This is a genomic window from Motilimonas sp. E26 (genome assembly GCF_021278025.1).
In the GTDB taxonomy this organism is placed as follows: Bacteria; Pseudomonadota; Gammaproteobacteria; order Enterobacterales; family CBDFNC01; genus Motilimonas.
Genome location: NZ_JAIBHJ010000010.1, coordinates 64,068 through 121,738 on the forward strand (window position 1 = coordinate 64,068; position 57,671 = coordinate 121,738).

General features: G+C 45.2%; 51 protein-coding genes, 1 tRNA gene and 1 riboswitch (1 of these 53 only partly in view). Of the genes, 38 read left to right on the top strand and 14 right to left on the bottom strand.

The genetic code is table 11. The features are described from left to right. Both K1M91_RS10590 and K1M91_RS21400 read left to right on the top strand, forming a co-directional pair. A partial coding sequence (locus tag K1M91_RS10590; protein WP_232801729.1) for a hypothetical protein occupies positions 1–957 on the top strand: 957 nt, incomplete at its 5' end. Positions 958–1,112: 155 nt separating this feature from the next. Then, a complete protein-coding gene (locus tag K1M91_RS21400; RefSeq protein WP_282561126.1) occupies positions 1,113–1,241 on the top strand; it encodes a hypothetical protein in 129 nt (42 codons plus the stop codon). Between the two features lie 83 nt (positions 1,242–1,324). On the opposite strand, the gene tdh is transcribed toward K1M91_RS21400, so the two are convergent. Then, positions 1,325–2,350 carry an L-threonine 3-dehydrogenase gene (tdh, locus tag K1M91_RS10595; RefSeq protein WP_232801790.1) on the bottom strand — a complete coding sequence of 342 codons (1,026 nt, stop codon included), beginning with the start codon at positions 2,348–2,350 and terminating at the stop codon, positions 1,325–1,327. 2 nt (positions 2,351–2,352) lie between these two features. Beyond that, entirely contained in the window at positions 2,353–3,549 is a 1,197-nt protein-coding gene (locus K1M91_RS10600; protein ID WP_232801730.1) for a glycine C-acetyltransferase, read from the bottom strand. A 487-nt stretch (positions 3,550–4,036) separates the two neighbouring features. Between K1M91_RS10600 and K1M91_RS10605 the strand changes: the two genes are divergently transcribed. The 4 genes from K1M91_RS10605 to K1M91_RS10620 all read left to right on the top strand — a co-directional run bounded on the left by K1M91_RS10605 (position 4,037) and on the right by K1M91_RS10620 (position 12,780). Next, positions 4,037–9,082, top strand: coding sequence for a diguanylate cyclase (locus tag K1M91_RS10605; protein ID WP_232801731.1), 5,046 nt, complete (start codon positions 4,037–4,039; stop codon positions 9,080–9,082). Between the two features lie 19 nt (positions 9,083–9,101). Next, complete coding sequence (locus K1M91_RS10610) at positions 9,102–11,297, top strand: nucleoside hydrolase (RefSeq protein WP_232801732.1); 2,196 nt, start codon at positions 9,102–9,104, stop codon at positions 11,295–11,297. A gap of 93 nt (positions 11,298–11,390) precedes the next feature. Then, positions 11,391–11,795 carry a DUF3574 domain-containing protein gene (locus K1M91_RS10615; protein WP_232801733.1) on the top strand — a complete coding sequence of 135 codons (405 nt, stop codon included), beginning with the start codon at positions 11,391–11,393 and terminating at the stop codon, positions 11,793–11,795. A gap of 238 nt (positions 11,796–12,033) precedes the next feature. Then, the gene (locus K1M91_RS10620; protein ID WP_232801734.1) at positions 12,034–12,780 is read left to right on the top strand and encodes a tRNA-dependent cyclodipeptide synthase; all 747 of its coding nucleotides are present in this window, start codon (positions 12,034–12,036) and stop codon (positions 12,778–12,780) included. Positions 12,781–12,909: 129 nt separating this feature from the next. Here K1M91_RS10620 and yddG read toward each other — a convergent pair whose 3' ends face one another. After that, the gene (gene yddG, locus K1M91_RS10625; protein ID WP_232801735.1) at positions 12,910–13,845 is read right to left on the bottom strand and encodes an aromatic amino acid DMT transporter YddG; all 936 of its coding nucleotides are present in this window, start codon (positions 13,843–13,845) and stop codon (positions 12,910–12,912) included. A 129-nt stretch (positions 13,846–13,974) separates the two neighbouring features. Between yddG and K1M91_RS10630 the strand changes: the two genes are divergently transcribed. The 7 genes from K1M91_RS10630 (at position 13,975) to K1M91_RS10660 (ending at position 19,442) form a co-directional block, all read left to right on the top strand. Then, a complete protein-coding gene (locus tag K1M91_RS10630) occupies positions 13,975–14,196 on the top strand; it encodes a hypothetical protein (RefSeq protein WP_232801736.1) in 222 nt (73 codons plus the stop codon). A 264-nt stretch (positions 14,197–14,460) separates the two neighbouring features. Next, positions 14,461–15,537 carry a type I restriction endonuclease gene (locus K1M91_RS10635; protein ID WP_232801737.1) on the top strand — a complete coding sequence of 359 codons (1,077 nt, stop codon included), beginning with the start codon at positions 14,461–14,463 and terminating at the stop codon, positions 15,535–15,537. 315 nt (positions 15,538–15,852) lie between these two features. Further along, complete coding sequence (locus K1M91_RS10640; protein WP_232801738.1) at positions 15,853–17,142, top strand: site-specific integrase; 1,290 nt, start codon at positions 15,853–15,855, stop codon at positions 17,140–17,142. Positions 17,143–17,144: 2 nt separating this feature from the next. Beyond that, positions 17,145–17,816 carry a hypothetical protein gene (locus tag K1M91_RS10645; RefSeq protein ID WP_232801739.1) on the top strand — a complete coding sequence of 224 codons (672 nt, stop codon included), beginning with the start codon at positions 17,145–17,147 and terminating at the stop codon, positions 17,814–17,816. 79 nt (positions 17,817–17,895) lie between these two features. Continuing rightward, positions 17,896–18,090, top strand: a complete 195-nt coding sequence (locus tag K1M91_RS10650; protein WP_232801740.1) for an AlpA family phage regulatory protein — start codon at positions 17,896–17,898, stop codon at positions 18,088–18,090. Then, complete coding sequence (locus K1M91_RS10655) at positions 18,087–18,587, top strand: hypothetical protein (protein WP_232801741.1); 501 nt, start codon at positions 18,087–18,089, stop codon at positions 18,585–18,587. Before K1M91_RS10650 ends, K1M91_RS10655 begins: the two co-directional genes overlap by 4 nt. Positions 18,588–18,863: 276 nt before the next feature. Next, on the top strand, positions 18,864–19,442 hold the full coding sequence (locus K1M91_RS10660; protein ID WP_232801742.1) for an inovirus-type Gp2 protein: 579 nt from the start codon (positions 18,864–18,866) through the stop codon (positions 19,440–19,442). 497 nt (positions 19,443–19,939) lie between these two features. Here K1M91_RS10660 and K1M91_RS10665 read toward each other — a convergent pair. From K1M91_RS10665 to rpsU, 5 genes are all read right to left on the bottom strand, one after another. Next, a tRNA-Ile gene (locus K1M91_RS10665) sits at positions 19,940–20,016 on the bottom strand. A 400-nt stretch (positions 20,017–20,416) separates the two neighbouring features. Continuing rightward, a complete protein-coding gene (rpoD, locus tag K1M91_RS10670; protein WP_282561128.1) occupies positions 20,417–22,264 on the bottom strand; it encodes an RNA polymerase sigma factor RpoD in 1,848 nt (615 codons plus the stop codon). 68 nt (positions 22,265–22,332) lie between these two features. Further along, the gene (gene dnaG / locus K1M91_RS10675) at positions 22,333–24,102 is read right to left on the bottom strand and encodes a DNA primase (RefSeq protein WP_232801744.1); all 1,770 of its coding nucleotides are present in this window, start codon (positions 24,100–24,102) and stop codon (positions 22,333–22,335) included. A gap of 96 nt (positions 24,103–24,198) precedes the next feature. Beyond that, positions 24,199–24,642, bottom strand: coding sequence for a GatB/YqeY domain-containing protein (locus K1M91_RS10680; protein WP_232801745.1), 444 nt, complete (start codon positions 24,640–24,642; stop codon positions 24,199–24,201). Positions 24,643–24,655: 13 nt separating this feature from the next. Next, on the bottom strand, positions 24,656–24,871 hold the full coding sequence (gene rpsU, locus K1M91_RS10685) for a 30S ribosomal protein S21 (RefSeq protein ID WP_119912023.1): 216 nt from the start codon (positions 24,869–24,871) through the stop codon (positions 24,656–24,658). Between the two features lie 170 nt (positions 24,872–25,041). Between rpsU and tsaD the strand changes: the two genes are divergently transcribed. Further along, the gene (gene tsaD / locus K1M91_RS10690) at positions 25,042–26,061 is read left to right on the top strand and encodes a tRNA (adenosine(37)-N6)-threonylcarbamoyltransferase complex transferase subunit TsaD (RefSeq protein ID WP_232801746.1); all 1,020 of its coding nucleotides are present in this window, start codon (positions 25,042–25,044) and stop codon (positions 26,059–26,061) included. Between the two features lie 35 nt (positions 26,062–26,096). Here tsaD and plsY read toward each other — a convergent pair whose 3' ends face one another. Beyond that, positions 26,097–26,744 carry a glycerol-3-phosphate 1-O-acyltransferase PlsY gene (gene plsY / locus K1M91_RS10695; RefSeq protein WP_232801747.1) on the bottom strand — a complete coding sequence of 216 codons (648 nt, stop codon included), beginning with the start codon at positions 26,742–26,744 and terminating at the stop codon, positions 26,097–26,099. Between the two features lie 132 nt (positions 26,745–26,876). Here plsY and folB point away from each other — a divergent pair, with 132 nt between their 5' ends. The 3 genes from folB to K1M91_RS10710 are packed head-to-tail and all read left to right on the top strand — an operon-like array spanning position 26,877 to position 28,565. Further along, positions 26,877–27,260, top strand: a complete 384-nt coding sequence (folB, locus tag K1M91_RS10700) for a dihydroneopterin aldolase (RefSeq protein ID WP_232801748.1) — start codon at positions 26,877–26,879, stop codon at positions 27,258–27,260. Beyond that, entirely contained in the window at positions 27,260–27,766 is a 507-nt protein-coding gene (folK, locus tag K1M91_RS10705) for a 2-amino-4-hydroxy-6-hydroxymethyldihydropteridine diphosphokinase (RefSeq protein ID WP_232801749.1), read from the top strand. Before folB ends, folK begins: the two co-directional genes overlap by 1 nt. A 1-nt stretch (position 27,767) precedes the next feature. Continuing rightward, positions 27,768–28,565, top strand: a complete 798-nt coding sequence (locus tag K1M91_RS10710; protein ID WP_232801750.1) for an undecaprenyl-diphosphate phosphatase — start codon at positions 27,768–27,770, stop codon at positions 28,563–28,565. An 85-nt stretch (positions 28,566–28,650) separates the two neighbouring features. Here K1M91_RS10710 and K1M91_RS10715 read toward each other — a convergent pair whose 3' ends face one another. Continuing rightward, a complete protein-coding gene (locus K1M91_RS10715; RefSeq protein WP_232801751.1) occupies positions 28,651–29,889 on the bottom strand; it encodes a multifunctional CCA addition/repair protein in 1,239 nt (412 codons plus the stop codon). A gap of 545 nt (positions 29,890–30,434) precedes the next feature. On the opposite strand from K1M91_RS10715, the gene K1M91_RS21405 reads away from it, so the two are divergent. Both K1M91_RS21405 and K1M91_RS10725 read left to right on the top strand, forming a co-directional pair. Continuing rightward, positions 30,435–32,243 (top strand): ExeA family protein, encoded by a 1,809-nt coding sequence (locus tag K1M91_RS21405; RefSeq protein ID WP_282561127.1) that lies wholly within the window; start codon positions 30,435–30,437, stop codon positions 32,241–32,243. Position 32,244: 1 nt separating this feature from the next. After that, positions 32,245–33,237 (top strand): general secretion pathway protein GspB, encoded by a 993-nt coding sequence (locus K1M91_RS10725; RefSeq protein ID WP_232801752.1) that lies wholly within the window; start codon positions 32,245–32,247, stop codon positions 33,235–33,237. A gap of 87 nt (positions 33,238–33,324) precedes the next feature. On the opposite strand, the gene K1M91_RS10730 is transcribed toward K1M91_RS10725, so the two are convergent. The 3 genes from K1M91_RS10730 to K1M91_RS10740 all read right to left on the bottom strand — a co-directional run bounded on the left by K1M91_RS10730 (position 33,325) and on the right by K1M91_RS10740 (position 36,071). Further along, on the bottom strand, positions 33,325–33,936 hold the full coding sequence (locus K1M91_RS10730) for a TIGR04211 family SH3 domain-containing protein (RefSeq protein ID WP_232801753.1): 612 nt from the start codon (positions 33,934–33,936) through the stop codon (positions 33,325–33,327). Between the two features lie 163 nt (positions 33,937–34,099). Next, a complete protein-coding gene (locus K1M91_RS10735) occupies positions 34,100–35,368 on the bottom strand; it encodes an inorganic phosphate transporter (RefSeq protein ID WP_232801754.1) in 1,269 nt (422 codons plus the stop codon). Between the two features lie 22 nt (positions 35,369–35,390). Then, positions 35,391–36,071, bottom strand: a complete 681-nt coding sequence (locus tag K1M91_RS10740; protein ID WP_232801755.1) for a TIGR00153 family protein — start codon at positions 36,069–36,071, stop codon at positions 35,391–35,393. Positions 36,072–36,248: 177 nt separating this feature from the next. Here K1M91_RS10740 and K1M91_RS10745 point away from each other — a divergent pair, with 177 nt between their 5' ends. Beyond that, the gene (locus K1M91_RS10745; protein ID WP_232801756.1) at positions 36,249–37,742 is read left to right on the top strand and encodes a CYTH and CHAD domain-containing protein; all 1,494 of its coding nucleotides are present in this window, start codon (positions 36,249–36,251) and stop codon (positions 37,740–37,742) included. 3 nt (positions 37,743–37,745) lie between these two features. Here K1M91_RS10745 and K1M91_RS10750 read toward each other — a convergent pair whose 3' ends face one another. Next, positions 37,746–38,453, bottom strand: a complete 708-nt coding sequence (locus K1M91_RS10750; protein WP_232801757.1) for a potassium channel family protein — start codon at positions 38,451–38,453, stop codon at positions 37,746–37,748. Between the two features lie 201 nt (positions 38,454–38,654). Between K1M91_RS10750 and K1M91_RS10755 the strand changes: the two genes are divergently transcribed. From K1M91_RS10755 to cobN, 18 genes are all read left to right on the top strand, one after another. Continuing rightward, positions 38,655–40,301 (top strand): methyl-accepting chemotaxis protein, encoded by a 1,647-nt coding sequence (locus K1M91_RS10755; protein ID WP_232801758.1) that lies wholly within the window; start codon positions 38,655–38,657, stop codon positions 40,299–40,301. A gap of 150 nt (positions 40,302–40,451) precedes the next feature. After that, positions 40,452–40,694: riboswitch (cobalamin riboswitch) on the top strand. 126 nt (positions 40,695–40,820) lie between these two features. Continuing rightward, positions 40,821–41,654, top strand: a complete 834-nt coding sequence (locus K1M91_RS10760) for a DUF4198 domain-containing protein (protein ID WP_232801759.1) — start codon at positions 40,821–40,823, stop codon at positions 41,652–41,654. A 187-nt stretch (positions 41,655–41,841) separates the two neighbouring features. Continuing rightward, positions 41,842–42,471 (top strand): cobalt transporter CbiM, encoded by a 630-nt coding sequence (cbiM, locus tag K1M91_RS10765; RefSeq protein ID WP_232801760.1) that lies wholly within the window; start codon positions 41,842–41,844, stop codon positions 42,469–42,471. Further along, positions 42,468–43,046: a hypothetical protein gene (locus K1M91_RS10770; protein WP_232801761.1), complete on the top strand. Its 579-nt coding sequence runs from the start codon at positions 42,468–42,470 to the stop codon at positions 43,044–43,046. The genes cbiM and K1M91_RS10770 overlap by 4 nt, the downstream gene beginning before the upstream one ends. Continuing rightward, positions 43,043–43,831 carry a cobalt ECF transporter T component CbiQ gene (gene cbiQ, locus K1M91_RS10775; protein WP_232801762.1) on the top strand — a complete coding sequence of 263 codons (789 nt, stop codon included), beginning with the start codon at positions 43,043–43,045 and terminating at the stop codon, positions 43,829–43,831. Before K1M91_RS10770 ends, cbiQ begins: the two co-directional genes overlap by 4 nt. Next, positions 43,822–44,535: an ABC transporter ATP-binding protein gene (locus tag K1M91_RS10780; RefSeq protein ID WP_232801763.1), complete on the top strand. Its 714-nt coding sequence runs from the start codon at positions 43,822–43,824 to the stop codon at positions 44,533–44,535. The genes cbiQ and K1M91_RS10780 overlap by 10 nt, the downstream gene beginning before the upstream one ends. Further along, positions 44,536–46,404 (top strand): AAA family ATPase, encoded by a 1,869-nt coding sequence (locus K1M91_RS10785; RefSeq protein ID WP_232801764.1) that lies wholly within the window; start codon positions 44,536–44,538, stop codon positions 46,402–46,404. 3 nt (positions 46,405–46,407) lie between these two features. Further along, positions 46,408–47,817 carry a cobyrinate a,c-diamide synthase gene (locus K1M91_RS10790; RefSeq protein ID WP_232801765.1) on the top strand — a complete coding sequence of 470 codons (1,410 nt, stop codon included), beginning with the start codon at positions 46,408–46,410 and terminating at the stop codon, positions 47,815–47,817. A gap of 4 nt (positions 47,818–47,821) precedes the next feature. Beyond that, positions 47,822–48,979: a cobalt-precorrin-5B (C(1))-methyltransferase gene (locus K1M91_RS10795; RefSeq protein ID WP_232801766.1), complete on the top strand. Its 1,158-nt coding sequence runs from the start codon at positions 47,822–47,824 to the stop codon at positions 48,977–48,979. A gap of 49 nt (positions 48,980–49,028) precedes the next feature. Beyond that, positions 49,029–49,811, top strand: coding sequence for a precorrin-6A/cobalt-precorrin-6A reductase (locus K1M91_RS10800; RefSeq protein WP_232801767.1), 783 nt, complete (start codon positions 49,029–49,031; stop codon positions 49,809–49,811). After that, on the top strand, positions 49,804–50,490 hold the full coding sequence (locus K1M91_RS10805; RefSeq protein WP_232801768.1) for a precorrin-8X methylmutase: 687 nt from the start codon (positions 49,804–49,806) through the stop codon (positions 50,488–50,490). Before K1M91_RS10800 ends, K1M91_RS10805 begins: the two co-directional genes overlap by 8 nt. After that, positions 50,490–51,812: a precorrin-6y C5,15-methyltransferase (decarboxylating) subunit CbiE gene (gene cbiE / locus K1M91_RS10810; RefSeq protein ID WP_232801769.1), complete on the top strand. Its 1,323-nt coding sequence runs from the start codon at positions 50,490–50,492 to the stop codon at positions 51,810–51,812. The genes K1M91_RS10805 and cbiE overlap by 1 nt, the downstream gene beginning before the upstream one ends. Continuing rightward, positions 51,809–52,558: a precorrin-2 C(20)-methyltransferase gene (gene cobI, locus K1M91_RS10815; protein WP_232801770.1), complete on the top strand. Its 750-nt coding sequence runs from the start codon at positions 51,809–51,811 to the stop codon at positions 52,556–52,558. The genes cbiE and cobI overlap by 4 nt, the downstream gene beginning before the upstream one ends. Next, positions 52,551–53,372, top strand: coding sequence for a cobalamin biosynthesis protein (locus tag K1M91_RS10820; protein WP_232801771.1), 822 nt, complete (start codon positions 52,551–52,553; stop codon positions 53,370–53,372). Before cobI ends, K1M91_RS10820 begins: the two co-directional genes overlap by 8 nt. Continuing rightward, positions 53,369–54,178: a precorrin-3B C(17)-methyltransferase gene (gene cobJ / locus K1M91_RS10825; protein ID WP_232801772.1), complete on the top strand. Its 810-nt coding sequence runs from the start codon at positions 53,369–53,371 to the stop codon at positions 54,176–54,178. The genes K1M91_RS10820 and cobJ overlap by 4 nt, the downstream gene beginning before the upstream one ends. Before the next feature lie 182 nt (positions 54,179–54,360). Beyond that, entirely contained in the window at positions 54,361–55,170 is an 810-nt protein-coding gene (cobM, locus tag K1M91_RS10830; RefSeq protein ID WP_232801773.1) for a precorrin-4 C(11)-methyltransferase, read from the top strand. A 17-nt stretch (positions 55,171–55,187) separates the two neighbouring features. After that, the gene (gene cobW / locus K1M91_RS10835) at positions 55,188–56,282 is read left to right on the top strand and encodes a cobalamin biosynthesis protein CobW (protein ID WP_232801774.1); all 1,095 of its coding nucleotides are present in this window, start codon (positions 55,188–55,190) and stop codon (positions 56,280–56,282) included. A 164-nt stretch (positions 56,283–56,446) separates the two neighbouring features. After that, positions 56,447–57,671, top strand: the 5' portion of a protein-coding gene (gene cobN, locus K1M91_RS10840) for a cobaltochelatase subunit CobN (RefSeq protein WP_232801775.1). The gene runs 2,627 nt beyond the window's last position; only the first 1,225 of its 3,852 coding nucleotides appear in the window; the start codon lies at positions 56,447–56,449; its stop codon lies off the right edge, out of view.

Sequence of the window (57,671 nt, forward strand, 5' to 3'; positions counted from 1 at the left end):
GGGCTGATTAATCAAGAAAGTACTTTTGGTGCGACGCCTAGTCTTATTGCTCACCGTATGAATAATGCCATTACTGGTGGCGGTGATAAATATGCCGCATTAGCTAAAGCTAAAGAGGCGGTTGACCTATTAACAGGTCCTCAAAAACAAGACGTTAATGTTCCGGTTATCCCGTTAGATAAAGTGCCTAATCTAGTTGAGTTCGAGCAGCCTGTGGCGGCCCCTATATTAGTGCCCGCGGAGAATCCACAGCGAGTTAAGCAAGGTGAGCCAAGCCCCATTTTGCAGCTTGAATCTAGTTTACCTGTAGCTTCTTTGCCTGAAAGCCAAATTGAACCTGCTATTAAAGATCACGGCGAGCCAGAGCTAAGAACCTATGAAGAGAACTATTTTGGATATATTGAAGTCGCTCCTGAAGGTTATAACATTCCACCTGTTCCAGATGAAGAGGCTCCAACTTACCTCACACCAGAAATTATTCAACAACAAGCTAGCATCTTAGAGTCAGCCTGTTTAACTAATACTCAAGAGTTTGTTAAAGCAACAGGTATGTCGTTGAATATTCTGGGGGGGGCTGATTTCCAAGAGATTAAAACAGATCTAACAACTGACAAGGAACGATTAAGCTATAGCATGGAAATTTTCTCTCTATTGCAGCAGATATTAGCTGAAAATCCTGATATACAAGAAGCAGTTGCACGACAACATGCCGGAGGAAGTAAAAATAGTCATATTAAAGCGACTTGGACACTCTCTATGGATACTGGAGCCAGCTATAGCTTGTCAACTAATTCAAGCCAAGCTTACCAAGCTAATATCGATATCGTTATCAATAATCAAGGCTCTATAGTAATTTATGATCATAATGGCTTGGAGCTCGCTCGGATTGTTTCGAGCACTCAGAATGGTCATTGTAATAATGCAACCTATGATGTGGTGATTGCCGAACATCACTAATTTTGGGCTAGAGTCACTATGCCGGCTTATCAGCCAGTAATTAGTTAGCAACATTACTCGGCTGACGATGCCCTTAAGCATAAGCGCATTCGAGCCAATAGCATCAAATGCGTTTTTATTCCCAGCAATGGTAAACAGAGACCGCTGGGCTTGCCATGGCGGATGAAAAATGGGGGCAACAAGGTGTAAGCCAAGTATTACAAGTATCAGGGAAGCGGACTTTCTTCCCTATAGCTATGGCTACCGACCCAATAAAAGCACCCATCAAGCGCTGCACCGTTTAGCGTTGAATCTTCAGTTTAAAGGCTACGGTTTTATTATTGAGGCAGCGAGTAAAGGCTTCTTGATGATTGAAGCCTAATAGCCATTAGCGCCAATCAAGGATAACCTTGCCCGAAGCCCCGCTGCGCATGGCGTCGAAACCTTGTTGGAAGTCATCCACCTTGAAGTGATGGGTGATGATTGGGGTCAGATCTAAGCCTGATTGGATCAATGATGCCATCTTGTACCAAGTTTCAAACATTTCACGACCATAAATGCCCTTGATCACTAAGCCTTTAAAGATCACTTGGCTCCAATCAATGGCCATATCAGAGGGTGGAATACCCAGTAGCGCGACGCGACCGCCGTGGTTCATGGTTTTAAGCATGGAGCAAAACGCACTGGGCACGCCTGACATTTCAAGACCCACATCAAATCCTTCGGTCATGCCGAGCTCGCTCATTACCTGCTCGAGATTTTGTTCACTTACGTTTACTGCACGAGTTACGCCCATTTTACGAGCCAGATCAAGGCGATATTCATTCACATCGGTGATCACCACATGACGTGCGCCAACGTGTTTGGCCACGGCTGCGGCCATAATACCAATCGGGCCAGCGCCAGTGATCAATACATCTTCACCAACTAAGTCAAATGACAGCGCAGTATGAACGGCGTTACCAAAAGGGTCGAAAATAGATGCTAAATCATCTGAAATACCATCAGGGATCTTAAAGGCGTTAAACGCTGGGATCACTAGGTACTCAGAAAAGGCACCAGTGCGATTGACGCCCACGCCAACAGTATTACGACATAAATGCGTGCGACCACCGCGACAGTTACGGCAATGGCCACAAGTGATGTGACCTTCGCCCGATACGCGATCGCCTAATACAAAGCCGCGCACTTCTTGGCCTATGCCGACCACTTCGCCCACGTATTCGTGGCCAATCACCATAGGCACGGGAATGGTGTTTTGTGACCATTCGTCCCAGTTATAGATATGAATATCGGTGCCGCAAATGGCGGTTTTTCTTATCTTGATTAGCAAGTCGTTATGACCCAATTCAGGCATATCAACTTGTGTCATCCACACGCCTTGTTCGGGTTTTAATTTTGCCAGCGCTTTAATTTTCATTTGATTAACCCCATGTCTTGGCCCACTGCAATAAACGCATCAATGGCTTTATCTAGCTGTTCACGGCTATGGGCCGCTGACATCTGCGTGCGAATACGCGCTTGGCCTTTTGGCACGACAGGGAACGAGAATCCGATGACATAAATGCCTTTAGCCAAGGCGCGCTCAGCAAATTCAGCCGCCACTTTGGCATCACCAAGCATAATAGGAATAATTGCGTGATCGGCGCCGCCCATGGTGAAGCCAGCCGCTTCCATGCGCGCGCGAAAATGCGTCGAGTTAGCCCATAACTGGTCACGCAGGGCATCACTTTCTGCTAGTAAATCAAGTACTCGGATTGACGCGGCAACAATGGCGGGTGCCACTGAATTTGAGAACAAATAAGGACGCGAGCGTTGACGTAACCAGTCAATCACCTCTTTTTTACCTGCGGTATAACCACCTGAGGCGCCGCCCATGGCTTTGCCTAAAGTGCCGGTAATGATGTCGATACGGTCAATCACGTTGTGGTATTCATGAGTGCCACGACCATTTTTGCCCATAAAGCCCACCGCGTGTGAGTCATCCACCATCACCAAGGCGTCATATTTATCGGCTAAATCACAAATTGCGGGTAAGTTAGCGACCACGCCATCCATCGAGAATACGCCATCGGTAACAATCAATTTAGTGCGGGCGCCGGCGGCATCGGCAGCAATCAATTGTGCTTCTAGCTCTTGCATATTGTTATTGGCATAGCGGTAGCGCATCGCTTTACACAAACGTACACCGTCAATGATCGAGGCGTGGTTAAGGGCGTCGGAGATGATGGCGTCTTCTTGGCCTAAAATCGTTTCGAACAAACCGGTGTTAGCATCAAAGCATGAGGTATATAAAATGGTGTCTTCTTTACCCAAAAAGGCTGATAGCTTTTGCTCAAGGGTTTTGTGAATGTCTTGGGTGCCGCAAATAAAACGCACCGACGCCATGCCAAAACCATGGCTGGCCATGCCTTCCTGACCGGCTTCAATCAGGGCAGGGTGGTTGGCAAGGCCTAGGTAGTTATTGGCACAAAAATTTAATACTTGCTCGCCGCTGGCAATAGCAATTGCCGCTTGTTGCTGCGAGGTGATCACCCGCTCCGATTTATAAAGACCTTCGCTTTTCAACTCTGCTAATTGCTGTTGGACTTGCTGATAAAATGCCGCAGACATAACCGATTCCTTATCGCCTCAGCGTTGCCAAAATGGCAAGGGGAGGCTGGCTTGATGAAACCCTAGTAACGATTCAAATAGGCGTTACTAACATGATAAAGATAGTGTAATTCAAGCCACAGCATCGGATTATCCCCTAAAAGGGAAAAGCATTTGTGAATTTAAGGCACAAATAGATGCTATAGATAAATAGATGCTATAGATAAATAGATGCTATAGAAAAGGACAATCAACCTCCGATTTTACCGAGCTAAATCTCTGTTTAATTATTGTTTTAAGCTATTTGAATGATGGGGTAGGCATGAGTAATGAAGATTGAGAAAGTGGAACAGTTCAAATTAGGAGACATATTGTTAATGTAATAGCAATAATGCTGCTTTAGCCTGATTTTTCCTAGTATTTTTTGATTATCATAAAAATGAAAAATTAACCTGAGGCTATTCTTGCTCAGGGAAATACATTGAGCATATTTTAGGGGTAGGGGTGAATGCTGGTAGAGGGATTTTCTGGTTTAGAGCTGGTATACAGGGGACACCAGAGTTGCATTTATAAAGCGACAAGAGATTCGGACCAATTAGCGGTTACTTTAAAAATACCCGCCGCAGACTTTCCTGATCCGAGGCAGCTTTCAGCACTCAAGCGAGAGTTCTTTATACTTGGGCTAATTAAAGGCGTGGGCTTACCCAAGCCGATTGACTATATTGAGCTTAAAAATTCAGCCGTTTTGGTTCGTGAATGGGTTGAAGGCATTTCCTTAAGAGAATATGAAAGTATCGGCAATATCTCTATTGAGAAAGCATTAATAATTGCAGTTCAACTTACTCGTCTCATCGGTGCGCTGCATCGTCAGAACTTTTGTCATCGTGATATCTCGCCAGGTAACGTGCTTATTAACCTTAAAACAGGTGATGTTACGCTGATTGACTTTTGCTCTTCGCTAGAATTCCCTAATCGTTCTCGTTACATTATCAAGCCTACTTTTATTGAAGGATCTCGCCCTTATATGTCGCCAGAGCAAACAGGGCGAATGAACCGTGGGTTGGATTTTAGAACGGACTTTTACTCGCTAGGCGTCTTGCTTTATGAGCTATTTACCAAGCAGCTACCGTTTACGACTAAAGACGATAACGCCCTTATTCACAGCCATATTGCCATTGAGCCCGTATTTCCGTCTCACATTGCACCTAAATTACCCCCAATAATCGCCAATATCATCATGAAGCTGATGAATAAGTCGCCTGACTTACGTTATCAAAGTGCTCAGGGCGTGCAAGCTGATTTGGAGCGTTGCCTTACTCAGTGGCGTGATATTAATAAAATTGATGAGTTTGAATTAGCAACTAATGACCTGCATGATTGGTTCATCATTCCTGACAAACTCTATGGTCGTGAGCAGGAAACGGGCCAGCTTGTCAGTATTTTTGATCAAGTCAGTCATGGCCATGGCCATTTAGTTTTTGTTGCGGGTCACTCAGGTATTGGCAAAACATCACTGATCCGAGAGTTGTACCGTCCCCTCACTTTAAAAGGGGGTTATATTGCTAGTGGTAAGTATGATCAAGTTTTACGTCATCAGCCTTACTCTGCAATATTACAGGCGTTAACTAGTTTGATTAGGCAGATAATGGGAGAAGATCAAGACAAAATAGCGTTCTGGAAAGAGCATGTTTTGGCTGGCGTCGGCGTTAACGGACAAGTACTCATTGATGTGATACCTGAATTAGAATTGTTAATTGGGCCTCAGCCTGAATGCCAACCTCTTGCGACTGAAGCTGCTTCAGCGCGCTTTAATAGCACGTTTTTTAATCTGATCTATGCGCTTGGCCATGCTGAGCAGCCTTTGGTTTTCTTTATTGATGATTTGCAATGGATCGATCCGCCTTCGCTTTCGCTACTTGAAGCCATCGCTCCTACATTGGTGGGTTCAACATTACTGATTATTAGTGCTTATCGCAGTAATGAGGTGTTAGAGACACATCCACTTATGATCGCCATGCCGAGCTTAGCGCAGAGTTGTCACAATATGGTGACTATTGAGCTAGAGGAATTGTCAAGCAAAGCGCTGATGGCGATGTTAAAAGATACTATTGAATTACCCGAGCAAGAAATTATTTCTCTTGTGCAGTTACTACATGACAAAAGTAAAGGTAACCCATTAGTGTTCAAAACCATGCTCACCACGCTTTACCATCAGAAAAACATTTATTACGACTACGACAGTCATGGTTGGCAATGGATTAGAAAAGGAGTTGAGAGTTTACCGCGCACAGAAAACTCGGCGAAAATGTTGCAAGCCGACATGGCTTATTTACCGCAAAATACGACCGAGTTACTCAAACTAGCGGGTTGTATCGGCAATACCTTTAGTTTAGATCTATTAACGAGTCTTGCTGATAACCCTCGGTCAGCGGTCGCTCGTGCGTTGATCCCAGCCGTGAGTAAAGGCTTTATTCAGCCCATGGACGATGACTTTGAGCTGCTGAGTAGCGAAAACGGCAGCCAGCTGCCAGATGTTAACTTTCGCTTTGTCCACGATAGGATCCAACAGGCGGCCTATAGCATGCTGACGCCATCGCAGCAGATGCAGCTGCATTGGTCTATTGGTTGGCAGTTGTTAAGCCAAATTGGCGGTAGCACCTTAGAAGATAAGTTATTTGACGCGGTTGAACATCTCAATCAAGGCTGTAGCAGTGGCATAGAGCATTCTCGGCTGATGCAGCTGGTTAAGCTTAATTTAAAAGCGGGTAAAAGAGCCAAACAGTCTGCGGCTTATAGTGTGTCTTATTCTTGCTTACAGCATGCTCAAAAGCAGCTGCAGTGGTTGGGGTTGGCGGCCGACGCAGACATTATGATTAGTGTTGAGCTTGAATTGGCCCAAGCCTGCTATTTAGTGGCGGAATTCGAGCAGGCTGAAGCTTTGTATAGTGTGCTGAGAAATAAAATAACCTCAAGCACTGGTAAATTGCACCTTTGTAATATCCAAGCCAAGCAATATCACCATCAGGGGCTCTATCTTAAATCGGTAGAATACGAGTATGAAGCCTTACGCTTGCTTGGTATTGACTTACCAACTGATGACTCGGCACTGCTCGAAATTTTTGCACAGGAAAAAGCGAAGATAGAGCTTTTGCTATTACAGAAAGATCCCGAGCGCCTATATCAACAAAAAAATGTCGTCGACCCAGACTTTACCCTCGTTCACGAACTGCTGTTTGACTTGTTTACTGACAGTTATTTGCTCGGACGAGGCGCACTATTGGCAGCCGCAGCGGCAATCAGTACTCGGCTTTCAATGGAGCAGGGCAATTGTTTAGCAACGTCGGCTGGGTTCATTAACTATGCCACCATTCTATGCTCCAGCGGTGAGTATAAAGAGGGCCATAAAATAGGGCGCTTAGCGGTTAGACTGGCAGATAAATATAAAAACCCCACGTTTCAAAATTACACTTACCACGTGTTCTCTCTTGGTATTAACCATTGGCTTGAACCGTTGAAATCCAGCTATCATTACTGGCATGAGGCATCAAAGCTATCAATGGAATCAGGCTCACCTTATGCCGGGTGGGTGTTTTTGCAAAAGCCTCATTTGCTTTTAGCATCAGGAGCACAGCTAAAAGAGGTTGAAGCGCAAGTCAAAGAAAGTAAGCAATACCTTGCTGCAAATAGCCTAAATGACATCGCTCAATTATTGAATATTATTGTTGAGCAACCAGTGCGTCACCTAAAAGGTGAAACCACTGACTTTTATTCCCTTGATGATCCATCATTTTCGACGGCGGGGTTACTCGACGTCTATCAGGATGCGCCTTTCTTTCTTGGCCACACACTTTATTCAATGCTAAGAGCCTCCTTGCTTGCTAGAAGCATACAACCTGCCGACAAGCTCACATTATGGTTGCCGATTATTGAAAGCACAGTACAAGCGCAGATCATTCAAGTTGACAGTTGTCTGTACACCGCTTTGCACCTCAGCGCTGGTTGCACTGAACTAACTGGGACGGCAAGGGATGAGCAGCTTGGCTTGATCCGGCAACAGCTGAGTAAGTTTGAAACATGGGGAGAGCTTTGTCCTGCAAACTTTAGACACAAGTATTTAATGCTCAAAGCTGAATGGTTAAGGCTACACGATGATATTATGGGCGCCTTCGATCATTATGAGTTGGCGAGAGAAGCTGCGTTAAACGCCCGTTTTCTCATGGACGCAGCCCTTACTGATGAGCTGGCGGGACTGTTTTGGCGGGCTGTCGGAAAAGCCTATCAGTCGCGTAGCTACTTAAAGCGAGCGATAGCAGGTTACGAACAATGGGGCGCTCGCGGTAAGGTACTAGCGATGAAGGCGCAGTTCCCTGAATTGGTTACCGCGCGCCACTTAGACTCCTCCACCATTAATGTAACGTTAGACGCGATGTTAGCGGCCGAAGACTTTTCTGCCGCCCTTGATATGGGCTCAGTGGTTAAGGCTTCTCAAGCTATATCGCAGCATATTCACATGGAAAAGTTAGCGGAGGAGTTACTCAGCTTAGCGGTTGAGAATGCGTGTGCCACACGAGGGGTGTTATTACTTGAGCGTAATGGTGAATTTTTGGTTTCGCACACCATTCTTTCTGAGTCTAGCTCAAATGATACCACCGCACTTCATTTGCCTTACTCTGAATCTCAGGAGTTGTCGCATTCCATCGTCCGTTATGTAATTAATGCAAAGTGCTCGGTGATCTATACCCCTAATAATCGTGATGAGCATTTCGATCGCTGCCCTTATCTGATGGCGCGCGACGATATATCGGTACTATGTGTACCAATCGTTCGACAAAAGCAGTTGTCAGGTGTGCTCTATCTTGAAAATAGCCATATAACACAGGCCTTTCAGTTAGAGCGGGTGCATACCTTGCAAATCATCGCCTCTCAGGCCGCCATCTCCCTTGAAAATGCCAAGATGTATCATGACTTAGAGCTATTAAATAAAAATCTCGAAGACTTGGTGAGTGAGCGAACGACTAAGCTGTGCGAGGCCAATGAGCAACTAACACAGAAAAATAAAGAACTTTACGCTTTGTCGGTCACCGATCAACTAACGGGAATTTATAACCGCCGTTATATAGAAGATCAAATCCAACTAATGTTGACAAGAAGGGAGAAAAGGGAAGAGCCAGCTTCGATCCTGATGTTAGATGTTGATTACTTCAAAACGGTTAATGATACCTACGGCCATGATGTTGGCGATAAGGTGTTAGTTAATCTTGCTGCTGCCATTCAACGCTCGGTACGCAATGTAGATGTAGCGGGGCGTTGGGGGGGAGAAGAGTTCATTGTGCTCAGCCAATGTGACATTGAAAGCGCAATGGCCAGTGCAGCTAAGTTAGGTCGTGTCATTTCTAATATTGACAATGAGCAAGTAGGCGAGGTTACGGTGAGCATCGGTGTCACCCCTTTCCTCAGACAAGACACCATTGATACCGTGCTAAAACGAGTGGACCAAGCCCTATATGAAGCCAAGAGTAGCGGCAGAAATCAGGTGGTTGTTAAATTAGACTAGCGTTTATAAGGAAGGAAAAGTGCAACTGAATCAGCATAAAAATAATAGCCGACAGGTCAAAAAAGCACTATTGGTGGTGACCAGTCATACCGATCTGGATGGTACTGGTGATAAAACTGGGTTTTGGTTTAATGAATTAGCCACGCCGTTTTGGGGCTTTTTTGATGCCGGCTATGAAGTCACTATTGCATCGATAAAAGGTGGCGTTGCTAAAGCCGATCCGCTCAGTGCGCAAGGTGAATTTGTTACCCCTGCAGTCAGTCGGTTTATGGCATCTGAATTCGCGATGAATCAGCTAGACCACACGCCATCAGTGGATGTAATAGATACCGCTAGTTATACCACTTTATTTCTTTGTGGTGGTCATGGCACGCTTTGGGACTTTAAACAAAGCCGAGGGTTAGCGCGCATTGTCAGCGAGTTTTATGCCAATAATAAATTAATCGGCTCTGTTTGCCATGGTCCGACCGGTTTGTTATCAGCAACTAAGCCAGACGGCTCACCTTTAGTTGCCAGTTTAAAGCTAACCGCCTTTAGCGATGCGGAAGAGAAATTAACCCCGCCACAATACATTGAAGCGCTGCCTTATCACCTTGAAGATGCTTTAGTGGCAGCGGGCGCTTGTTATCAACATGAGCAACCTAATGCCCGCTTTGTGGTCTGTGAAAAAGGGCTGATCACGGGGCAAAATCCAGCGTCGGTAGATTTAGTCACAAAAACAGTATTAGATGCGCTTGAGAAAACACGGGTTTGGGTTGATACGGATCTGTCCATCGGCGCAGCATCTGATTCAGGCAAGCCATGTGATGTAGACGATGCCTATGCTCTGTTAAGCTTATTTAATGCCAGCAATATCAAGGTGCAAGGCATTAGTACCGTTTTTGGTAATACCGATGTGGATACGGCTTACAAGTTGGCAAAAATGCTGGCTAATCGATTTGGCCCTGTTGCTTTGCCCGTAGTTAAAGGCGCTAGCGAAGCTTTGCAGATTGGCGCCGTTAAAGACAATGATGCTGTTCAGCGATTAGCAAAAGAGTTAAAAAAAGGGGCGATGACGATTGTGGCGATTGGTCCTGCAACCAATATTGCCTCATTAGTTTTACTGTACCCTGAACTTGTATCCAATATCGATCAAGTGGTACTGGTGGCAGGGCGAAGCAGTGAAAAAGAGTCGTTTATTGCTGGGCCGAAGCAAACTACCCCGTTTAGAGACCTAAATTTTGACTTAGATCCAGATGCCTTTCGTGTGCTACTAGAAAGCCACGTGCCCCTTGTGCTCACACCTTTTGAATTGGCCGACCAAGTTTGGCTAACACAAAAAGACCTCAATACTTTAGCGGATAGCCATGGTGTAGGTGAATACCTAAGTAAACACTCACAGCCTTGGCTAAACATGTGGACGAAAGATTTCGGCGCTTGCGGGTTTAATCCCTTTGATGCCCTCGCGGCGGGATTTGCTATCAACCCTAATCACTATCAATGGCAAAAATTGCCTGTTGAACTGCGTATTGCGCCAGACGACACACAGGGCGGACGCTTTGGCACTGCCAATACTTACAAACCATATTTAGTGGCATCACCAGAATGTAAAAGCCCTTATTCAGTGCTTTATTGCACTGGCGTGGCTCGCGATTTTGCATCATCGCTAATATCGGGAATTATCAACCCAAGGGATCCCGCTAAATATATTTCAGCAGTTTCTCACCTTAATATTGTGGTTGATGATGTTGATAAGGCGACAGCGTTTTATCAGCGCGTGCTTGGTTTTGAGCAGGCTTATGATGACGATGGCGAAAAAATGGACTATCCACATCTAACCTTAAGCTCTTTTGCTAAAGACGCAGGTTTTGAGAACGGCAAAGTGGATGTTGATATTCGCTTTTTACATCACCCTACGGCCGGTTTGTACCTTGAGCTGATGCGGTATTATGAGCCGAAGGGGCAACAAACCATTACCATTAAAAATACCAACGACATGGGCGGCATTCGCCATACCGCACTTGAAGTGAACGACATCATGGAAGCTTTTAATTACCTTAAAGACCAACCCGGCGTTGAAATGGTTCATTATCCCGATGGCAGTGATGGCGATATTCAAGGGCCGCCAATGGTGCTGTCGCCTTTCCCAATGTCGTTTTTTTATTGGCGTGACCAATACGGCGTGCAGTGGGAAATGGAGTGTGGCCGAAAAAGAGGATATTTAAGAGGGATTTAACCACCAAATCACTTCTATTTGGATTGCGCACGTTACATTAATCAGTGGCGTGCGTGTCACTTAACATCAATCACCTAACTTGTTGGACCTATTATGTTTAATAGTAAAAAGCGATTATGCGTTTGGTTGGTTATCGTCATTGCACTGACTCCGTTGCGCGTACTGGCAAGTGATTACTATAGCGTGCAATTGTATTTTGGTTTATCCATCCCCGATGGCAGCGGCGTGACGATGAAACAATGGGATGCATTTTTGTCAGAGCAAATAGTGCCACGCTTCGCCGGTTTTAATGTGGTGGATTCCGTAGGCTATTGGCAGGGCGAGCCGGAGCGCGCCAAAATTGTCACAATCGTGATGAAAGCGGCAAGTATTCCTGATGCCGAAGCCATCGCGCGTCTATATGCCAGAATGTTTCATCAAGACTCAGTCATGATGGTACAGCACCCTGTGGCCAAGCTTGAGTTTGTTACAGAAAAAGAACCAGAGCGGAGTAAATAGTGTGCTTAGCGATTGCATTCTGAGGCACCTCTTTCTGTGTCAATATGTTTTCTTGACTTTTATATTTAATTAATTGTTTTTAAAGTTATAATTTGTTATTTCTATTGTCTTTTTTAGTCTTTTTATATGATTGTATGCACGCCATTAGGAAGGCACTTAAAAGTATATAAAGGTACAGTATGTTTTAGAAACAGCATGCTACGCACCATCAGATTTTGGAAACATGCAGGGCAATTTAATGGCTAATGAAACAGCTCCACCACCTTCAACCAGCGACCATTCGTTTCGCTATAAAGCAGAAGTTCGTCTAGTTTCACCCGCGTCTGCGCGTAGCGCATCAATTCACGGCACAAAATGTTTTGTCGGAATAAGCTTAGAAAGCCCCGCCTTCATTGGATATAAACTTCAATCAATAATTGATTTTGTGTCAAATAGATACTCTGACTGCTGCTTTCTCCTCGGTGACCATGTTCACCGTTTAACCCTACAAATAAATAATGATTTTACTCGAGAGGAAAGCTTTAACCATGCAATCAACCTTGGAAATTCTTTTCTCAGTTCTCAGGGGCATATTTTAAGAAATAGCAAAACAGGCAAACCTTTCGATCTTATTCGTGGATCTGAAATTTATCATTTACCTGAAGTGTTGGGTTACCTTTCGGCTTTAAAGGCGATCTTTGAGCAAGATATTGAGTTTAGGAGTGCCGTAGAGCATTTTGCTGACCAATTTATTGCACGGCAGCATATAGTGAAGCCCAATCGTGCAATTCAGCTGTCGTCAGAGTATGTCCTTGAAGAGCTAGCAGAGACTTGTTATATGATATCGTCTGGCTATGAAACACTGGTTTACCCTGGTTCGCTTGCTATTTTTCAGCAGATTTCAGATAGAATATTTAGCGATCTCCCAGTTGAGTTAGATAAATTAGTTAATGTCAGTTTGCGTATTAAGAGGCGTGGGAAGAAAATGCTGCTTCAGTGTGCCTAATATATAGACATTCGTCGCTTTACTGATTTATTAGTTAAGCGACACTTCAACTACAGCTAACCTGCTTATCAACAAGTTTGGTTTCCTTGCACTGCTTTTGTATTTTGAATGCACTGAGCGTAATACAAGCTAGGTTTCAGTTTTCACTGGTGATTTAACATCATCACTCGACGTGGTCTTTTCTCTGGTGACAAAAAAACAAATTATTGAACCGAGTGTAACAAGGGCAACACCTTGCCAAAATGACGCCCCGAGCGTGACAGATAAATAGACCGAAGAAAAAAGCGTAGCAAAGACCGGCGTAAAATAAGAAATGGTCCCCAAAAGCATGATATTGCCACCAATAACAGCTCTATTCCATAACGCGTACCCTGACCCCATCACAACACCAGACAGCAACAGTGTTGCAAAAGTGCTAAGTGTGAAGTGAAAACCAGACTCGTCGCTGAACGCATATTTAATCCATAGGGTAACAGCGGTCGCAATAAAAAATAACGCAATAGGGTTTTTTCCATCACTCATTTTTTTTGTGATTGTACAATATGCCGCCCAAATCATGGCTGCAGAAAAAGCCAGAAAGTAAGTTAACGGGTTCTCGGAAATATTACTCATTAATATGTTAATGGAAATGCCGCTATCGCCAGAGATGCACCAAGCCACGCCAATAAACGCGATAATCACACTGGGATAAACCAATACATTCACTTTACGCTGCCCAGTTATAACGGTTAACAGTATGGTAATGGCTGGCCACAAGTAATTAATCACGGCCATTTCCATTGACTGGTGCCTGTCATTAGCCATCCCTAAAGACAGCGCAAAACACACCTCATAGGACACGAACAGCAACCCCCCGATGACAAGGTAACGCTTAGGAAAGCTGTTGATTTTGGGCACACCCATAACCGACACTAAAAAAATCGAACTAATGGTGTACAACATAGCTGCGCCACCTATGGCGCCAAAAAGCTCCGACACATCCCTGATCAGCGCGGTTAGGCTGCTCCAAAGCAGGATCGCAACCACCCCAAATAATGTATATTTGTGCTTAATAAATAAAGACATAGTAAACCCTAACAGAGACAAGGCTAGCTGGCGCTACGCCAAGATAACAACACTTAGGCTCTAGCACAAGATACTGCAAATTGACGCTTCATAAAGTGGATAGCTCTGGAGGGAGACCTGCACATAAAGATGAAAGGGGAAAGTGGCAACTTATACCGTTACCAGCGCGGCTACCCCTTATTCCCCGAGTTAAGAGATAGACACTTTGATGACCACTTAATGCCTATTGTTATCTTGGCTATGCTGCTTGATGCAGTCGTTCAATTTAACTTTATCCGCTTTGGCTTATGGTCTTCAAGAAGGGCGAAGTCGCCTGCAAACAGGTATTCAGTAATGATGAGTATTTCATAATTCGCAAGCTCTTTATCAAATTTTCAAAAAAACCAACGCGGCCTGCACTGACGACGTGCAATTTACCGAGCTGACTCAAGCGGCTGCTTTCTGTTTTTGTAAGTTAGTGCGTTGTAGTTTGTTGGCAAGGCTAGGTTTGTGAATAAGCTTATATACCACTTCAAGAATGGTCAAAAACCCTACCTCCCTCAAGTATTTTTATTTGTATCTTGATGTATATTTGATTTTGCAGTTTGACTATTACTTAATTTTAACGGGATAAATATGGATTTCATTGAACGACTTCAAGCTCTTTCGAAAAAGGTTCCTCAAATATCAGGTAATTTAGCGACAGAAGAAGCAACTAAGAATGCCTTGGTGATGCCATTTTTACATTCGGTTCTTGGTTATGATGTATTTGACCCGAGTGAAGTTATACCTGAGTTTACTGCTGATGTAGGCACTAAAAAGGGTGAAAAAGTAGATTATGCTTTGGTTAAAGATGGAGCTATTCAGATCCTTATCGAATGCAAGAAATATGGAGATCCGCTCTCTACTAAGCATGCTAATCAGTTATTCAGGTATTTTTCAGCAACAAATGCTCGATTAGCCATCCTAACAAATGGCGCTCAATATCAATTTTATACTGATCTTGACGCACCAAACAAAATGGATGAGAAGCCATTTTTGACTCTCGATCTTGAGGATTTGGATGAACATGTTGTTCCTGAGATAAAGAAGCTGACAAAGTCTTCGTTTGATGTTGAATCTGTAGTGGACGCTGCAGGAGAGCTCAAATACCTAAACCAGATAAAGAAAATATTGCATGAGCAGTTTGTGGATCCTGACGAAGAGTTTGTGAAGTTCTTTACATCCAAAGTGTATGAAGGTGTTCAAACAGCAAAAGTTAAATCTCAGTTTTTAGAAATTACCACTAAAGCATTAAAGCAGTTCCTTAATGACAGTATTAATGCTCGGTTAAAATCAGCTATTGGCGATGACAGGAAGGATGCTGTTAAAGTAGAAGCTCAAGAATCGAGTCAAGAAAGTGATATTTCCACTGAAAAATCAAAAGTGCATACTACAGAGGAAGAAATTGAAGGCTTCAATATTATCAAAGCGATCCTAAGGCAAAAAGTTGAAGCCCAGAGAGTATGCGCTCGCGATACTCAAAGTTATTTTGGCATATTACTCGATGATAACAATCGCAAGCCACTATGTCGTTTATGGTTCAATACTAGGCAAAAATATATCAGTATCTTTGATGAAGACAAAAATGAAACTCGCCATCCAATAGATACTCTTGATGATATTTTCAACTTTAGTGAGAAGCTTCAGAATACGTTAGCACTCTATGAATAAAGAGGCAGAATCACTGTTAGAGCCAGAAAAGAAAAAGCACCTAACATCAATGATATTAAGTGCTTATAAATTTGGTGGCCCCTCGCAGACTTGAACTGCGGACCTACCGATTATGAGTCGTAATATTGTTGTTATCTTTAAGTTCTCATTTCTTTTTATTACCCATGAATATCATTACAGTTCAATGGTCTACGTGGGTATTCAGTTTTCATTGGTTCTCATGTATTCTTGTTTAGTGTCGCTCTTACTTGACTAACTACTTGACTAAAAAACTTTGTAGTCAAGTTATGCGTGGTAACTAAACAAGGGGTTTTCATGTTAACGGTGAATAGCATAAGGGGCTTAAAGCCCAAAGATAAACCATATTACGAATGGGATAAAAACAAAGAGCGTGGACGGGGTAAGTTAGGTGTTCAAGTTACGCCTAAAGGGAGCAAGCGTTTTGTGTTTCGCTACTTTGTTGAAGGCAAAGCGAAGTTTATACCCCTAGGGCAATTTCCTGAATTATCGCTTAATGACGCCCGAGGTAAGCAAAAGGAGCTAGGCGAATTAGTGTTACAGGGTATCGACCCGAAAGATCGTATAGAAAGCGTCAGGAAGGCGCAGGAGCAAGCAAAATGGGAAGAGGCGCGTCAAGGTAGCATAAAGCAGTTATTTGATGCCTATGTGGCGCAAATGGCGAAAGATGGCAAGCGAACTCACAAGGCCGTTATTGAATCGTTAGAAAAAGAAGTCTACCCCCTTATTCCACCAGCAATCAAAGCGAAAGACGTGACCACGCATGATTTAATGCTTGTCCTCGCCGCAATGATCAAGCGTGGCGCTAAAACACAATCAAACCGTGTGCGCAGTTACTTAATGGCAGCGTTTAACTACGGCTTGAAACACGATAACGACCCTGCAAACTTTATTGATGAAGCTAAGTTTGGTTTGGTGATGAATCCAGTTGCCGCCATTCCTAAGCAAAAAGATGCTGAGCGAGTTGGAGAGCATTATTTGAAAATGGATGAGGTGATCTTGTTGATTGATGACCTTACCAATGAATACCAGCGTTTTAAGATGGGCGAGTCTATCCGCCATTTGATTTTATTATGCTTGTTTACAGGTGGACAGCGCCCTTATGAGTTGGCCGCCTCAAAGTGGAGCGCTATTGATTGGCAGCAAAAAACGCTGCTCATTGCGACAGATATTTCCAAAAACAAGCGACCTCACATCATACCGCTAACGGATAGCGCATTAAGCATTTTAGAAAGACAAAAGCCCAGCCATGACAATGCGTTTATTTTTCCTCACCGCTTTAATGATGGCGAGCATATACGCCTAGATTCACTTTCACAAAGTGTGACGCGCTATCGTGAAGCAACCCCTCAAATTAAACCGTTTACCCCTAGAGATTTGCGCAGGACGTGTAAAACGCTAATGGGTGAGATTGGTATTTCTAAATCACTCCGCGACCGTTTACAAAACCATGCGCTCAATGATGTTTCATCAAAGCATTACGACCGTTACGAGTATTTGCCAGAAAAGCGCAAGGCGTTGGAATCGTGGGAGCAAAAGCTACAACAAAGCATTACAGATAACGTGCTTCAAATGGTGAGGGTTTAGGGATGAATGAGAAAAAATGTAGTGTTAGAAAAAATGGTAAAGAAGGAATCCTTCAAACTTATCCGATCCCAGAAAATGAAGTACCTAATTCACCTAGGCAATTCTTGGCTCCTTTCGTTAAGTATTCCGCTGAGTTATTGAGGGCGGAAGGAAAAATTAATGATACTGAGTTTGAAGCTGTTTTGGCTGGTGATGTAAGGACAGTATTTGCTTTGGGCTGTGATCTTGATTTGGCTGTGTGTGAGTACGCTAGGCAGTTCATTATGATGGTGAAAGATTTAGATGATATGGGGCTACTCGATAGCCCAAGAATCGAGATTTATAAGCTAGTGAGGCTCGTCACGTTAGCATTTAATTTTGGAGCTGTGAGGTTTGAAGAGGAGATTGCTAAGGGGGCGGCTAATAAAAGTGGGACCGATGAAGGCAATCGAAAAAAAACAGAATTGAGTGATAAGGTTAAAGCTCGAGTAATGGTAATAGCGTTGTGTGAACATGAAAAAAATCCTCGTTTAAATAAAGCCCAACTTGCAGATAAAGTAACCCAGATAATAAATGAGGAATTTATAGGCGAGAGGGGGAAGGCGTACCGCCGATCATATATAGAAACACGCTTTAATATGAATGAAGTAAAAGAGAACGCTGGATTAAAAAAATTAGCTAAAAAGTCAGGATAGTCGCTCCGTTTGTCATGGTTAATCCTTGTTTAATACCTCACGTCAGCATTTAACAGGTATTAAACATAAGGAGCAACGCATGAGAGATTTTGACCCGATTTTATCGCTAAATGACGCGAGTGAAATTATAGGCCGAAGCAAGCGCAGTTTATGGCGCTGGTATGCGAAAGATAAAACAATGCCTGAGCCATTAAAGGTGAATGGTCGCGCTGTAGGGTGGCGTAAAAGTACGTTTGAGCAATGGCTTGTTAAGTTAGAAGGGGCGGCTAAATGAGATTCCCTGATAGCATTGTCGCACCAGACAAGGCAATACCTAAACCTAAAGCACAAGCTTATAAATACTTATCGGCGCTTATTAATAACGATGAAGTCAGCGAGCTTGATTTACTCATTATGTTTAAAGGCAGTCAGAGAGCCCCATTACAGAAGTTAGAGGGGGATCGTCATGAATACTGGAACATCATTCCGATAAAGAAAAATGGTGTGATCGTGGCGAGGAAGCTAGACCCTAGGCATAAATCTGGGTGCCCTAATTTGGATGCTGAAGCAAGGCAAGAAAGGAAAGTAGAGCTTAGGGAAGTCAGCCGCAAGCAAGCTGAAAGCGAGTCTAAGCGATTGCCTAAAGCTATAGTTCAATATGAACAGGCGGTGGAGGAGGCCTCCCAACTACCGCTAAGCAAGCAAGCTGAAAGCGAGACTAAGCTATTGCCTAAAGCTATAGTTCAATATGAACAGGCGGTGAAGGAGGCCTCCCAACTACCGCTAATTTAGTAAGGCCGTCCTATTGCTGGTGGTTAGTTTGGCGACCGCCACCAGCCCAAGAAGGATAAGCCAAAGCCAATGGAAAAGCCATCCTAAAACGATGGCTTTTTTTATAAGAACAAATGAGAACTCATTTCGAGGTTTTGTTTTGTGGTTTTACTGGCTTTTTTAGTGCGTTTCAACATGGCCGCATTAAAAGAAACATTACAAGAAGCGAAAGTAACCACTAACACAGAGCACACCTAGTAAGGGGGTTTTTAATATTATCTAAGTAGGCTTTTATCTATGAGATACCTAACCAATAATCCATACATAATGGTTGATGGTCAAACATGGGAAGTGAACACAGGAGACAGGCAGCAATATACTATTTGCCCTCGCCATATCAAGACTATCATCGGCCAACTTAACGCCATGTGTAGCCATCATAGGCGCGTCATGGTGTTGTTTTTTAATTTAAGTATGCCGATTTACACCGAAAATAACAGCGAAGTTTCGGTATTTATAAGCAGTGTGAGGGGGATGCTTCAGCGCGAATACAGCATGAAACGGTTTGGTTATAGTTGGGTTAGAGAGATCGAAAAAGCCAAACAGCAGCATTATCACGTTGCCTTGTTTCTTGATGCTAAGCGCATTCTTTACCCTAGTAGAATATCAGGTTTGTTAAATGCGCTATGGTTGGCGGCGGGTGGCTCATGTTTACAGTGGGTGAACCATTGTTACTTCCATATATTTGGTGATGACTTTCAAGCTAAGCAGCAGGTGATCTATCGGCTATCTTATCAAGCTAAAGGACGTGGTAAGGGCTACAGAGCCAAGCAAGCGAAAGACTACAGCACCAGTCGTTTAAAGCCTCGCGCTTGAGCATAAATAATCTGCCTCGAATCTTTGAGGTGGGTTTTGTCTTAGTTAATCCTAATTTACCCTAACTTATATTAGTTAAGTCTAATATTCGGAAGTCATGGGCAACTTAACAAAACCTGACAAAACACGAATCTTTAGAGTGGTTTTCTCGTTTTAGGCGTCACGGTTATCAAGGGTAGAGAGCAAATGGCCGCTATTGCTTCATAGCAAAATTGGTTGCCCGACAGTCTGAATTATTGATTGAGGCGTTTACAGTAGCCGAATTTGAGCAGTTCCAATCTAGTAGACAAAAGTTATGGTTGGGAGGGGGGCGGTAATAGTTTAGCCCTTAGTTCGAGACTAGCTTGCCCACGCCTTATTTAACTGATCACCTTCTCAAGCTTTTTGGAGTCCATAAAAAGGACACGCTTGTTTCTTACTTGACTAACTACTTGACTAAAAAACGACAAGCATAAAAAAAGGTTAGTAAACACTACGTCTACTAACCTTACTAAATTTGGTGGCCCCTCGCAGACTTGAACTGCGGACCTACCGATTATGAGTCGGGTGCTCTAACCAGCTGAGCTAAGGGGCCTAATTTTATTGTTGCTTTAAAAGGTTTGCAGAAGCGCTAACTCCTGTCTCGACATCCTTATCTTAGTTCAGCCAAATGAGCTGTAAACCTGCAAGATAAAAGGTCTGTTTATTCTTCTTATTAAGCGGGGGAGATTATATATAGCTAGTTAAGCTCTGTCTACTGCTGCAAAATCGTTTGCTGATTTTATAGTCAGTTTAGTGGCTTGACTGCATAAAATTGCTGCAAAGGGTGAATTAAGTTGCTTTTGTTGATGCTGTTTAACAGCCTGTGAAGCGGTTTTTTACAGGAGCAGGCGGGTGAGGTTGCTGGGTTAGTGCCATAGTTTGGCGACTAAATGTTAGGTAAAAAAATACCAGTCATTTGACTGGTATTTTTTATCAATAAAGTAGGTTAGATATTATTCATCTAGGAAGCTGCGCAGTTGTTCGCTGCGGCTTGGGTGGCGTAGCTTACGCAATGCCTTAGCTTCAATTTGACGAATACGCTCGCGCGTTACGTCGAACTGTTTGCCTACTTCTTCTAAGGTATGGTCTGTATTCATGTCGATACCGAAACGCATACGCAGTACTTTAGCTTCACGAGCAGTTAGGCCAGCTAATACGTCGTTAGTCGCATTTTTCAGGCTTTCGCTGGTGGCTGAATCTACCGGTAGGTGGATCGTGGTATCTTCAATAAAGTCACCTAAGTGCGAATCTTCATCATCACCAATTGGTGTTTCCATGGAGATTGGCTCTTTGGCAATTTTCAGCACCTTACGGATCTTGTCTTCTGGCATGATCATGCGTTCAGCCAATTCTTCAGGAGTAGGCTCGCGACCCATCTCTTGTAGCATTTGACGTGAAATACGGTTCAGTTTATTGATGGTTTCAATCATGTGAACCGGAATACGTATGGTACGTGCTTGGTCGGCAATCGAGCGAGTGATTGCTTGGCGGATCCACCAAGTTGCATAAGTTGAGAACTTATAGCCACGACGGTATTCAAACTTATCAACCGCTTTCATTAGGCCGATGTTACCTTCTTGGATTAAATCTAAGAATTGTAGGCCGCGGTTGGTGTATTTTTTCGCAATTGAAATTACCAGACGTAAGTTTGCCTCAACCATTTCTTTTTTAGCACGACGAGCTTTCGCTTCGCCGATGCTCATGCGACGGTTGATGTCTTTAATGTCGGTAATATTCAGGCCTGTTTCTTCTTCAACAGATGCCATTTTAACGATACAACGTAAAATTTCGTCTCTTAGTACTAATAGTGCTGCACTGTGAGGCTTGCCTTCTGCGATGGCGTTTTCTAACCATGAGCGATCGGTTTCATTACCTGGGAAGATGGCAACGAATGACTTTTTCGGCATTTTACATTGGTCTACAACCATTTTAAGGATCAGACGCTCTTGAATGCGTACTCGATCCATCATTGAACGCATGTTGCTTACCATACGGTCAAATTGCTTAGGCACTAGACGGAATTCTTTAAAGACTTCAGCAAGTACGATAATCGCTTCTTTTGATTCTTTACTTTGACGACCTGATTTAGCGATGATAGCTAATAAGTTGTCATGGGCTTCACGCAGAGCGGCAAATTTTTCTTTTGCGACTTCTGGATCGGGGCCTTTATCTGCTTCGTCTTCTTCTTCGTCATCGTCGTCGTCATCTAGGTCTTCATCATCGAGATCTTCATCTGATAATTCTGAACCTATGTGCGTCGCGGTAGGCGCTAAAGACTCTTCTTCGTTTGGATCGATGAAACCTGAGATAATATCACTTAGCTTGATCTCTTCCGCTTCAAAGCGGTCCCATTGCTCAAGTAGGTAGTGAATCGCTTCAGGGTACTCGGAAACCGAAGTCTGAACTTGGTTTATACCTTCTTCAATACGCTTGGCTATGTCAATTTCGCCTTCACGGGTTAACAGTTCAACTGTGCCCATTTCGCGCATGTACATACGTACTGGATCGGTAGTGCGACCTATTTCTGATTCAACCGAGGCGAGGGCTTGTGCTGCTGCTTCAGCGGCGTCCTCATCTGCGGTATCTTCCGAAAGCATAAGATCATCGGCATCAGGTGCGTTTTCTACTACCTGAATACCCATGTCGTTAATCATTTGAATAATATCTTCAATCTGATCAGAGTCGACAATGTCTTGGGGTAAGTGATCATTTACTTCGGCGTAAGTAAGGAAGCCTTGTTCTTTACCTTTGGTAACCAGAAGTTTTAACTGAGACTGAGGGGTTGGCTCCATAGACTCCATCCGATTAGGGGTTAAGGATTGGTGCAAAAATGCAAGGGCGCGATTATAATGCCTTTGCGCTGAATATGCTAGCTAGAAGGTGATAACTTTCTACTTTGAATGAGTTCACTAAGCTGTTTTTTCTCTTCAAGGCTAAGTTGACCCGTTCTTGCTTTGGCTAGCAGTGCTTCTTCTTTTTGTTCGATATAAGTTGAAAGCAATTTATCTAAGGTGTCTAAAAACACCGCTTCAACTTGTGTTGCTTCAATATGATGGTCCCACATGGCTAATTTTGCCAGTTGATTACCTTCTTTTGTGCCTCGCCAGTCTTCAATAAGCTGGCCTGTAGTGATATGGGGCTGCTGCTGACACTTTTCAAGTAGTTGTGCAAAAAGAGTACTGCCCGCTAAGTTTAATTCCAAAATTTCAGGTAGTGGCGGTAATTCAGACGCTAGTTGTGGAAACTGAACCACTAAGGCAACCGCAAGGCGCATCGGCGTTATTTTTTGTTGTGTTGCGCGCACTGTTTTTTTTGTGTTGTCTTTCTCTTCTGACTCTGGCAATAATTTTTCTAATCCGGCTAAGTCGATCGCCAGTAAGTTAGCTAATTTTTCCCGCATCATGTGAGAAAATACGCTACTTGGTAGCTTTGCGATCAATGGCATTGCCAGCTGTGCAAGTTTGGTTTTACCGTCGCGCGAGCCCATGTTCACTTGTTGTAGCAGGTTTTCAAATAAAAACTCTGACAAAGGTGTGGCTTGCTCTAAGCGTTGCTCAAAAGCTTCTTTACCTTCTTGGCGCACCATTGAATCAGGGTCTTCGCCATCGGGTAAAAACATAAATTTTAATGATTTACCATCTTGTAACAAGGGTAGAGCATTTTCTAGTGCCCGCCAAGCTGCCGCGCGACCGGCTCTGTCGCCGTCATAACAACAAATCACTTCGTCGGTGGTGCGAAACAGTGTTTGTAAGTGCTCTGGTGTGGTGCTGGTGCCAAGTGATGCTACCGCATAATCAATACCAAATTGTGCCAGTGCTACAACGTCCATGTAGCCTTCGACCACTAATATTTTTTGTACGTCTTTGTGGGCTTTTTTGACTTCATAAAGGGCATAAAGTTCCCTGCCTTTATGAAAAATCGGGGTTTCTGGTGAGTTTAAGTACTTTGGTGTGCCATCACCTAATACACGTCCACCAAAACCGATGACACGGCCACGGCGATCGCGAATGGGGAACATAATTCGGTCGCGAAAACGGTCGTAGCTACCCCCGTTTTCTTTGGCGATAAGCATGCCGCCTTCAATGAGTTGCTCTTGCGCTTCTTTGCCGATGGCGAAGCGTTTTCTTACTTCATCCCAGCCATCAGGGGCAAAGCCAATGCCGAATTGCTGGCAAACTTCACCGCTTAAGCCACGCCCTTTAAGGTAGTCGATGGCCTTTTGGCTATGGGCTTGACCACGTAGCTGCTGCTGATAGAAGCGGGTAATTTGCTCCATCAATTCGTATAAATCTTTTTTACCTTGAATTTGTGCGGGGGTGGGCGCTGGACCGGCACTTTTTTCACGCGGCACTTCAAGGCCATGCATGCTGGCGATTTCTTCTATGGCATCAGGAAATTCAAGGCCATCATATTCCATAACAAAGCTAATGGCGTTGCCATGCACACCACAACCAAAACAGTGGTAAAACTGTTTACTTTGGCTAACGGTAAAAGAGGGAGATTTTTCGTTATGAAAGGGGCAGCAAGCCTGATAGTTTTGGCCCGCTTTTTTCAGTTTGACTCGGCTGTCGATGAGATCGACGATGTCGGTTCGAGCTAAAAGGTTATCAATAAAATCGCGTGGGATCCTGCCTGACATAAACCCTCTAATAAAGCTTTATTAAAAGCCCTAAAATAAACAAGCCGCACTCTTTCGAAAAAGGCGCGGCTTGTTCAGCTTTCGCGTAAATATGGTTTAAGAAAGGCTGGCTTTTATTTTGCCGCTAACTTGTCCCATATCTGCTCTACCTTGAATCTGGCTTTTTATCGCCGCCATCACTTTGCCCATATCTTGCATTCCCTGAGCACCGGTTGATTCCAGTGCTGCAGCGATAATGCCGTCAACTTCTTCCTCGGTTAGAGGTTGAGGTAAGAATTCTTGTAGAACGTTAAGTTCTTCAGCTTCTTTATCGACAAGGTCTTGACGATCTGCTGCTTCAAACTGCGCGATGGAATCTTTACGTTGTTTAACCATTTTGGTTATAACAGCAATAATGTCATCGTCAGATAACTCAATACGGTTATCGACTTCGCGTTGCTTGATTTCGGCCATCAACATGCGGATTGCGCCCAAACGAACTTTGTCTTTTGCACGCATTGCTGCTTTTTGTTGGTCTTGCAACTTCTCTTTCAAGGTCATTACGAACGCCTTATTAGTAAAGACGAACGCGACGCGCGTTTTCGCGAGCTAGCTTTTTCAAATGACGCTTAACTGCAGAAGCTTTAGCGCGTTTGCGAACTGTAGTAGGTTTTTCGAAATATTCGCGACGGCGAACTTCAGAAAGGATACCTGCTTTTTCGCATGAACGCTTAAAGCGACGTAGTGCTACATCAAACGGTTCGTTTTCACGTACTTTAATTACTGGCATATGCCCATCACCTCAGGGTGTTATGTGAAGCCGGTCGTAGATTGACCAGTCTGTTTAAAAATGGTGCGGAATTTTAATCTGATTAGGGGGCATTTGTAAACCCCGTTTAATTGTCTCTGGTGAAAAAAGCTGATAATAGTTAAACTAGCCGCGCTTTCAGAGGAGTCAATATGCGTATTTTAGGGTTAGAGACATCGTGTGATGAAACCGGTGTGGCCATTTATGATGATGAACAAGGCTTATTAGCTCATCGTTTGTACAGCCAAGTCAAGTTACATGCCGATTATGGTGGTGTGGTACCTGAGTTAGCGTCACGTGATCATGTCAGAAAAACCATTCCTTTGATAAAAGAAGCCTTGGCTGAGGCCAACTGCAGCAAAGAGGATATTGATGGCATAGCGTTTACTGCCGGGCCGGGACTGGTAGGAGCGCTACTCGTGGGCTCAACCATCGGGCGCAGTTTAGCTTACGCTTGGGACGTGCCTGCCGTTGCTGTGCACCATATGGAAGGCCATTTATTAGCGCCGATGCTTGAAGATGATCACCCTGAATTTCCGTTTCTTGCGCTGCTGGTTTCCGGTGGTCATAGCATGATGGTGAATGTGCAAGGCATTGGCGAGTATGAAATATTAGGTGAAAGTGTTGATGATGCTGCCGGTGAAGCCTTTGATAAAACGGCTAAATTAATGGGGTTGGATTATCCTGGCGGCCCGTTGTTGGCAAAACTGGCTGAGCAAGGCACACCTGGGCGATTTAAATTTCCAAGGCCAATGACCGACAAGCCGGGGTTAGATTTTAGCTTTAGTGGTTTAAAAACCTTTGCCGCCAATACCATTCACAGCGAAGGCGATGATGAGCAAACTCGCGCCGATATTGCCTACGCTTTTCAAGATGCCGTGATTGATACTTTAGGCATTAAGTGTCGCCGTGCACTAGACCAAACGGGTCTTAAGTCATTAGTCATAGCGGGCGGTGTCAGTGCGAATAAGCAATTGCGTGCGCAACTTGAAGTGATGATGAAAAAACGTAATGGTCGGGTGTATTATCCACGTCCTGAGTTTTGTACCGATAACGGTGCCATGATTGCTTATGCGGGAATGCAGCGCTTAAAAGCGGGACAAATTGAATCGTTAGGTATTCAAGCTAAGCCGCGTTGGCCAATTGATACTCTTGAGCCGCTTACAAAATAAGTCGCTTAGTCTGCTTTATTAGAAAGATGCTTCAGTTACTCTTGAGCATCTTTTTTTGTTTCTTGCTTACTTTTGTCTGGCGATTTATTCATTGAAAATTTACGCCAAATTTTTAGCTCGGTGCCGTTGTATAAACGAGCAATATTTTCATGATGGCGAAGAATCACTAAGCAACCCAACATGGATACAGGTAAGGTGTATTCCGGCTTAATAAAGTAGGTAAACATCGGCGCTGCAAGGGCCGTAACAATGGCTGCTAACGATGAATAACCACTTAGCGCTACCACTAATAGCCAGCAGCCGACGAGTAATCCGGCCACATCCATACCCAAAGGCAACATTGCCCCCATTGAGGTGGCGACCGCTTTGCCGCCTTTAAAGTGAAAAAAGATCGGGTAAATATGGCCTAAACAGGCTGCGACGCCAACTAAGCCGATGTAAACTGGCTCAAATCCTGCCCAGTAGGCACAGTAAACGGGAATGGTGCCTTTCAATAAGTCAGCAAGTAATACCCAAGCGGCAGCTTGTGGACCGCCTAGCCTAAGTACGTTTGTTGTTCCTGGGTTATTTGAGCCGTGAGCGCGGGGATCGGGCAGTTGTTTCAAGCGACAGATCAACACTGCACTAGAGACTGAGCCTATCAAGTAGGCTAAAAAAATAAAAATAATGACAGTGGCAGTCATAAATTGCTGTTTTTCCTTGTCTGCTTTTGCGCTATTATCGCCGCTCTTTTTATTGCTTACCGATAATACGCTTAATTATTGGGCGACGGTAGCCCTAAACGGGCAAAAAAATCAACCATATCAGGATTGCAAATGGATCGCGTGTTTATTAACTCACTTGAAGTCTTATCAACCATTGGGGTTTATGAATGGGAAAAAACCATTAAGCAGAAGCTGGTATTTGACCTAGTGCTAGCCTTTGATAACCGTCCTGCGGCGGCTAATGATGACATTAATTTAGCGTTAGATTATGCCGTGCTATCGCAACGCGTGGTGGAGTATGCTCAGAACAATGTTTTTGAGTTACTTGAAACTATGGCTGAGCGAGTTGCAGCGTTGATTTTAGATGAGTTTAATGTGCCAGGCTTACAGCTTACTTTGAGTAAGCCGGGGGCGGTAGTGATGGCAGCTAATGTTGGCGTGCAAATTACTCGCGGTGATTTTTATGGCTCGTTTGCGCAAGGCAATCTAGGGTAATGGCACAGATTTATATCAGTGTTGGTTCCAATATTGAGCGAGAGCGCTATATTCAAGCGGGCATCGATGCCATGGCGGCATTATTTGGTCCTTTAACACTTTCATCTGTTTTCGAAAGTGAAGCGGTTGGTTTTAATGGCAGTGCTTTTTATAATTTAGTGGTGGGAGCACAAACCGATCTTAGCGCCCAGCAAGTGGCTTTACACCTTAAAGCCATTGAAGCGAACAATGGCCGTAAGCCTCATTCTCGCAAATTCTCACCGCGAACTTTAGATCTTGATTTACTGCTTTATGATGATTTGATCACCGATGACGGCGTGCAGCTGCCGCGTGATGAAATTCCCCACAATGCTTTTGTTTTATGGCCATTGGCTGAATTAGCGCCAGAGCTGGTTCACCCTGTATTAGGCCAAAGTTACGCATCTCTTTGGCAAGCTTATGATAAATCGTCACAATCTTTGTGCAAAATCCCTTTCATTTGGAATACTTCGTTAAGGAATAACTAGCATGACTCTGCTTGAAATTATCGTTCTGGCAATCGTTCAGGGCTTAACTGAATTTTTACCTATCTCTAGCTCAGCGCATTTAATCTTACCTTCGCAAATTTTAGGTTGGCAAGACCAAGGTTTAGCCTTTGATGTGGCGGTGCACGTTGGCACCTTGATTGCGGTTGTACAATACTTTCGCCGTGAAGTGAGCACCATGGCGGTGGCTTGGACCGGCTCTGTGTTGAAAAAACAGCATAACCAAGACAGTAAATTAGCTTGGTGGATTATTTTAGGCACTATCCCTGCGGGTTTGTTTGGCTTATTTGGTAAAGACTTTATTGAAACGTATTTACGCAGTGGTTATGTCATCGCCACCACCACTATCGTATTTGGTTTGTTGTTATGGTTTGCCGATCGCATCGCGAAACAGCAAGTTACCGAGTATCAATTGGGTTGGAAAACAGTACTAATTATTGGCTTGGCCCAAGCGATGGCGCTCATTCCGGGGACGTCTCGCTCAGGTATTACGATGACTGCAGGCCTGTTTTTAGGTATGACTCGTCAAGCGGCAGCACGCTTTTCATTCTTGTTATCTATTCCATTGATCTTTTTAGCGGGCAGTTATTTAACCTTAAAACTTGCGGTATCGGGTGAAGCGGTTGATTGGTTTTCAATGACGGTGGGTGCAGTATTGGCTTACTTTAGTGCGCTTATCTGTATCACTTTCTTTTTGAAAGTCATTGAGCGTATGGGTATGTTACCTTTCGTGATTTATCGCTTATGCTTAGGTGTGGCACTGTTTGTGGTGTTGTCTTAATATTACTTGGGCGCTAGTCCAAGTTGACTAGCGCAATGTGGTAATGGTTATCCAAGCTGAGCTTCTTTGTTCAGATAAACGCCACTTAGCGCGCATTCTGCTTACCTTGCGTGATAAAGCTATTCAAAGCTTGAATGCGCTCTTTACCTAATTGTTGTTTAATCTCTAGGCCTTTAAATCCCGCCGCCACAATTGGCTTTACATCCACTTGTTGGGCTGCTTGATAGGCTTCAAATAAGTAATCAGCTTCGGCGTAAGGTTTGTCCTCAAAGCCTAATCTTCCGGTTAAATCCGCTTTACAAGTGATTAGTAGTTGCTCAAACCGTTGTGGCTTGCGCCATGCGTCTGCTTGATCAAATAGCTCGAGTATTTGCTCGGCTGTTAAGTCAAACGCGCGGTGCACGGTGCCATGCACTTGGCTCATGATTAACGCTAAATCGCGACAGTCATTAGGCACCTTACAGCGCTGACACATGGCTTTAATCACCGCTAATCCCTTAATGCCATGATGCTTATGACTGGGCCATAAGTCAGGGTCGGTTAAGGCTTTGCCAAAGTCGTGGCATAGGGCGCTAAAACGCACTTCTAAATCTGGTGAGAGCAGTGCCGCTTGCTCTATTACCATTAACGTGTGTACCCCGGTATCTATTTCTGGGTGCCATTTTTTCGGGCCAGGCACGCCGAATAAATTATTAAGCTCTGGCAGTAAGATTGGCAGGGCTTGGCAATCTTTTAAAACCTGAAAAAACACTTGCGGAGAGTCGCTAAGCAAGGCGCCAGACATTTCTTGCCAGACGCGCTCTGGGGTGAGGTGCTCCAGCTCACCGTTAAGGCTTAGTTGCGTCATGAGGGCTAAGGTTTCGGCTGCAATGGTAAAGCCTAGCTTATGATAACGGGCGGCAAAGCGAGCGACACGCAGCACTCGCAGGGGGTCTTCGCTAAAAGCAGGAGAAATATGGCGTAAAATTTTATCGTTAAGATCCCTTTGGCCATTGTAGGGATCATGAATTTGGCCATTTTCATCTTGCGCCATGGCATTGATGGTTAAATCGCGGCGCAGTAAGTCTTGCTCTAAAGTCACGTCTTGCGCGAAGTAGCAGGCAAAACCTGTGTAACCCGCGCCCGTTTTACGTTCAGTGCGGGCAAGGGCATATTCTTGCTTGGTTTTTGGATGTAGGAATACTGGAAAGTCTTTACCTACTTGCTGATAACCAGATGCGATCATTTGTTCTGGGGTTGCACCAACCACCACGTAATCTCGGTCTTTTACTTTTAAGTTCAAAAGGCTATCGCGAACCGCGCCGCCAACAAGATATATTTGCACAAGCCATCCTCATTGCTCAAGTTCTCTGATTATACCCAATCAACCTGAAGATGCTTGGTTTCAGTAAGATTTTACACGCGTTTAGGCAAGGCATTGATTGCAGGTAATGCCTTCCCCCTTATCAAAATCAATAACACAGCATAAGCGCGTGTAAAACTTACCCACTGGGAGCCCGCCGTGTTTCCCTGATTTAAAATCCAGCGTGTTGTTACGCTCATTTAACAGGCGCCTACATTCCTGTATGAGGGAGCCTAATATTGAAAACACGGCGGCGCTCTGAAACATGCATCCTCAAGTTGATTGGGTATGTACCCAATTGTGCTCAGGTATGAGTACATGTCTTACAGTTGCTAGATTAGCTTGGCGTATTCAGATGGGAGTTTGTTACTGCAAAGATAATTTTTCCATTTTTCGACTGCAAGCTCGAGGAGAAGTCGGAAAAGATATGCGCCTCTGCGCAAAACTGAAATTCTCTGCCTGCTTCGTTTTGGTAAAATCGCCCGCTCTGCTATAGTGGGCGTCCACTGGATGGATGCAGCTAGACTATGTACACAGAGTTTTTTGGATTAAGAGAAAGTCCCTTTTCAATCGCCCCTGACCCAGATTATCTTTATTTGAGTGATCGGCATAAAGAAGCGTTAGCGCATTTAATGTATGGATTAAATGGCGGCGGTGGTGGGTTTATCTTGTTAACGGGTGAAGTTGGCACTGGTAAAACAACAGTTTGTCGCTCTTTGTTGCAAGAGCTACCGGATCGCACTGAGCTGGCGTTTATACTCAACCCTGCGTTAACAGAGCTTGAGCTGTTGGCGACTATTTGTGATGAGTTTTCGATTGAATACGACCACAACGCGCCAAGTTTAAAGCATTTATTTGATGTGATTGCGGCCTTCTTACTCAGCAATCACCAACAGAATATGAATTCTGTTCTACTGATTGACGAGGCTCAGTTACTTAACCCCAATGTATTAGAGCAGCTTAGGTTGCTAACTAACCTCGAAACTGACCGTAAAAAACTATTACAAATTATTTTGATCGGTCAGCCCGAGCTGCAACAGCTGCTGAAAAAAGACGAATTGCGCCAATTAGCGCAGCGGATCACCGCGCGTTATCATTTGTTGCCGTTGAATATGATCGAAGTGTGTAATTACATCCGTCATCGCTTGCAAGTGGCGGGTTGTCAGTTACCCATCTTTAGTAAATCCAGCCTCAAAGAAATTCATCGTCAAAGTGGCGGTGTACCAAGGCTGATCAATTTAATTTGTGACCGGGCATTGTTAGCCGCTTTTGCTAATAGTGATCATACTATTACACCACTATTGATTAAGTCGGTTGCTAATGAAGTGCGTGGCGATGGCGCGGTAGAAAGCTTGAACGCTCGGCCATTTATTTATGGTGCCATTGCGCTGTCGGCTGTTTTATTGGGCGTATTAACGCTGCCTTACATGTCTGGCCCTGCCAATGTCAGTGAGGATGAGTTATTAGCTGTGGTGACGGGCGAGATAAGCCCCGCACCAGAGCTAATCGAAAATGTTGATGATGTGGTGGCTCAAGCGCTAGCGCAAGGGCAATTGAATGCGCAAGAGACTGAGCAAGAGGAAGAACAAGAAACCGAGCTTGATGGTGACGCAGAGCCAACCCAAATAGTGGCAACCGTTAATAATACCATTAGCATGGCGTCTGAAACGGTTGCGTCAAAGAAACCGGCTAAAGCAGGCGTTGATCAAACGCCAAATGACTTAAAAATTCAGCGCCGATTAGAAAAAGTGGTGGTGGATAGTCGCGAGCCCGAGGCCGCGATGCAGAACCTGTATAAAGTGTGGGGTTACGAAGTACCGTTACAGCAGGCTACCTGTGAGCGCGCGCGAGCGGCTGGCTTACATTGCTTAAACAGTAACGGCAGTATTCGTACCTTAAAAGAGATGAACCATCCCGCAGTGGTTAAGATGTATGATAAACGTAACGACGTCTATTTTGCCACCTTGATTGCGCGAGATGAAAAAGGCTTTGAATTATTGATAAACACGCGCCGAGTTAAGGTGAGTGAGTCGTGGTTTAACGCCCATTGGAGTGGGGCTTACACCTTGTTCTGGCAAGCGCCGACTGGTTACGAGAAAGCCATTGGCTTTGGCGCCAGAGGGGCTGCGGTGCAATGGTTAGATGATAGTTTAGCAAGTGTGCTAGGCCATTCAATGCGTAATGCTCGTGAGTTTGATTATGAACTACAAGATAGAGTGATGCGGTTTCAAGATCAACATCACCTTGAAGCGGATGGAATAGCAGGAGTGCAAACTATTCTTAGGTTGAACTTAGCGGTGAATAATACAATGCCGAAACTTAAGGTCGAGGGATGAGATGTCAACTATTCTCAATGCGCTAAAAAAATCTGAAGAGTTGCGCAATACTAAAATTCCAACGCAATCTCTTGCCAGTAATCATTATCAATATCCGGTAGCTGAAGAGACGCAGGCGCCTGTTTGGCCATATGTTGCGATTGCAGTGTTAAGTACTAGCTTAGTATGTGGTGGTCTTTTTTGGTATCTAAGTCCATCAACACCGGTTTCAACGACTGCTGTAGAAGATTTTACCGTGGTACAAGGGGCGAATGCCCCGTCAACGGCAACGCTGAAAAGCAAGCCTGCTTCGATTGATGAAATGGTCACTAGCACTGCTGTGGTAGAGCAAAGCGCACCTATATTAGAAACAGTGCAAGTGTTGCAAGAACAAGAAACGGTTGTCGCGCAAAAAGCGCAAAGTGATATTGAGTTTCTGCCGGCAAAAGAATTCAAAACAGTTCCGTTGCCAGTTCATGTAACGAGCCAAAAATCGCAAGCTCCGGTTGCAAAAGTAAAACCACAAACAAATAATCAAGTGGCAGACGATCCTTTAGCCGATTTAGACCTATCTAACACTTCGCCTGAGCTTGCAGCAAAAATTCGTTTAGCATTAGGCAATGAACCCGAGGCACAAGAACAACCCGTTGAGTCCAGTGACAGCATGGATTATTCAGACGTGCCAGATAACCTTGCTGAAAAATTTAAACGGGCGCTTGCTGCAGACACGCCGTTGCCTGTTGAGCAGCCAAAACCGCCTGCATCAGCTATTCCTATTGGTAACTTACCGAAAGACATTCAAGCTAAAATTCCAACATTTGCTTACAATTCTCATGTTTATTCAAGTTTAGTTGAGAAGCGTTCGGTGAGATTTAATGGCACGGAATTTAAGGAAGGGGACAGTGTATTTACGCCAGATCTTACCTTACTAGAAATTCGCCCTGATGATGTGATTATGCGCTACGACAATCAAAGCTTCAGTATTGTCTCAATGCAAGATTGGAAAGGGTATTAGGCGGGAGCTTAGCGTTTCGTTAGTGGATTTTTTAATCATACTAAAAACTAAAAAGCGGCTTAGATAGCCGCTTTTTTTTGCATGTAATCAGGTCCAGTGTGGATCTTTCTTTCTTCTACGTGGTAAGAAAGGAATGATTAAACCGAGAAAAATCCCCGCCCCTAATACAGCGCCACCACGAATAAGCCACTGCATCTGTACGTCTTCGCTTTGATTATTTAAACGAGTTTGCAAGGTTTCATTACTCAGCTTCAAGCTGTCTATTTCTTGGGTGAGTAGGTCTTTTTCGGCAATTAAGTTAGTAATTTGCACACCTTGCTCTTCAATAGTGTGTGCTTTATCAAGTAGCACTTGATTATTGCTTTGCTCAATTTCAGCTAATACTTGCTTGGTCTCTTCCAACTCTTGCTGAATTAGTGGCAGTTGAGTTAAGGCGGGTGGGGTTTCACTGATGTAATTGGTATCAACCCAACCGATCCTGCCCCGATCATCTTCGATTTGAGCAAAACCCGCTTCTTTGTCCCATTGTTTTACATCAACAGGGGTGCCCGCATTAACGCTACCCATAATACGAAATTGAGTGCTAGGGCCGGAATGAATATAAATAAAAAGATTGTCATCGATGTAGCGTACGGCAGCTTGCGCTGGCGCTATACTAGACAAAGAAAAAATGCTTAACAAAGTGATAATAAATTTCACGTATTGGCTCTCACCGTTGCAAAAGAAGTAGATAATAAGTTTAAGAATTTAAGCCATGATAACAAGTCGAAAGAATGGAAACTGGCTATTTATTCTCATTGTTTATACTTTTTTTGGATAAACAAAAAAGCGCCCGTAGGCGCTTTAACTATATTCAATACGGTTAGGCGATAAACATACCACGTAACATGTAAAAGAACATAATAGATAGGAAGGCTCCAATTGGCAGGGTAATGACCCAAGACACCACAATACTGCGAACCACACCAAGGTTTAGTGCCGCAATACCACGAGCCATACCAACGCCCAATACCGCACCAACTAATGTTTGCGTCGTTGAAATTGGTAAGCCAGTACCTGAAGCAATCACCACTGTAGTGGCTGCGGCTAATTCTGCAGCAAAACCACGACTTGGTGTTAAATGGGTAATGCCGTTACCAATCGTTGCAATAACGCGCTTACCAAAAATGGCCAAGCCTAATACGATACCAATACCACCAAGAGGTAAGATCCACCACGCTAATGGTGCCTTGCTTGCTATTTCGCCATTGTTGCCAACAATGCTAACCACAGCGGCTAACGGACCAATTGCATTGGCTACATCGTTTGAGCCGTGGGCAAATGCCATCGCACAAGCGGTAATAACCATTAAAATAGCAAATACTTTTTCTACGTTGGTGTAGTGCATTTTTTTATCGGCTTTGGGGTCAATATTAATGCGGCTAATAAAGTATTTACCGACTAAAGCGACGATAACACCGACAATAATTGCAAGGCCGTAGGCTTCCAAAGTTTCAAAATGAAGACCAACATGCTTCAAGCCTTTTTTGATGGTCACAAGTGACATCATAAAGCCTGCTAAGAACATGTATAAAGGTACATAGCGTTTGGCATTGCGTAGTGGGTCGTCGGTGTTGAAAATGAGCCTTTGCGCACTCATAAAAATAGCATAAGCGATTAAGCCTGCTATCAAGGGCGTTACAATCCAGCTACCAACAATGCCACCAACTTTACCCCACGACACGATGTCGGGGCTAACCCCCACTGCTGCGAAACCAACTATGGCACCGATAATAGAGTGGGTAGTTGAAACTGGCCAACCACAGTAAGAGGCGATAAGTAGCCACAAACCTGCGGCTAAAAGCGCCGATATCATACCAAACACCAATAAATCAGGATGCTCAACAAACGCCGCCGAATCGATAATGCCTTTACGAATGGTCGACGTTACCTCGCCACCCGCTAAATAAGCGCCAGCAAACTCGAAAATCATCGCTATGATGACCGCTTGTTTGATGGTTAGTGCTTTGGACCCGACAGAGGTGCCCATGGCGTTTGCCACGTCGTTGGCACCAATACCCCAAGCCATAAAAAAGCCAAAAATGGCCGCTAGTACGACCAGTGTTGTGCCGTAAGTGCTTATTATTTCCATAATATTACTACTCTTTGAAAACTTATGAACGAGCTAGCATTAGCTCTAAGCGCGCACCAACACGCTCCGCTTGATCGGCAAGATCACCCACCCATTCTAAAATCTGATACAAAAACATCATATCAATAGGGTTGTATTGGGCTTCTACTTGTTGAAAATGACGGCGTAACTTAACTTGTAGGCGATCCGTATCGTCTTCGATTTCATCTAAACGGTGGATCATTTCTTCAACGAGTTCTACTTCACGGCCTTTAAAGCCTGTTTCAAGTAACTCATCTAACTCATTGATGGCTTTTTTGGCTTGATTAGTTGCATCGATACAACGCTTCACATAAGCCATAAAGTCCACCTGCGTATCAGCTGGTAGCGTCAGCTGCCTGCCTAATATGCGACCAGAAATATCTTTTGCTTTATTGGCAATTTTGTCTTGTTGGGTGAGTAACTCCAACATGTCGGTGCGTTCAACCGGCATAAAAATTCCACGAGGAAGTTTCAGACGAATCTCTCGTTTGAGGTCATCGGCTTGTTTTTCCGCTTGTGAAATTTCAGCTCGTCGTCGCTCTGCTTCTTCCCAGTCATTAACGTTAACCGCTTCAAAAAAAGGAATGAGAAGTTTACAACAGTGATGAACTTTGTTGATATGCTCTTGTAGAGGCTTGATTGGGGACTTTGCAAATAGTCCTAGTATTGTATTTACTGGCATAGCCAATTACCTGTTCTCGGTGAAAAAACACACGATGGATAGATTGGAGCGCATGTTAACGTAAGTTGGCTGGCATGAAAACAGCTAAACCACGTAAATACCCGTTAAAGTCAATTTTTGTATAGAATCATAATTAGTTCATTGGCGTTCAATTAAAGTGAAACACTTATAAATCATATGGATACTGAAGTTGAAATAAAGTTTTTTGTCTCTCGTAAAGCTGGCGAAAAACTACCGGAGTTGCTGAAAAACTACCAAATTTGTACTCAAAATGAGCATGATTTACAAAACGTTTATTTTGATACCAGTGAACGTTTGTTAAAAAAACGTGGAATTGGTTTAAGAGTGCGCAGTCACGATGGTAAAAATGAGCAAACCATAAAGTTGCAAGGCTCAGTGGTTGGAGGGCTGCATCAGCGACCAGAATACAATGAACCTATTGCTGGTATTCAGCCTGAATTGGCGAGATTCAAAGGGGACATTTGGCCAGAAGATTTATCCCTTAGTGATATACAACAAGCATTGATCCCTATTTTTAGTAATGACTTTACACGGCAAACTTGGGTGGTTGATATTAATGGTGAAGGACTCGTTGAAGTTGCTTTTGACCTAGGTGAAATTCACAGTAAAGGGCAAACGGAAAGAATTTGTGAAATCGAATTAGAGTTGCTGAAAGGTCATGAAGGTCTGTTGTTTCAACTTGGGCAGGATATTGCAACCTTACCCGGCGCCAGATTAGTCAATGTAAGCAAAGCGCAGCGTGGCTTTGCGCTCGCCAGTGGCGATATCCCTCCACCAGTCGCGTTATCTTTTGCCCCGATCGCGTCTACGAGCACTGTTTTTACGGGCTTACAGCAAGTTTTTAGTTTTGCTTTGCAGTATTGGCAATATCACGAGCACCTTTATCTTCAACATCAAATGCCTGCATTATCCAATATGCGCGATGGGGTTCATTTAATGCATCAAGGCTTGCTGTTATTTTCGCCATATTTACCGAAAGCGCTGCGCGTAACTTGGTTGGCTGATTTAAATTGGTTGAGTAGTAAGCTTAAGTGTATGGATCGTTATTACGCCTTATCGAACCTAACGGCTGATAAGGGTAGTTATATTAAGAAGTTAGAAAAAATTAAGCCGTTGCGCCAGCAGTTGAAGGCGGAATTAAAATCGTTACCGCATTACAAGCAAATGAAGCGACTGTTTACCAGTGAGCGTTATTGCAAATTAGTACTGAATATCTCGGCATGGTTAGTTGGTTTATCAAAAATGACGCCCCCAGCAGAGCATCCCACGATGGCTGAATTTGCTAAGCAAGCGTTAGATAATAGTTGGCAGGAATTACAAAGCTCACCTTTGGTACAAGCATCAGAGCTTAGTAGTTCTCAATATATCGCTCTACAAGGGTTATTAAGTCGAAATTTAATGGTTGGTTTGTGTTTGGGAGGCGATTCTGAGCCACAAAGACGAGATGATTTTCGTTTTCCTTGGCTTGATATTTTACAGGGTATGGAAGAGCTTAAATCTCTTAAACCTATTTATGACTACCTCGAAACAGAACAAGATGAAGAAGCACAAGAAAAGATCCTAAAATGGCTTAAGCGAAAAGAGGGGTCTTTGTTGCTGGCCATAGAGCAATCTCGTCAACAAGCACTTATTCATCCTATCTATTGGTAATCGTTAATCTGGCTTTTTACTTGAGCCAGTCGTTTGTTGTTGCTGAAGTTTGGCTACTTCTTCCCTTAGCTGCTGAATTTCATGCAACAAGTGATAGTTATGAACTTCATTTTCATACTTGTTAGTTGGCGCAAGAAATGATGCCATTAAGCCTGTTACTGCTGCGAATGTTCCCACCCCACAGACGATAAGTCCCATGGCGACTGTTCTACCCCATTCTGTTACTGGGTAGTGGTCGCCATACCCCACTGTTGATACTGTTACCACTGTCCACCAAAATGCATCCCCAGCGGTTTTAATGTTGCCATCTGGCGCAGTTGATTCGAGCATTAATATAGTGGTTGAGCCTGCGACCAGTAGGATCACGAGTAATAAAATAACTGAGGCGATGGTCGTCTCTTGATAATGGCTCTTTAGGTGGTGTAATAAGTTGGGCTTATGTTGCAGCAAGCGAGCTATACGTACAATTTGTAGTAAGCGGGCATAGCGTAAGTGTTCTGTCATCGGGATTGACGCTAAAAAGTCAATCCAATGTATTTTTAGATATTGTTTTTTGTCATCGGCTTTTAAAAAACCATAGCTTAAATGTGCCAGTAGTACATAGCAGATACTATTATCTAAATTATAAAATAGAGTTGATGTTTCCTGGTCTAGGTCAAAGGTCATTCGCAGCAGCACTAAGGTAATAGTGACTAAAGATAAAATCATCATGGCGATGTCTAAGGGGCCGACTGATTTTGTTTTCGTGGGGCTCGAATTAATCTTTTTTTTAACCTAGTTCTAAAGTATGGATATTCTTGGTCGATTAGTTTACAGACTTCAAGTAGTTTGGAGTCATTGGACTAGTTAAATTAACGCATAAATTGACAATATAATAATATTTTATTCTATTTCTCGTATTCGAGGTTCCCTATGACTGCTTTTCGATTAAATTGGTTAGAGCAAGTATTTGCTAATGTAAAGCTGATGCCAAAAATGGTGTTGCTAATGGTGTTTAGCACCTTGCTTTTAACGGGCAAGTTGTTTTTCGACGCCAGCCAGCTTCGCTCTGAGGTGCTACAGCAAAGCCAAAGTGAGCTGCAACAAAAACTTGCAGTAGCTGATGGCGTGCTAAAGGGGGCATTTGAAGCCCAAGCCCAATTAGGTGGAGAAGAGAAGGCCAAGCAATACGCCTTGGATACCTTAAATAAAATGCGTTGGGGCAATAATGGCCATTATTGGGTGATATCTGCTCAAGGCAGCTCTGCCGGGGTGGCATTACTCTATCCTGACCAAGTGAGTATGGTCGGGAAAAAACTTGCCAGTGTATTCGATGCCGCTAGTCCGGGAAATGTGCAAACTCAGTTAAGTTTGTCATCCGGTGAAAGTGAAGGGGGGTTTAGCGCGATTAAGCAAGGTAACGAGCTTGAAGTCTATACTCGTGGGTTTAAGCCTTGGGGGTGGAGCATTGCCGCTGCTGTTAACCATGAGCAAGTTGATAGCATTTACTATGGCGCGATCAAGCGTGGTTTATTACAAACTTTAATTATGGTGGTGGTATTTGTCTTCATTTTGGTTTGGGCTGCCAACACCATGTCGAAACAGGTAACGCATTTGGTTTCTGGCATTAATAGAATGTCGAATAAAGATTTACGTGAAAATATCACCCTGAATAGTAAAGATGAGTTTGGCGAAATTGCGGCCGCGGTGCGCTTAACTGCCAGTAATTGGAAAGCTCTTCTGTCCGAACAGCAATTGACCTCCGATCAACTAAACGATGTATCAGAGCAATTGTCCATCTGTATGGAAGCGGTACAAGACTCGATAGAAGAAGAGTTTGGTCAAATTGATGAGTTAGCTTCAGCCATGAGTCAAATGGCCGCGACAGTAAAAGAAGTGGCAAATAATGCTAGCATTGCTTCATCAGCAACCACAGATGCCAACAAGGTAGCCCTTGATGGTAATCGTTATGTTGAAGCCACTATCGGCATTATTAGTTCGTTATCAAGTAATATTGATGCCTCTTCAACTGCGGTAAATGAAGTAGAAGGTAAAGTGGGGAGTATTGGCACTGTGGTCGACACCATTCGTGGCATTTCCGAACAAACAAACCTGTTGGCTTTAAATGCGGCTATTGAAGCGGCGCGAGCCGGTGAGCAAGGGCGTGGTTTTGCGGTGGTAGCCGACGAAGTACGTAACTTGGCGCAGCGCACCCAAGATGCGACGGTAGAAATTCAGCGTATGATCGAGCAATTACAAACCAGTGCTGGTCAGGCGGTTGGCTTAATGAAAACCAGTGTTGATGAGGCACAGCGCAGTGTTGAGCAAGTTAGCCAAGCGGGGGAGAAAATTGACTTCATTGCTGAACAGGTTCATAGCATTGCCGATCTAAATAGCCAAATTGCCACGGCTTCTGAACAGCAGTCTGGTGTTGCTATTGAAATGAATGAAAATCTAAGCCAAGTGAAAGAATTAGTTGAAGGTTCGGTTACTGTATTAAAAGAGCTTAATGAAGTGGCAGACATTATTGCTGCTCATGCACAAACAATGGATGCGACGATTAAGACGTTTAAAGTATAAGCTCAATCACGTTGTGATTTTTGTTATTAAAGCTCTTTCGGGAGCTTTTTATTTGTCATGAAAAACATGGAGCTGAGCGCTACTTACGAACAAAAATTGACATCATTCAGCTGCCGCGATAATGTGCGCGCTCTATTGGATGTTGTGTGAACAGCACAGCGCCGATGAGTCTTTATTTTTAAGTCTTCATCGGTTTGGGAAGATGGTGCCTGAGTTGATTATGACTCACAATGCCAACACTGCCCCCGCAACGGTAGTTCAGTTAACAAAGTGTCTAAGGCCACTGTTTTGTTTTTGCTCAATGCTAAAACTAGATGGGAAGGCGATATTTTGAGGTGACATACAAGTCACTGCTGATAAGTCCGGATACCAAACCAATAGATTAACTAGGTGTTGCGGAGGGCTTCACCGGACGGTATCCAAATGGTAATGATAGTGAGCTTAAATAGGCTTACTGCGTTTGTTTTATCGTTTCCTCCACAACTCCGCCTGCAAACAATGTTCAGACGGAGAATCAAAATGTTTACCAGTAAAAGCTTTAAGGCTAAACAGAAAGGACGTTGGCTAAGCCTGTCTTTATTAACTCTGGCTACGAGTTATTCCATTTCGGCTCACGCCCATTTTCAAATGCTTTACACCCCAGATCTGCTGCGTGATAAAGGTGGTGATATCACCTTTAAAATGCCGTTTACACACCCTGCTGAAAGTGGTCATGTGATGGCCGTTGATGCGCCCCAGTCTTTTTATGTGGTTAAAAAAGGTAAGAAAACCGACCTAACCAAGCAAGTTAAGCCGATCCAATGGAGCAGTGCTGTTGATACGGGTCTAGCCTATGAAGCCAGCGCGACTTTACGCGGTCTTGGTGATTATGTATTCGTATTAACGCCATCGCCGTATTTTGAAAAAGAAGAAAATCTTTATATTCAGCAGATCAGTAAAACCATAGTCAATGTAGGCAGTTTACCTACTGATTGGTCGAACGAACTGGGTTTACCTGCAGAAATTGTGCCCCTTACTAAGCCTTATGCCATCTATGAAGGCGGTACGTTCACCGGTGTGGTGAAAGCCAATGGCCAGCCGGTGCCATTTGCCGAAATCGAAGTCGAGTTCCTAAACTATCAACCCGATATGGGCGCGAATAAATTTGCCGAGCAAGCGACATTTACGCCACCAGCCGATGCTTTTACCACTATTAGTCTATTTGCTGACGCCAACGGCACTTTTACCTTTGGTATTCCAAAAGCAGGGCAATGGGGCTTCGCAGCTTTGGGGGTGGGCCCAGAAAAAACCTATCAAGGTAAAGCGCTCTCGCAAGATGCTGTGATCTGGGTGCAAGCGCACGCGATAAAATAGGTTCGTTAGGGCTAAGAAAGCCAGCGTTCTTAATTTTAGAATGATGCATGAGTGATAGAAAATGGATTGTTTCGTAGCAAAATATCTTGTTCATGGATGAAAAAGCTAAGCATACAAGGATGTACTTGCTGCGGTTTTGCGAAGAAATAGCCCCTTTTCTATGTCTAGATGCAGGCAAAGGAAAAATATGCACATAGTTGATGGCGCGCTCTCAATACCCGTTTTAGCTCTGGGGGGCGTGTTAACCGCCATTGGCGTAGGCATTGGGTTAAAACGTATGGACTACGATAACTTGCCACAAGTGGGCATGTTGTCGGCGGTATTTTTTATCGCTTCTTACATCCATTTGCCCTTAGGGTTTACCAGTGTTCACCTGATCATGAATGGCTTAATTGGCATTGTTTTAGGCTGGGCGGCGTTTCCAGCTTTGTTTGTCGCGCTTATTTTACAAGCGGTATTTTTTGGCTTTGGTGGCGTGCTAGTGCTGGGGGTTAACACTTTCAATATAGCGATCCCCGGTCTCATTATGTATGCCATTTGCTACTGGGGGATACGCTCTGGTAGCAGTAAGCGAGCGGCTATTTGGGGCGCGATAGGTGGCGCAGGCGCCGTGGCTATTACCAGTTTGCTGGTGGCGGGCGCTTTGGCTCTTTCTGGCGATGCCTTTATTTTAGTAGCAAAGGCCACCTTACCGGCTCATGTTCCTGTGATGTTAATTGAAGGTTTTGTTTCTGGTGCTGCGGTGTATTTATTACATCAAGTTAAACCTGAATTATTAGGTGTTAAAGCGCAACCAAGGTTGCAGGAGGTAAGATGAAGCTATTCATTGCAATCTTATTGGCTGGTTTTATTACGTCAGTACACGCTCATAAAGTGGTGGGTGGCGTTTATGCTATTGGTAGCTTAATCGAAGGCGAAGCGGGTTTTTCTAATGGTGATATGGCTCATGAAGGCACGGTGGTTACTATCACTGATGCGCAAAGCCATCCCCTTGGCAGCACTATAATTGACGATCAAGGTATATTTCAGTTTCAGGCTACGCAGCAGCAAGACCACCATTTTCATATTGAGCTAGGCGCTGGACATGTTTTAAATTTAACGCTGCCCGCCAATGAATTACCTGATGGTCTAGGGCTAACTCAGATAGCGCCACAAACTTCGGCATTGAGTGACACCAGAGCAGAAAAACGTCCCAGTTTTGAACAAAACCCTCACGTTATTGCCAATCTGGTTGAACGTGCAGTCGCCAAGCAAGTTACTCCGCTGCGCAAAGAAATCGCCGCCCTGCAAGCGCAGCGTGGTCTCACCGATATATTAGGCGGTTTAGGCTACATCTTAGGTTTAGTTGGGCTGGGCATGTATTTTCGTTATCGCCAGTCGGCCAAATTATGAGCCAATTATTGGATCACAGCGCCACCTCATGGCGCGGGCAAAGTTTATCGCACCAAGACTCGGTAGTGGACTTACTCGATCCTAGCTTACGGGTGTTAGCGGCCTTCGGGTTTGCTTTTGTGTTGGTATTGAGCCAAGTGTTTTTGCCGTTGATTACCGGCCTAGGTGTGGCTTTATTGGTCGCGATGTTAGCTAGACTCGATTTACGACGTACCTTTAAGCGCATGCTGGCGATGGATCTCTTTATGATCTGTTTGATCTTCTTATTGCCTTTTACCACTCCGGGTACGCCAATTTGGCAAGGTTTTGGCCTTAGCGCCAGTTGGCAAGGACTAGAGCATGGGCTGATGATAGCGCTCAAAGCCAATGGCGTGATGCTAATGTTGCTAGCCTTGGTCGGGACCCTAAGCCCGGTGGTGTTGGCGCAAAGTCTTGCCAAATTAAAAGTGCCGGAAAAGCTAGTGCATTTAATGTTATTTACCTTGCGTTATCTCGATGTGATCAATCAAGAATACGCGCGAATGCGCCTTGCGATGCGGGCGCGGGCGTTTGTTATGGGTTGTAATTGCCACACTTGGCGCACCATAGGTTACTTAATCGGCATGTTATTAATTCATTCATTGGAGCGCTCCGAGCGTATTTTTAATGCCATGAAATGCCGAGGCTATCAAGGCAAGTTATACCTGCATCATGAGATGCAATGGCAACGCAGGGATCGCCTGTTTGTTGGTTTAGCTCTGTTCAGTCTCACCATCTTGATTGGGATGAATTTTATATGGAAATAAATAACGTACCATTACTGGCTTTGGATAAGGTGAGCTTTGCTTACCCAAGGCGTCCAGCGGTGTTAGACCAGGTTAATTTTTCGCTCTATCAAGGCGAACGGGTGGCGTTGATGGGTGATAATGGGGCAGGTAAAACCACGCTATTACATTTATTAGTGGGTTTGAAAAAGCCACTAGTAGGCCAGGTTATTGCATTTGGCACGGCGCGCGATAGCGAAAAATCCTTTGTTGATGTACGTGCTCAAGCAGGGTTTTTATTTCAAGATCCTGACGATCAATTATTTTGCCCCACGGTATTAGAAGATGTGATGTTTGGTCCGTTAAATCTGGGGTTTAGCCGCATTGAAGCTAAGCTGCGCGCCGAGCAAGTGCTGCATCAATTAGGCTTAGAACATTTTGCCTGTCGTATTACTCACCAGCTTTCTGGCGGCGAAAAACGCATGATTAGTCTAGCCAGTGTATTGGCTATGACGCCCAAGGTGTTGTTACTCGATGAGCCAACTAACGCCTTAGATACAGCGGCGCGTCAGCGCTTAATCGACACCTTAAAAGGCTTGCCGCAGGCGATGCTGATTGTGTCTCATGACCACGACTTTTTAGCGCAAATCAGCACCCGCAGTGTGGTGTTAACTAGCGGTAAATTAAGTGATAGTGATTACAAAAGCGCTACAGAGTTAACGGAAAAGACGGAAAAGGTGGCTTAAATGACGCAACTTACCTTGTCTCAATTTCCTTTTTGCGCCGTACAAGGTCAATCCGAATTTAAGTTGGCGTTGATTTTAGCTGCTATTAATCCTGCCATCGGTGGTGTGTTAGTGGCGGGGCCAAGGGGCTGTGCCAAATCCACTCTTGCCCGGGCACTGGTGGGGGTGTTGCCTGCACCGCAGCAACAGGTTATTCCTTTTGTTAATTTACCCCTCGGTGCCAGTGAGGAAATGCTGATTGGTAGTTTAGATCTGCAGCAGGTAATGAATAAACGTGAAGTAGTGCTAAAACCGGGGCTTCTACATAAAGCCAACGGCGGTATTCTATATTGTGATGAAGTGAATTTATTGCCCGACAGCTTAGTCGACCAATTATTGGATGTGGCGGCCAGTGGCGTGAACCACATTGAACGCGATGGTATTAGCCAAAGTCACGCAGCGCGCTTTACTTTAATTGGCACCATGAATCCGGAAGAAGGGGAATTACGCCCTCAGCTGCAAGACCGCTTTGGTTTAATGGTGAGTCTTGATAATCAATTTACCCTTGAGCAGCGCATTGCCATTGTCGCTGCGCGCGAAGCCTTTGAAGCTGATCCCGACAGCTTTATTGTTCAATACCAAAGCCAACAACAGACTCTTAAGCAGCAAATTCAATCGGCCCAGCAAATCTTAGTCGATGTGCGCTGCGACCAAAAAGCACGTATTTGTATCGCTCAGCGTTGTATGGATGCGCAAGTAGATGGTATGCGCGCTGACATTGTGATGCACCGAGCTGCTGGTGCTCATGCTGCCTGGCAAGGGCGAGTTACGGTAAATGAAACTGATATCGCGGTGGTGGCTCCGCTTGTACTCGCTCATCGCCGTCATGACAATAATGATGCTAACGGCTCAGAGAATAGTTCAACAAATGGCTCGTCTAACGGGGAAGGCGAGGTACCGGCTGAGCAAAATTCAGCGCCGCAATCCACATTTAAGCGTCCTGATTCAACTAAAGAGAGCAGCTCGGCAAGTAAAGATCCGCTTTCATCGCCGCAAGGTAAAGCGCCCCCTGGGGAAAGCAAGGCTCGCGCAGGTGATTGGGGGCAAATGAGTGAAGCGCAAGTGGCATTGCCGCCATTAGCCCATAATGTGATTAGCGCATCGCAATTAAAACAGATAACGACCAAGGTTAATGCGCAATCTGCTCGCGCCTCAGTTAAGCAAGCTCGACTACAGCACAGCGCGAAACACAGTTATGGCGTCATGGGGCATAGAGATGGCCGCAATAAGCAAAACGGTTCAGCAGGCGCCATCAACTGGTTTGCGACGCTGGGCCAGCATTTCAAGTTCAGCGCCAAGACGTGGCCACCGCAGCGGTTATTTCGCAGACCACAGTCACAAGGCGCGTCGCAGTTGCACTTGCTTCTACTCGATAGTTCGGCCTCGACTATCAGCGCCAAAGTGAGCGCATTAGCCAAAGCTGCTTGTGTTGATATTGCTCATGCTGCTTATTGCTCGCGGGCGCAGTTGGCCTTATTTAGTTTTGGCAATCAGCAAATAAAGCAATGGCTTAAAGCGGGCAGAGCGCCTAAATCTGTGCTTGGTACCCTCAATCAAATTCAGCTGGCGGGGGGCACTCCGCTGCGTGAAGCCCTCGCTCATGCTCAGCAATATATCGTTCGCCAAGCTCGTACTCAGCCTTTGTTGCAAGTGATTTGTTACGTCATTAGTGATGGTCGCAGTCGCGCTCAGCTTGATGATATTCGCCTTGGCGCCACAACCTATTGGCTTGATACCGAAAAGGGCGCAAACCCAGGGCAAATAAAGCGCGGTCGCGGCCCCGTCTTGGCTCAGCAATTGGGGGCGCATTATTTAGCGCTGCAGGCATAATCGATGACGATGAATATGAATCCGATAAACGAACGCTCAATTTCTGTGCCAGCACTATTTTTAGCTGCGCCGGCATCAGGTCAAGGAAAAACCACGATCACCGCCGCATTGGCGCGTTATTTTACTAATCAAGGTAAGGTGGTGCGGGTATTTAAAACTGGCCCAGATTATTTAGATCCACAAATTTTAGCCCAAGCCAGTGGTCAACCCGTGGTGCAACTCGATTTATGGATGGCGGGCGAGGCGTGGTGTCAGCAACAATTATTTGCCGCCGCGCAAGTGGCTGATTTGATCTTAGTTGAAGGCGCGATGGGCATGTTTGATGGTGATCCTTCCAGCGCCGATCTAGCGGCGCGGTTTAATATTCCGATTGCCATGGTGATGGATGTGAAAGGCATGGCGCAAACTGCTGCGGCGATTGCTACTGGATTAGCGCGTTATCGCGATGACTACCAAACCTTAGGATTAATTGCCAATAACTGCAGCACCGCGCGCCACGCCGAGCTGATCCAACAAGCCCTGCCTGATGACGTGCCACTGTTGGCTTGTTTAGCTAATGAGCCGACAGTGGCCTTACCTGAGCGTCATTTGGGTTTAGTGCAAGCGCAAGAGGTGTATGAGCAACTTGAGCCCATTTTTGAATTAGGTTGTCAGTGGCTGGTGGATGGCGCTGCGCGAGCCAAGCAAAGTGGCGCTGTCGCTGACTTATTTAGCCTTGCCCATCAGGTAGCGTTTTATCCCGTTGCTGACGCTGAGCTTGCCGTGATTGAGCAAGTACCAAAAACACTAGACCAAGTGCGGATTGGCATTGCGCGCGACGCTGCGTTTAGCTTTATCTACGATGCTAATCTTGCTTTGCTTGAGCAAATGGGCGCGCAGCTCGCTTTTTTCTCGCCGCTTAACGATACCTGCTTACCACCCGAAGTGGACGCCTTGTGGTTACCTGGCGGCTATCCTGAACTGCATACCCAGGCGCTTTCAAGTAACCAATTAATGCACCAAGCCATTAAAGGTTTTTATCACGCCAATAAGCCGATTTTGGCTGAGTGTGGCGGTTTTTTATATTGCTTAGAATCATTGACTGACCTAGATGAGCAAATTTGGCCTATGTTAGGCCTACTTGCTGGCCAAGGTTTAATGCGTGGTAAGCGCGGCTGCCAAGGAATGCAAACCGCTTCGCTGCCTGAAGGGGATATTCGCGGTCACGCCCATCATAGATCTCGCTCGCAAGGTACGGATACGCCGCTGGCTTATTGTCAGCGTCAGCGCCACAGTGCCGATGGTGAGGCGATTTATCGCAGTAAAAAACTCACCGCCAGTTATTTGCACTTGTTTTTTCCTGCTAATCCAACCGCTGTTGCCGCCCTTTTTCTTGGGGCTTTTAACGAGCCGATTAAACTGGGGTTAGGGTAACTTTATGTGGCCAGAAAGCGCAGAGCAGCCAGCCCCCCTTCGCAACGGTTTAACCACTGGTACTTGTGCTACCGCTTGTTGTGTGGCGGCGGCGCGTGCGCTACTTACAGGCAAAAAAGAAGCTGCGGTTGATATTAATTTACCGCGAGGTCAAGTGGTGAGCTTGCAGATAGAGAGCTACCAAGCACTTGATCAGGGGATGCGCACCGCCACCATCAAAGATGCGGGTGACGATCCTGACGTCACTCACGGCGCGTTGATTTTTGTTGAACTGTATCTAACGCCCCGCGCAGGCGTGCAATTTTATGCGGCAGCAGGCGTGGGCACGGTTACCCGAGATGGTTTGGCCTTAACCATTGGTGAGCCCGCCATTAATCCGGTACCACGTAAAATGATGGTCGAACACTTGCTTCATTTTGCACAAACCTATCAATACCAAGGCGGCTTTGCTGTGCATGTCGGGGTGGAGAAAGGCGAAGAGTTGGCGCAAAAAACCATGAACCCGCGCCTTGGTATAGTCGGTGGCCTGTCCATTTTAGGTACCACTGGCATAGTTCGGCCTTATTCATGTGCAGCTTACATAGCTTCAATTCATCAAGGTGTTGATGTTGCTTCAACCAATGGTTACCGCCACATTGCCGCCAGCACTGGCAGTGGCAGTGAAGCGGCGATTGCCGAGTATTACCAGTTACCGGAAATAGCCCTTATTGAAATGGGCGATTTTGCTGGCGCGCTATTGAAGTATTTGCGTAAAGGTAAGATCCATAAACTCAGTGTGTCGGGCGGCTTTGGTAAGATCACTAAATTGGCTAACGGCCACTTGGATTTAAACAGTCGCGTATCCAGCATCGATTTTCCGCATATGGCAAGTGTTGCCGCTTCCCTTGGCGCTGATGAAACATTACAGCAAGCTATTTTAGGTGCCAATACGAGTATCGAGGTACTGAAATTATGTCAGCAACAAGGCATCGATTTAGCTCATGCTATGTGTGTACTGGCGCAGCAATTTGCCCAATCTGTGGTCACCGATCCCGTTGAGATTGAGGTGTGGGCGGTGAACAGGCGCGGTCAGTTTATTGCTTGTTCGAAGGGCTTAACGGTGATGTTAGGCAATCCTAATTGGATTCATAACCTCAGCTCTGATAATGGGATACAGCAATGAAAAATGATGTGTTTCGCACTCAAAAACTTAGCTTAAATAAGGGCGTTAAATGAAGGTACTTATTTTAGGCGGCACCGCTGATGGCCGAAAAATGGCTGCAGCCTTAACCGAGCTTGGCGTACCAGTGATTTATAGTGTTGCGGGGTTAGTGCGTCGGCCCGCATTAGACTGTGAAATTCTCGTTGGTGGTTTTAGTGCCTTGGGCGGTTTGAGTGCTTTTTGCCAAGCCCGCAATGTACAACTTATTCTAGATATCACCCATCCCTTTGCCGCTCAAATGAGTAATACCGCGGTGCAAGCGGCCAATGGACTGGACATTCCTTGCTGGCGTTTTCATCGCCTTGATTGGCCTAAACATCAAGATGATGATTGGCATGAATTTCGTGATTGGGCCGCTTTACTTATTCAGGCTCAGTGTTATCAGCGTGTATTTGTCAGTGCTGGGCGCATTAGCCAAGAGGATCTTAATAGCTTGAGCCGAGCGTGTCAGTTGGTTGTGCTGCGCACCGCAGTTAAACCAGACCTCGAATTAGCAGATAACGTGGTGTGGATCCATGCTATTGGCCCTTTCACATTAAGTAATGAGCGTGATTTATTCCAACAATATCAAATCGATTGCCTAATCAGTAAAAATAGCGGCGGCGCGGCGACTTATGCCAAGTTAGTTGCTGCGCGCGAAGCGAAAATGCCAGTGTTAATGCACCAGCGGCCAGTATTGGCCAAAGCAAACCAACAATTTACCGAGCCAGCAGCATGTATCTACGCTGTGCAGGCTTGGTTGAGTGAACATTTATCAACGCCATCATCAAAGCAGGAAGCCAGTGATGCCTAATACTATTAGTCATTTATTAAATGAACCTAACAATGAGGTTGGATTTGATTACATTCAGGATCCCGTCGCCATTGAGCAGAAAAGCTTTCAGTTGATCCGAGAATTAACGGATCTCTCTGCCTTTGATGCGACCGAGCAACAAGTTGTGATGCGCATTGTTCATAGTTTAGGACTCGTGCATTTAGCCCCGCAAGTGCGTTTTAGCGCCAAGGCATGTGTTGCGGGTATGGCTGCACTAGCAAGCAATAATGCCATTTTATGCGATGTGGAAATGGTGAAACAGGGCATCACCAAACGCATGATTTCTGAGCCGCCACTGTGTTTTTTAAATCATCCCGAAGTGGCTGAACTGGCTAAGTTGCGCGGCGAAACTCGCACCATGGCGGCATTGGAATTATGGCGGCCTCACCTTACTGGCAGTGTGGTGGTGATAGGTAATGCGCCCACGGCGCTGTTTCGGCTGTTAGAAATGTTGCAACAAGGCGCTCCGAAACCCGCATTAATTATTGGCATGCCAGTTGGCTTTGTCGGCGCGGCAGAATCAAAACAAGCCTTATGGCATTTACACCAAGATCTAGGTATTGAATGTATTACCTTGCTGGGTCGTGAAGGTGGTAGCGCGGTATCCAGCGCCAGTTGTAATGCCCTGTTGCGTTGTAATCATGGCGAGCGTTACTGATGCTTGTGCCTATTAATATCATAGGTTTGGGTGCGAGCGAGCAAGCTTGCTTAACCCCACAAGCGCAGCAAGCGTTGCAGCAAGCTACTTGGGTGATGGGCTCGGCGAGGCAAATCGCGACGGTGCAGTCTTTACTTAGCTTAGATTCTCAGTGCCTTGAGTTGCCCAAGTTCAACCAGCTAAGGGCAGCACTAGATCAGCTATTTAGCCAAGCGCGTAAGGATGACCAGTTGGTGGTGTTGGCCTCGGGCGATGCTTTGTTTTATGGCATCGGTAGCTGGTTTTCACGCCAATACCCGCCTGAGCAACTGACGTATTTTGCCGGCGTGTCTAGCATTCAATTGGCTTGTCATCGCCTTGGTTTAACCGAGCAAGATGTTGATGTGCTGAGTTTACATGGGCGGCCATTGGCAAAACTGCGCAGTACTATTCGCGCTAAGCAGCAGCTTATGATCTTAACCGATGGCCAAAGTCAGCCGCTGCATTTAGCGCAGCAATGTCAGGCGTTGGGTTTTACCCAAGCGCAAATCACGGTATTAGAAGATCTCGGTTATGCGCAAGAGCGCATTCGCCAATTCAGCCTTGAGCAATTACTTGATGAAACAGTAAAAACTGAATTCTCATCGTTACACATAAGTTTTATTGCTACTGGCGCGCAGAGACTAGCCACTTATTTACCCAGTTTTCCCGGTATTAAAGACGAGGCATTTATTACCGATAAGGGCGCAGGCAAGGGCTTGTTAACCAAGCGCGAAGTGCGTTTGGCTATTTTGTCTTTATTACAACCTAGCAATCAGGATGTGATTTGGGATATCGGCGCAGGTTGTGGCTCGGTAGCTATTGAACTGAGCTACTGGACGCCAAAGGCCAAGGTGATCGCCATTGAACACCACCCCGCGCGCTTTGACTGCTTGCAACAAAACCGCGAGCGCTTTGGCGTGGTGACTAATCTTGACACTGTGTTTGGCCGAGCTCCACAGGTGTTTACACAAACCGAATTAGCGGCGCCAAACAAGGTGTTTATTGGTGGTAGTGATGGCGAATTGGCCACGTTACTTGAGCAAGTCTGGGCGAATTTACCCGAGCAAGGCCAATTAGTGGTGAGCGCGGTGATGGAGCGCACTCGTTGTCAATGTGTTGAATTTTTCCAACTACGTGATGACGTGCAAGATTGCTCAGCTGAAACGGTGCAAATTGCAGTGAATAAAGGCGAACGCTTAGTGGGGCAGCTGGTGTATCGCCCGAACCTAGCGGTGAGCTTGTTTAGTTTTATTAAAGTTGCTAACCCTGCGCCAGTGCTAACAAAGGATGTCAATTTATGAGTGTTTTTTACGGCGTTGGCGTTGGCCCCGGCGATCCAGAGCTGCTCACCTTAAAAGCGCTGCGCTGCATTGAATGCGCCGATGTGGTGTGTTTTTTGGTTAATGATAAGGGTGAGTCACAAGCGAAATACATTGCTCGTGAGGCGTTTTTACAGCCCAGAGCGCAGCAACAATTACTGCCTATCCCTATGCCGTTTTTAACCGACCGCACCTTAGCGAATCAAGCTTACGATCTTGGCGCAGCGGCAATTTGTGCGCAGTTAGCGCAGGGGAAATCGGTGGCTTTTTTGTGTGAGGGGGACCCGCTATTTTTTGGCTCATTTACTTATTTACTCGACCGGATTAAAGACCGCTTTAGCTGCCAAGTTATTCCGGGTATTTCATCCATCAATGCTGCTGCGGCCACTTTAGTGCATCCGTTAACCATGCTGAGCGAGTCATTCGCTGTGCTCAGTGGTCGTCATGCTCAGGCGAAGTTGCAAGCCGCGTTACTTGAGCATGACAGTGTGGTGATCATGAAGGCGGGGCAAGCCAGAGTGAAAATTTTGGCGGCCCTTGAGGCTACGGGACGAATCGAGCAGGCGCAGTATTTAGAGTATGTTGGCCGCGATAATCAGTGGCTTGAGCCCAATGTTGCTTTGCTACCACGTGAAGTTGGGCCGTATTTTTCTTTGTTTATCGTCACGTCAAATCAGCGTCAGCATCGTGGCCAGAGTGCAGGTTCGGTAGAGGTGATAAATGATTAAAATTATCACCCTTACCGAAGCGGGACATCAATTAGCCAAGGAGCTGGCTGGTGTGTTAGCGGCTAAACAAGCTTGTGACATTTATTACAAGCCCAAGCCGTTTGCGCACACAGTGCAACAAGCGTTTGTGCAAGGCCATAGTCTGATTTTTATCTGCGCTACTGGCATCGTAGTGCGTACCTTAGCGCCGGTGTTACAAGATAAGTTAAACGATCCGCCAGTGTTGGTACTGGATGAGTTAGGGCAGTTTGTTATCCCACTTTTGTCTGGCCACGAAGGTGGTGCTAATCAGTTTGCCAGTGAGGTGGTGGCGCTATTAAATCAATTGTGCCAAGCAGGTAAACAAGCTGCTCAGCTAGTACAAACGACGGCAAAGCCGTACCTCGCGCCAATTTATACCGTTGGCATGGGCTGCGAGCGGCATTGCCCCGAAGCGGAGCTAGAAAGCCTGTTACTCGCCTGTTTAGATAAAGCAGGCTTATCGTTAGCGCAAGTTAGTGCCATTACTAGCATAGATATTAAGCATGATGAAGCTGGACTGATAAGTCTAGCTAAAAAGCTAGGCAAGCCATTTATAACGTTTTCGGCTGCTGCTCTGCGTCAAGTTGAACACCTGCTTGATTCGAAATCTGAGTATATTTTTAACACTGTTGGCGTTTATGGTGTCGCGGAATCGGCAGCATTAATGCAGGCGCAGCTGCAAGCGAATGATCAAGCCGAGCTGGTATTAATCAAACATAAAACCAGCAAAGCCACCTGCGCCATTGCGCGGGCTTATCCCCTTCAAGTATCACAAGAGAATTCAACCTTATGAGCAAGCTAGCAAATCCAATCGATAAACCAAAAGGCAAGTTGTTCGTGGTTGGCACCGGCCCAGGCGACAGTGAATTAGTGGCGCCACGGGCGTTAGCTGCGATTCAAGCCAGCAGTGACTTGGTCGCTTATGGTTTGTACTTGGATTTACTAGGCGCAGTGTGCCAAGGCAAAATTCACCACGATCTGCCCTTGGGAGAAGAAATTGGCCGCGCCCGCTTAGCCCTTGATTTAGCTGCTAGCGGAAAAGCAACCGCGTTGATTTCCAGCGGTGACATTGGCATTTATGCGATGGCGACCTTAGTGTTTGAGTTGCTGGATTTACAGTTATCAGGCCAAGAAAACTCACCGCAATGGTTGGATGTGGAGATTGAAGTGATCCCCGGTATTTCAGCGATGCAAGCGGGGGCAAGCCGCGTCGGCGCTATGCTAGGCCATGATTTTTGTACCATCAGTTTGTCGGATTTATTGACGCCTTGGCAGACCATCGAAAAGCGCATTCATAGCGCAGGTTCGGGGGATTTTGTGGTGTCGTTTTACAATCCGGTATCGAAAAAGCGCGATTGGCAGTTAAACACCGCGCGCGACATTTTATTGCAATATCGCCCCGCCTCGACACCTGTGTTAATTGGTCGCCAGCTAACACGCCCCGATGAGCATATTCGTATTATCACGTTGGATCAGCTCGATGCCAAAGACGTGGATATGTTCACTTTAGTCAGTGTTGGCAACAGTGAATCGCGCCACATAGTGAACGGTGAGAAAGAGTGGGTATATACCCCTAGAGGCTATAAGAAAAAGCTGTAATAGGCATAGATAGCGAAGTAATTAATGGCTAGAAGAGAGATTGTTTCGTAGCAAAATGTCTTTTTCATGGATGAAAAAAGCCAAGCTTACAGGGATGTACTCGTAGCGTTTTTGCGAAGAAATAATCTTTCTTCTTGGTGTGTCGTGGCGTTATCGCTGACGCATAAAAATAGGGACAGAAGATGACAGTTTATTTTATTGGCGCAGGGCCGGGCGATCCTGAATTAATGACCATTAAGGGCGCGCGTATTTTAAAACAGTGCCCCGTGGTGTTGTATGCGGGCTCTTTGATCCCGCGTCAAGTGTTAGCCGAGATAGAAGATAGCGCTGAGCTGATAGTAGATACCGCCAAAATCAATCTTGATGAAATGGAGCAGTACTTTATCAATGCCCATCAAGCGGGCAAGGATGTGGCGCGTTTGCAGTGCGGCGATCCCGCTTTATATGGTGCGATTGGCGAACAAATTCGTCGTCTTGAACAACATGGTATTGATTACCAAGTGATCCCTGGCGTCAGTGCCACAGCGGCCTCGGCGGCCTATCTTGGTAAAGAGTTAACGCTATCGGGTATTTCACAAACCCTGATCATGACGCGTTATGAGGGGAAAACGCCGTTTCCTGAGCGTGAGCGACTGCCACAGTTAGCGCAAAGTGGTGCGACCTTAGCTATTCACTTAGGTATCACGCAAATTCGTAAGATCGTTGCTGAACTGCTCCCCCATTATGGTGAGGACTGCCCCGTTGCTGTGTGTTATCGCACCTCTTGGCCTGATCAAGATAAGGTGATCGGCACTCTAAAGGACATTGCTGAACAGGTGGAAGCCAAAGGTTTTAAGTTAACGGCGCTGATTTTAGTGGGCCATGTGCTTAACGCCGACGATTTTGCCGACTCATATTTATACAAACAAGATAAGCCCAATATCTTTCGCCGCCGCAAAGGGGTGATTGAAGATATGGATCAACTGACACAAACCCTGCTATCGGGCAAATAAAGATTAAGGAAAATACTATGCAATTAAATAAGATTCCCGCCACTATCGTGACCGGCTTTTTAGGCAGTGGTAAAACCAGTTTACTGTCTCATGTATTAAAAAATGCAGCAGGTAAGCGCATTGCCGTGATCGTCAACGAGTTTGGTGAGCTAGACATAGATTCAGAATTACTGCGCTCTTGCCCCCTTGATTGTGAAGACGAAGCTGGTGCAGTGTTGCAAGGTGAAAACGGTATTTACGAGCTGGCCAATGGCTGTATTTGCTGTACGGTTGAAGAAGAGTTCTTACCTGTGATGCAGCAGCTGGTTGCGCGCCGAGCTGACATTGACCATATCTTAATTGAAACTTCAGGCTTGGCGTTGCCAAAACCTTTGGTACAAGCCTTTAACTGGCCTGGTATAAAAGAATTTTGCACTGTGGATGCGGTGATCTCGATGATCGATGGTCCAGCGGTTGCTGCGGGTCGCTTTGCTGATGATGAAGCTAAAGTACAAGCTCAGCGCCTTGCCGACGATAGTTTAGATCACGACCCAAGCTTGCAAGAGCTGTTGGATGACCAGTTAAGTGCTGCTGATTTGGTGGTGGTGAGTAAAACCGATTTATTGAGTGACGCGCAAATTGAGTTGGTGAAACAAGTGGTGCAAGCCCAAGTACCTGCGGCAGTGAAAACCTTGTATAGCAACCAAGCGGGTTTACCGTTGGATTTAGTGATGGGGGTTGGTGCAGCCACCGAAACTCATATTGATAAAGTACATAACCATCACGACCAGCATCATGCCCATGGCCACCATCATGATCACGCCCACGACCACTTTGATTCATTTGTGGTGAGCCTAGGAGAAGTGGATGGTGAGCGATTACAAAGTATTTTAACCGACCTACTTGGCAAGCATGCTATCTATCGTGCCAAAGGCTTTGCAGCTTTGCCAAACAAACCGATGCGTCAAGTATTACAAGCCGTTGGTGAGCGCTTAGATGTGCATTTTGATCGCTTATGGCAGGCCGATGAAGCGCGCCTCACTCAACTGGTTTTTATCGGTAAAGGCATTAATAAGGCAGATATAGAAGCTGAGTTGACGCTGGCTTTAGCACCGGATGCAGTGTCAGCGTAGGTCTGAAATTTAAGTAAGCAATATTGTATGTGTTTTGCTCGCAAGCCGCAGCGCATATGTCCTTATCCGCTTTGCGTTTTCATCTTTGAAAACGAAGTGTTGCGATAAAACATACTTTATATGATGACGAAAAACTGCAACAAAATTGAGGTTAGAGATTATTCATGCATTTACTAGCGGCTAAGCCGGGCGGATTTGTTGACGAAGAAGGCATTGTCGATTTAGGGCAAGACACGGCAGATATCGTGATTCTATCGGCAGCCGATAGCCAGCTGGCAGCGCTCAGTGAGGGCTTAGCATTGTTTACGTCTCGACCTGATAGAGCCAACCTACCCAGTGTGCGTTTGGCTAATTGGATTCAATTGGTCAAACCTGCCGCTTATGATTTGTATGAAGATAAAGTACTAGAGCAGGCCAAGGTGGTGGTGGTTTCGCTGCTGGGTGGAAAAAACTATTGGCCTTATGGCGTTGAACGGTTAGTGGCTTGGTCAAAGGCTAAACCTAACCGTCGTTTATTGTTGGTGCCGGGCGATGATTCTCCCGACCCTCAATTGGCTGCAGACAGTAATGTCGAGGCGATAGCATTGCAAATGTGCTGGCGCTTTCTACGTGAAAGTGGCGCAGTGAATAGTCAGTCCTTATTGGCGTATTTGGCGGTAAATTTTTTTGGTTTAGCGCTTTCATGGTTGCCCCCTCAGGTGTTGCCGAGCTGCTTTATTTACTGGCCGCACCAGCCGCTGGCTGAACTTAACTTTACGCAATGGCAGCAGTTGTCAGGTCAGTTTCGTTCAGTAGTGGCGTTAGTGTTTTATCGTAGTCATTTACAAGCGGCTAATAGTGAGATGTTCGATCAGCTGATTGAGGTGTTGCAACAATCGGGCTGCAAAGTGCTGCCACTGGTGGTGACTTCATTAAAAGACGCAGCAAGTTTAAAGCAAGTAAATACCTGGTTAAGTCAAGCCAAGGTACAGCTGATGCTCAACACTACAGGTTTTGCTAATAACACGGTTACATCACCATCACTAACGGTGAGCCCAAATGAATTTGAGCCAGTGTTTGATGTAAAGGTGCCAATATTGCAGTTGGTATTAGCCAGCACCACAGCAGAAGATTGGCGCGCTTCCAGTTTAGGGTTACGTAGTCGCGATCTGGCGATGCAAGTCGTGTTGCCAGAAATGGACGGTAAAATATTGAGCCGAGCGGTGAGTTTTAAAAGTGAAAGTCACTATGATCCACGCGGTCAAATATCGGTGATCCGTTATCTATTACACCATGAGCGTGCCAAATTTGTGGCGCAGCTGGCTAAGGCGTATTGCCAGTTAACACAAAAGCCAAACCATGAAAAACGCATTGCTCTGATCCTTGCTAATTACCCGACCAAAGATGGCC

Bases quoted from the DNA above. Each gene is read 5' to 3' on its own strand.
- rpoD (WP_282561128.1), bottom strand. From the start codon at position 22,264: ATGGAGTCTATGGAGCCAACCCCTCAGTCTCAGTTAAAACTTCTGGTT.
- cobW (WP_232801774.1), top strand. From the start codon at position 55,188: ATGCAATTAAATAAGATTCCCGCCACTATCGTGACCGGCTTTTTAGGC.
- cbiM (WP_232801760.1), top strand. From the start codon at position 41,842: ATGCACATAGTTGATGGCGCGCTCTCAATACCCGTTTTAGCTCTGGGG.
- K1M91_RS21405 (WP_282561127.1), top strand. From the start codon at position 30,435: ATGTACACAGAGTTTTTTGGATTAAGAGAAAGTCCCTTTTCAATCGCC.
- K1M91_RS10680 (WP_232801745.1), bottom strand. From the start codon at position 24,642: ATGACCTTGAAAGAGAAGTTGCAAGACCAACAAAAAGCAGCAATGCGT.
- K1M91_RS10650 (WP_232801740.1), top strand. From the start codon at position 17,896: ATGAGAGATTTTGACCCGATTTTATCGCTAAATGACGCGAGTGAAATT.
- K1M91_RS10600 (WP_232801730.1), bottom strand. From the start codon at position 3,549: ATGTCTGCGGCATTTTATCAGCAAGTCCAACAGCAATTAGCAGAGTTG.
- folK (WP_232801749.1), top strand. From the start codon at position 27,260: ATGGCACAGATTTATATCAGTGTTGGTTCCAATATTGAGCGAGAGCGC.
- folB (WP_232801748.1), top strand. From the start codon at position 26,877: ATGGATCGCGTGTTTATTAACTCACTTGAAGTCTTATCAACCATTGGG.
- K1M91_RS10760 (WP_232801759.1), top strand. From the start codon at position 40,821: ATGTTTACCAGTAAAAGCTTTAAGGCTAAACAGAAAGGACGTTGGCTA.
- tsaD (WP_232801746.1), top strand. From the start codon at position 25,042: ATGCGTATTTTAGGGTTAGAGACATCGTGTGATGAAACCGGTGTGGCC.
- plsY (WP_232801747.1), bottom strand. From the start codon at position 26,744: ATGACTGCCACTGTCATTATTTTTATTTTTTTAGCCTACTTGATAGGC.
- K1M91_RS10805 (WP_232801768.1), top strand. From the start codon at position 49,804: ATGCCTAATACTATTAGTCATTTATTAAATGAACCTAACAATGAGGTT.
- K1M91_RS10750 (WP_232801757.1), bottom strand. From the start codon at position 38,453: ATGATGATTTTATCTTTAGTCACTATTACCTTAGTGCTGCTGCGAATG.
- K1M91_RS10660 (WP_232801742.1), top strand. From the start codon at position 18,864: ATGAGATACCTAACCAATAATCCATACATAATGGTTGATGGTCAAACA.
- K1M91_RS10655 (WP_232801741.1), top strand. From the start codon at position 18,087: ATGAGATTCCCTGATAGCATTGTCGCACCAGACAAGGCAATACCTAAA.
- rpsU (WP_119912023.1), bottom strand. From the start codon at position 24,871: ATGCCAGTAATTAAAGTACGTGAAAACGAACCGTTTGATGTAGCACTA.
- K1M91_RS10640 (WP_232801738.1), top strand. From the start codon at position 15,853: ATGTTAACGGTGAATAGCATAAGGGGCTTAAAGCCCAAAGATAAACCA.
- K1M91_RS10755 (WP_232801758.1), top strand. From the start codon at position 38,655: ATGACTGCTTTTCGATTAAATTGGTTAGAGCAAGTATTTGCTAATGTA.
- cobM (WP_232801773.1), top strand. From the start codon at position 54,361: ATGACAGTTTATTTTATTGGCGCAGGGCCGGGCGATCCTGAATTAATG.
- K1M91_RS10645 (WP_232801739.1), top strand. From the start codon at position 17,145: ATGAATGAGAAAAAATGTAGTGTTAGAAAAAATGGTAAAGAAGGAATC.
- K1M91_RS10785 (WP_232801764.1), top strand. From the start codon at position 44,536: ATGACGCAACTTACCTTGTCTCAATTTCCTTTTTGCGCCGTACAAGGT.
- dnaG (WP_232801744.1), bottom strand. From the start codon at position 24,102: ATGTCAGGCAGGATCCCACGCGATTTTATTGATAACCTTTTAGCTCGA.
- K1M91_RS10800 (WP_232801767.1), top strand. From the start codon at position 49,029: ATGAAGGTACTTATTTTAGGCGGCACCGCTGATGGCCGAAAAATGGCT.
- yddG (WP_232801735.1), bottom strand. From the start codon at position 13,845: ATGTCTTTATTTATTAAGCACAAATATACATTATTTGGGGTGGTTGCG.
- K1M91_RS10605 (WP_232801731.1), top strand. From the start codon at position 4,037: ATGCTGGTAGAGGGATTTTCTGGTTTAGAGCTGGTATACAGGGGACAC.
- K1M91_RS10735 (WP_232801754.1), bottom strand. From the start codon at position 35,368: ATGGAAATAATAAGCACTTACGGCACAACACTGGTCGTACTAGCGGCC.
- K1M91_RS10620 (WP_232801734.1), top strand. From the start codon at position 12,034: ATGGCTAATGAAACAGCTCCACCACCTTCAACCAGCGACCATTCGTTT.
- K1M91_RS10780 (WP_232801763.1), top strand. From the start codon at position 43,822: ATGGAAATAAATAACGTACCATTACTGGCTTTGGATAAGGTGAGCTTT.
- K1M91_RS10615 (WP_232801733.1), top strand. From the start codon at position 11,391: ATGTTTAATAGTAAAAAGCGATTATGCGTTTGGTTGGTTATCGTCATT.
- K1M91_RS10795 (WP_232801766.1), top strand. From the start codon at position 47,822: ATGTGGCCAGAAAGCGCAGAGCAGCCAGCCCCCCTTCGCAACGGTTTA.
- K1M91_RS10740 (WP_232801755.1), bottom strand. From the start codon at position 36,071: ATGCCAGTAAATACAATACTAGGACTATTTGCAAAGTCCCCAATCAAG.
- K1M91_RS10745 (WP_232801756.1), top strand. From the start codon at position 36,249: ATGGATACTGAAGTTGAAATAAAGTTTTTTGTCTCTCGTAAAGCTGGC.
- K1M91_RS10710 (WP_232801750.1), top strand. From the start codon at position 27,768: ATGACTCTGCTTGAAATTATCGTTCTGGCAATCGTTCAGGGCTTAACT.
- cbiQ (WP_232801762.1), top strand. From the start codon at position 43,043: ATGAGCCAATTATTGGATCACAGCGCCACCTCATGGCGCGGGCAAAGT.
- K1M91_RS10725 (WP_232801752.1), top strand. From the start codon at position 32,245: ATGTCAACTATTCTCAATGCGCTAAAAAAATCTGAAGAGTTGCGCAAT.
- K1M91_RS10820 (WP_232801771.1), top strand. From the start codon at position 52,551: ATGATTAAAATTATCACCCTTACCGAAGCGGGACATCAATTAGCCAAG.
- K1M91_RS10790 (WP_232801765.1), top strand. From the start codon at position 46,408: ATGACGATGAATATGAATCCGATAAACGAACGCTCAATTTCTGTGCCA.
- K1M91_RS10630 (WP_232801736.1), top strand. From the start codon at position 13,975: ATGAAAGGGGAAAGTGGCAACTTATACCGTTACCAGCGCGGCTACCCC.
- K1M91_RS10770 (WP_232801761.1), top strand. From the start codon at position 42,468: ATGAAGCTATTCATTGCAATCTTATTGGCTGGTTTTATTACGTCAGTA.
- cbiE (WP_232801769.1), top strand. From the start codon at position 50,490: ATGCTTGTGCCTATTAATATCATAGGTTTGGGTGCGAGCGAGCAAGCT.
- K1M91_RS21400 (WP_282561126.1), top strand. From the start codon at position 1,113: ATGGCGGATGAAAAATGGGGGCAACAAGGTGTAAGCCAAGTATTACAA.
- K1M91_RS10635 (WP_232801737.1), top strand. From the start codon at position 14,461: ATGGATTTCATTGAACGACTTCAAGCTCTTTCGAAAAAGGTTCCTCAA.
- cobJ (WP_232801772.1), top strand. From the start codon at position 53,369: ATGAGCAAGCTAGCAAATCCAATCGATAAACCAAAAGGCAAGTTGTTC.
- cobI (WP_232801770.1), top strand. From the start codon at position 51,809: ATGAGTGTTTTTTACGGCGTTGGCGTTGGCCCCGGCGATCCAGAGCTG.